Genomic DNA, 55,844 nt, shown 5'->3' on the forward strand with positions numbered 1-55,844 from the left:
CGCGTCGTGCCGCCGGTCAACATGATGTTCCGCCCGGGTGAGCAGCCCTTTCCCATTCATTTCGCAGGAGTGAAGTGATGCACGCCTTACTGCGCCTTCTTGATCGTCTCGGCTATCGCCAGTCTCGCGACGATCACACGCACGCGCTGCGGCTTCAGATGTCCGCTCGCCTGCTCGCCCGTCGTGAGGCCCGCAAGGTTTCGAATGCCCGGGCCGCCAAGGGCGCCGCCACCAAGATTCACCAGCAGTTCGACCGGGACCCGCTCATCCGCGCGCGTCTCGCAGCCTGACCACCAACGAAAGAGGGCCGGCCATCCCGCGAAAGACGTGCCGACCCTCAATCTCCAAAAGGAGGACGAGAAAGTTATGACACAGGCTCAAAAAATCGACAACTCTGCAACCGAGTTGGCCCCGGCTGTCTATGAGGCGATCCGCCTCGTGCAGGGTGAACTGGCAAAGATCGGCATCTCAAAGGATGGGGTGAACGAGAGCCAGAAATACAAATTTCGCGGCATCGATCAGGTCTACGGTGCGCTATCGCCGCTGCTTGCCAAGCATGGCCTCTGTGTTCTGCCCCGCATCATCTCGCGCGAGATGAACGAGCGCATCACGATCAAGGAATGGAATGGGCAGAAGAAAGAGTCTGTCCTGTTCTACGTAACGGTCGAAGCCGAGTTTGATTTCGTCGCCGTCGCCGATGGATCGCGCCACACTGTGCGGACCTATGGTGAGGCGATGGACAGTGGCGACAAGGCCACCAACAAGGCGATGTCGGCTGCGTACAAATATGCCGCGTTCATGGCGTTCGCGATCCCTACCGAGGGCGACAACGATGCTGACGGGCATACCTACGATGTAGAGCCTCGCCAGGGTCCGGCGCCGCGCACCAAGCTGGATGGCCCCCACACCAGCAAGACCGCGCTCCGCAAGGCGGTGATCGAGATGATCAGCGCGGCCCGCAAGTGCGATTCCGTTGAGTGCCTGAACGACATCCTGCGCAACGGCAAGGAGACGATCGCGCAGGCTGAGCGTGATTGGCCGTCGCTGCTCAATGGCGACCCGAACATCGAAGAGGATATCGGCCTCAAGGGCGTTGTCGCACAGCGCCGCGCCGCGCTCCAGCGCAGCCCGGCCATCCTGCTCATCAACCAGATGAAGGACGAGTGCGCCAGCGTTCAGGAAATGGGCGTCTGGTGGGTCACGAACGAGGACACGATCGAGGGTCTCGACGATGCCGAGCGGGATCGTTTCGACACGCTGTTCAACGAGCATGAGAGCTCGCTGCAGACGGCCAATCTGACGAGGGCTGGCTGATGCGCCCCTATACAAACCACGGGTGGGAATATGCGAATGACGTTCGCACCGTGCGCCGTATGCAGCGCCGCGCCGTTTTCCTCGCCCGTGTCGAGAGCGGGGAGCCGCGCGAGCAGGCAGCGGTCACAGTAGGCATAAAGGCTCGCCAAGCCCGGCGGTATCTGGCGGAGGCTCGGGATGCTGACGCGTAGCGCCCCACTCAAGCGTTCGGCCATGAAGCCGTGGCGCCGCAAGGCGCCTACCGCAGCCGAGCGCCGCCACCTCGATCGTGTCGCGCAAATGGGATGTCTCGTCTGCGGCCAGCCATCTACGGTGCATCACGTCACCAGCGACGGCTATAAGCGCCTGCCCCGAACGCACGAGCGCATCGTGCCGCTCTGCCCGCGCCATCACATGATCCAGTTCGGCCCGCATGAAAGCGTGGAAGCGCTCGGGCACGCCGGATTCCGCGAAACCTACGACATCGACCTTCTCGCTGTCGCCAAGGGACTTTGGGAGGGCGGAATATGAGCGTTGGGCAGACAGTCCGCCTGATTGGCGATAGCCAGCGTGCTTTCGCGCATCGCCTGATCGAGCGCGCTCCGGCTGGCGCGGTTCTGAACGTCCGCGAGGCGACGCGCACTGGCGAGCAGAACGCGAAGATGTGGGCTATGCTCTCGGACATCAGCCGCGCCAAGCCCGAGGGCCGCACGCTCACACCCGATGTCTGGAAAGCGCTGTTCATGCACGCGCTGGATCACTCTCTCCGATTTGAGCCGGCGCTCGACGGCAAGGGGATGGTCCCTGTCGGCTTCCGCAGCTCGCACATGACCAAGGCTCAGATGAGCGACATGATCGAGTTCATATACGCCTTCGGATCTGAGCATGGCGTGCGCTGGACCGAGGAGGCTCGGGCGGCATGAACAGCTTCGCCTGCACGCTGCCGATGCCGCCGAGCGTGAACAACATGTTCGCCACCTATAACGGCCGACGCATCATATCCCGTGAATACAAGGCTTGGCGCCTTCTCGCTGGCAAAAAGATTGGTGAGGCATGGCTGTCACAGGGACAGCCGACTTTTGATCGGCACCTATCTCTGACCATCCATATCGGCCTCAACTACAAGGGCGATATCAGCAACAGGATAAAGGGTATTGAGGATGCGCTAGGCGAGTCCATCCCCGGCTTTCCTGATGACCGCTACATTGAGCGGATCGAGATTGAGCGCGTTCGCGAAATCGAAGGCGCCCGCATCCTTGTTCAGCAAATGGCGCCTCGCGCTGCGGAGGCCGTATGAACCCGGCCCGCAAGCTCGACATCCGAGACCTAGAGGTCAGGAAGCCACACACCTGGCAGGCCCACCATGGAGGCCGCTGCCCCGTCTTGCCCGAGATGCGGGTGATGATCCGGTATCGCTGCGGCCAAGAGATTGGCCCAGTAGAAGCCAAATCCCGCCGCTGGGAAATGTGGAGGCCCTACCAGCTTCCCGGCCACACCACGGGCGAGACAGCCTACGACATCACCCATTTCAAGATCGTGGAGGCGGCCGAGTGAGCGTTCTTGCGGTCGCCGTGAAGCATCTGGTCGCACTCGGCATGTCGGGCGAGGCCCTGACTGCCGCTATCGCCGAGATGCAGGCGGCTGAAGATACGCGTTCAGTGGGTGCCAAGCGCCAGCAACGCTATCGTGACCGCCTCAATGCCAAGCGTAACGAAGTGTCACAAAACGTAACGCGTGACGATAGCGTAACAGCCCCCGCCCCCTCCCCTTCCCCAAATGAAATTCTAAACCCTAACCCCACCCCCACCCGTGAGAGTATTACACCCGCGCGTGAGGGGCCCCCGAATTTGCCGGTTGGCGCCAGCGCCGAGCAGTGGGCTGGTTTCGTGGAAATGCGGCGTCGCATCCGCAAACCCCTGACAGCCCGAGCGCAACAGCTCGCCCTCCGAAAGCTCTCGATGTTGGCAGAGAACGGCCAGCCGCCCGGCGCGGTGCTGGACCAATCAACGCTCAACGGCTGGCAAGACCTATTCCCGCTCAAGGACGCCCGAAATGGACATCGGAACAGCAACCACCAAGGCAATCGCTCGAATGACGGATTCCTCGAAGCTCTCCGAGAAGTCGGAGGTCGCTAAGCCCGCCAGCATGATTCCGCAGACCATGGCGGAGTGCATCGCCCTGCAGCGCTGGGTCGCTCTCGGCCGCGATGTCGCCCCGCCAACCGTGACGAAAGACGAGCTGGCGCGGCACCTGAAATTCCTCGCCGCTGCCCTGCCGTCAAAAGCGATCGACGGTGACGCCGGCCGGGATCGTGTCGCAGTCTATTTCCGGATGCTCGGGGAATATACCAACGACGCCATTGCCTACATGTCGGAGCGCGCCTGCCGGGAGCACGACTGGTTCCCGACGCCGGCTCAGTGTCTCGCGATCCTCAAGACCTATCGGGCGCCGCTGCCCGACAAGGAAGTCGCGCGCACCAACTGCCAAGCCTTCCTGCAGGCCGAGATGGAACGATTCCACGCAGCGCTTCGCGACGGCACGGTTCCTCAGGCCCTGATCGACGAGAAGCCGGATCAGTGGAAGCGCATCGCCGAGGAGAAAGGCTGGCTGCGCTTGATCGACGGCAAATACGTCCAGCGCCTCAAGCAGATCGATCAGGCAGCATGACCCACATCCGCCTCACCCACCCTACCGATCGCATGACCATAGCCCGCATAGGCGACAGGGAGTTCCGCATTGCCCACCCGGCGCATGGGGAACGGTTCACCGATGCTCAGATCCGCCAGGCCGTGAGAGAGAGGATTTCGTGATGCGTGGACGACCCGCAGGACAGATGACCCAGCGCCGGCAACAGGTGCTATCCGTTTACGCCGACATGATCGCATCGGGCCAAGAAGTGCGCCTTGCCGAGCTTGCCCGCCGATGCGGATTGTGGGGCTACAGCGATGCGCGTAGGGTGCTGGATGACCTGAAACGCATGGGAGCGGTGGGGTGACTACGCGCATGTTTGCCGATGACGATGAAAGTAAGACATCCTTGATTGCTGATAAAATGCGAGTGGCGCTGCAGCGCCTGCGAGCGACGACAGACGCTAGGATTGTCGTTCTGACCGTATGCATCCCTTTGAGCCACCTATCAGATCTGGATTATTGGCAGAGTCGCCTCACGACGGTTTGCCAAGAGGAATTGGAACGGGAGCATCTTCTCGATTAAATCCATTGGTCAAAACCATCTCCGACTGATGTAGATGGTTTGGCGCTATGGCGCGCCCGACTAAGTATGATCCTGCCTTTTGCGAGCAGCTTGTCGCCCACATGGCAGAGGGCGCAAGCGTCACATCCTTCGCCGCTGAAATCGATGTAGCTCGTTCCACGATTAACGAGTGGGCAGATAATCACCCCGAGTTTTCGGAAGCGCTATCGCGGGGCAAGGCGAAATGCCTGTCGTGGTGGGAGAGGGCGGCGCGCTCGACGGCCCTTGATGGCAAGGGTAATGCGACGGTCATCACGTTCGGCCTGAAGAACATGGGCAAGGACGAATGGCAGGATAAGGCGCTTGTTGGCTCCGATCCTGAAAACCCGCTTCCCTCCGGCCTGATCGTGAACCTTGTGAAAACCAAGGCGCCCGATGCAGCAGAATAGCGTGGACATCCCCGATTGGGCTGAGGTCCTGTGGAAGAAGGACGCTCGCCATATCGCGCTGTGGGGCGGGCGCGGGGGCGCGAAGTCGCGATCCATCGCCACGGCCATGATCATTCAGGCGGCGCAAGAGCATCATCGTGTCCTGTGCGCCCGCGAGGTGCAGAAGAGCATCAAGGATTCGGTCAAGCGCCTGCTGGACGACGAGATTGACCGGCTGGGGCTGTCTGCTGCGTTCACCAGCACCGAAAGCGAGATCCGTGGCCCCAACGGCTCGCTGTTCATCTTCACCGGCCTCAAGGGCAATGCGGCCAACGTGAAGTCGATCGAGGGTGTCACGGATTGCTGGATCGAGGAGGCGCAGAGCGTCAGTCAGGACAGCATCAACACGCTGGTGCCGACGATCCGCGCAGAAGGGTCGCGGCTGATCTGGTCATGGAACCCTGACCTTGAGACCGATCCGGTTGACGTGATGTTCCGTGGCGAGAATGGCGCACCGCCGCGCTCTGTCGTGATGAACGTCAATTACGATCGCAATCCGTGGTTCCCGGCCGAGCTTGCCGAGCAGATGGAGTTCGATCGCAGCCGCGACATCGACAAATACAATCACATTTGGCTGGGCCAGTACCGCCGCAATTCGGAAGCGAGGGTATTTAAGAACTGGTGTGTCGAGCCATTCGAGGCAGAGACGGGCGCCGAGTTCCGCCTTGGCGCCGACTTCGGGTTCAGCATCGACCCGAGCTGCGCCGTGCGGTGCTATATCCAGGGCCGCACGATCTTCGTGGATTACGAGGCATACGGCCTTGGCGTCGAGATCGTGAACCTGTCCAACCTGTTCATGTCGATCCCCGACGCCGAGCGATATTGGATGACGGCGGACAGCGCGCGACCGGAGACGATCAGCCATCTACGCAAGCATGGCTTCCCGAACATCCAGCCGGCGCTCAAGGGCGCCCGCTCGCTGGAGGAAGGCGTCGAGTTCCTGAAGAGCTACGACATCGTGGTCCATCCGCGCTGCCAGCATCTGATCGATGAACTGACGCTCTACAGCTTCAAGGTCGATAGCCTCACAGGTCAGGTGACTTCCGTGCTGGAAGACAAGAACAATCACCTGATCGACGCGCTGCGATACGCGGTTGAGGGCGCGCGGCGGGCTTTGTCGGGGCGCCCCAAGACGGTCTCCGTTTCCATTCCCGGCATGACATCGGCATTTGCGAGGCGCGCATGATCTACCTTGGCCCTGTGCGCACGCACATCCTGACGACGGCACCGTTCAGCATTAGCGGCCCCTGTCCATGGATCTATCGCTTCAGCGTGGAGGTGCGTCGTGGCTGACGATTTCGAGCCGGTCGCCGAGAGCGATATCGACAACACCAAAGAGGCCGCGAACAATCAGCGGATGATGGAGCTGCATGACGAGGCGATGCAGCGCTTCGACAGCGTGGCGCGTCCGCAGCAGGAATTGCGCGCGCAGTCGCTGGAAGCGCGTCGGTTCGTCACAATCCCCGGCGCGCAATGGGAAGGCGCGTGGGGCGAGCAGTTCGAGAACGCGCCCCGGCCCGAGGTGGACAAGATCACCAAGAGCCTGGAGAAGATCGAGACCGACTATCGCGAGAACCGGCTGACGGTCGATTTCGTGCCGGGTCAAGGCGCGGATGTCGATAGCGCTGACCTGCTCGACGGTATGCACCGCGCCGACAGCCATTTCTTCAAGGCGCAGCAGGCTCGGGACAATGCGTTCCAGGAAGCGATCCGTGGTGGCTTCGGCGCCTATCGCCTGACGACCGACTATGCCGATCCATATGATCCCGATGATGACAGCCAGCGGGTCAATCCCGGCCTAACGATCGTGGATGCGGACCAGAGCGTCTATTTCGATGGTGGCTCAATCCTGTACGACGCATCAGACGCGAAGTGGGCATTTATCATCACGGCGTCACCGCGTGCCGAGGCAGAGGCCAAGTGGGGAGCTAACAATCTCGACCCGTGGCCGCTCGCCAATTGGAAGTATGCTTGGGATTGGTACACGCCGGATATCGTCCGCACGGCCGAATATTACGTGGTGGAGGAATCGACCGACAAGCTGCTGATCTTCACGCAGAAGGATAGCGGCGAGGAGCAGCGGTATTTCGAGACCGATCTTGATGAGGAAAGCCGGGGCAACCTCACCGCCCAGGGCTGGGAAGTCACCGAGCGTCCGATCAAGCGTAAACGCGTCCACAAATACATCCTGAACGGCATGAAGGTGCTGCGGGACTGCGGATACATCGCGGGCGACCAGATCCCGATCGTTCCGGTCTACGGCAAGCGCGATTACGTGGACAACATGCCGCGCTGGCGGGGGCATGTCGGCAAGATGATGGACCGGCAGCGGATCTATAACACCCGCATCGCCAAGCTGGTCGAGACGGACAGCCTTGCGCCGCGCGAAGTACCGATCATCGCAATCGAGCAAATCGCCGGCACGATCAACGACGGCTTGGGTGGTGTACGTCCGCTCGCCGAGGTGTGGGCGCGGCAGAATATCGACCGGTTGCCGTTCCTTCCGATCATGCCGCTGCGTCAAGATGACGGCACGATCGTCAGCGCCGGCCCTCTGGGGAAGGTCGAGCCGCCTCAGGTTCAGCCCGTCACAGCAGCGTTGCTGCAGATCGCATCCGGAGACCTGACGGACGAGGACGACAACGCCGATCAGGTGAAGGCGAATACGTCCGCCGAGGCGATGGACCTTGCTGCGGCCCGCGTCGATGCGAAGTCCGGCATCTATCTAGACAACATGCGACAGAGCATCGCGCGCGAGGGCGAAATCTATCTCGGCATGGCGCGCGCGGTCTATTTCGAGCCGGGCCGTAAGGTGGAGACGCTGACGCTCGACGGGCAGGACGGTGAAGCAACGCTTCAGGAAACCGTGCTGGACAAGGGTCTGTATAAGGTCCGCAACGACCTGAGCCGGGGCAAGTTCAAGGTCATCGCCGACGTTCAGGAATCGACGGCCACCAAGCGGCAGAAGACCGTGAAGCAGAACATGGAGATTGCTGCCGTAGCGGTGCAGGCGCAGGACATGCAACTTGCGCAGGCCGCCACGCTGACCGCCGTTCTCAATCAGGATGGTGAGGGACAGCAGGACATGCAGCAATATGCCCGGTCTCGCCTGATCGCTCTCGGTGTGGTCAAGCCGACACCGGAAGAAGCTCAGGAGCTTCAGCAGGCCGCGCAACAGCAACAGCCCGATCCACAGGCCATCGCGCTGCAGGCGGCGGCACAGGAGAGTCAGAGCAAATCGGCGCTCAACATGGCGAGCGCTCAGCAGAAGCAGGCCGATGCCCAGCTCAAGCAGGCCCAGGCTGAGGAATTGTCCAAGGCGCCGGCTGTGCCGACCGGTCTCAGCACACCCGCCAATGATGCCGACATCGCGGACAAGTACGCAGGTGCGCAGTTGAAGGCCGCACAGGCCGAGCATCTTCAGCACGACATGCATCAGCAGCGGATCAAGACCGGCGCCCAGCTTCACCAGGACGCACACGACCGCGAGATGCAGCGCCGCCAGCAGGACTTGGCCGAGCGTCAGCAGGATCACGCTGAGCGCCAGCCGCAGGGAGACGCGGCATAATGTGGAGCTATTTGATAATTGAAGCGAAGAAAGCGCTGATCAATTTCTTCCATCCTATCAGAAATATTCGTGACGCCTTCCGCCACGGAGATGCGGCATGAAGTTGGCCGAGGTCGTGACTCTCTATGAGAGTAATGCGCGCGATATTCCGGCAATGCTGCGCACCGCTGCCGCATCAATTGAGAGCGAGGCCGATGAAGGCTTCAGCCCGACGCGCGCGATTGTCGCGGTGCAGGTAGCCGAGAACGGCAAGATCCAAGTTTATGGCTGGGGCGAAACCGAAGCGATGGACAGCATCGCCCTGCTCAACATGGGAGCGGCGTCGCTGACGCACACGCTTCTGGCTCAACAGGAGGACTGACCATGATCGACGGCGAGAACGACGACACGGACCTGCATCTGGACGCGCCTGAGGGCGACGATCAGGATATCCAGCAGCCCGAGGGCGATGCGGATGAAATCGGCCTCGAAATCGAGGGCGAGGACGATCCGGAGGATACGCCGCTGGTTCGTCGTCTGCGGCAGGAGGTGGCAGACGCCAAACGCGAGGCGGCAGCGCATCGCAAGGCAACCCCGGCGCAGAAGCGCGAGCTAGGTCCGAAGCCGACGCTGGAATCTATGGACTACGACGAAGAGCGCTTTGAGGCGGCTCTGACGAAATGGCACGAGGATAAGCGAGCGATCGACACCGAGGCCGCGCAGGCCGAAGAGCAGACCGCTGTCCGCAATCAGGCGTTCGAGCGAGCCAGGGTCAACTATCAGGCCAAGGCGCAGACCATGAAGATCGCCAATTTCGAGACGGCCGAGAGGAACGTGCTGGACGCGCTCGGCCCCGAGTTCCTGGGTGCGATCATCCAGTATGCCGATGACCCGGCCAAGCTCGTCGGCGCGATCGGGAACAACCCCTCCGTGCTGAGCAAGGTCGCTGCGGAACAGGACCCGCTCAGCCGGTTCAAGATGCTTTTCAAGGTGGAGCAGAAGATCGTGGTCAAGGGCAAGAAGCCGCCGGCACCGGAAGCCGATACCATCCTCCGCAGCACCGCGCCGGTCGCTGCGAAAGCCGACGACAAGCGCGAGACCGAACTGTGGAAGAAGTACGAGAAGTCGGGATCGCAGGCTGATCTCGACGCCTTCCGCGCGCATCGTGCCGAGAAGCGAAAGGCCGCTTGACGAGTGCCTAATATTTAGGCATTAAGAGCGTGCACCAAACCAGGGACCTGCGCCTGAGACAGCAGCGAACGGTGTGATCGAGCCGATCGGCGGCTCTCTCACGTTCGCTGAGGTTTCCATGGCAAATTCCTTCTCCAAGCAGGAGGTGGTGGCTTTCGATCAGGTCCTCGAAGGGTTCGAGGACGCGCTTGTCATCTCCAAGGCTTTCCGCAAGTACCAGCTCGACGGCACGACCGCAGAGCGCGCTTTCAACACCATCTGGCGCCCGCAGCCGTACATCGCGCAGTCGTTCACGGGTCTTGATCAAACCTCGAACTTCGCGCGCAACTACACGCAGCTTTCGGTCCCCACCACGCTGAGCTACAGCCACGCTGTTCCGCTCACGCTGACGGCGCTGGAACTGCGCGATGCGCTGCAGGAAGAGCGGCTGGGTCAGGCGGCTCTCCAGCGCCTCGCCTCCGACATCAACGTGGACTGCATGAATCTGGCCGCGCTGACCGGCTCGATCGTGGTCAAGCGCACGTCGGCGGCTTCCGGCTTCGATGACCTGGCGGCGGTTGATACCGTCCTGAACAACCAGGGCATTCCGATGACGATGCGCAAGGCGTTCCTGTCGTCGGCGGATTACAACTCGATGGCGTCGAATCTCGCCCAGCGTCAGACGCTCAACGGCCGCACCGAGAGCGCCTACACCAACGCTCAGGTTGGTCAGGTCGCCGGCTTCGACACCTACAAGATGGACTATGCCTATCGCCTCACCGCTGCGACGGCGACGGGTGTCACCATCACCAACACCAACCCGCTTTATTACACGCCGGCTGCGACCGTCGCATCTTCGGATGGCCTGACCCGCAACAACGTGGACAACCGCTATCAGAACATCTCGATTGCGGTCACTTCGGGTACGGTGAAGGTGGGCGATGCTTTCACCATCGCGGGTGTCAACGCAACGCACCACATCACCAAGGGCGACACGGGCGCGCTCAAGACCTTCCGCATCACCGGCATCGTTTCTGGCGCTGGTGGCACGGGTGTGGTGACGATCACCCCGCCGATCATTTCCGGCACGGGCGGCACCGATCCGGAGCTGCAGTATAAGAACGTGACGGCTGCTCCGGCCAATGGTGCCAGCATCACGTTCCTCAACACCGTGTCGGCTCCGGTCAACGTGTTCTGGCAGGACGACTGCTTCGAGATCATGCCGGGTCGCTACGTCCCCGCGCCTGACTCGGGCATGGCCGTCATGTCGGCGACCACGAAGAGCGGCATCACGGTGACGATGGCTCGCCAGGGCGCGATCGGCGACCTCAGCACCAAGTATCGCTGGGACGTGTTCTACGGTCTCGTCAATCTCCAGCCGGAGATGTCGGGCATCGAGCTGTTCAACCAGACCTGACCCAAGCCTCCCTCCCGGCAATCGTGTCGGGAGGGCCTCTCTAGACGAGCCGGGGGGCTTGGAGGATTATCATGGCAGACAAGATCGAAACTGATTCCACGCTTCCGGACGTTCCGGCTTCCAAGGTCAAGGAAGCGCAGCTTTCGGGCATTCAGGATGCCATTGCCGAGGGCGCAAAGGCGCGCTTCAAGGCGACCGATGGCATCGAGGACAATGATCCCGAGCCGGGCATCACGCCCACCTATGACGTGTTCCATCTGCAGGATCTGGTCGATCTCGACCCGGACGCGCTGAAGGACACGCTGAACGGCAAGGGTGATCGCCCCGTGTCGCTTTCGGAGGGGCAGGTCGCCGGGCTTCTGGAGGTGGAGCGCTCGGGCAAGAACCGCACCGATATCGTGAAGGTGCTGTGCGACTATCTCGGCATCGAGACGCCTTACGAGGTGACCGACGCCGGCCCGAACTACACCAACGACGTGAACCGTTCGGCGGTGAAGGCGCGTGGCTGAAGGCGCTGAATATCCGAAGGCCGCTTATCGTATGGGCGGAGAAATCGACGTTTGGGGGCGCATGATGTCCATGTGCTCCCTCGTCGATCCCTTGGATGAAGAGCGCGCGCTGAACGAGGGGTGGTTTCTCCACCCCAACGATGTTCCTGACGAGGAGCCGCTGACCGCTGAGGAGCTGGAGCAGCCCAAGCGGCGCGGTCGTCCGCCCAAGGCGAGGACCGAATAATGGCTCTGACGTATCATATCAGCGCGCGCGGCACTCCCGGCACGCTGATCTATCTGACCGGCGCGGATGGTGTTGCGCGAGGAACTGTCATTCCGGCGATGACGCTGGATGACGGCACTGGCACCGGCTCGCCGCTTGGCTCTGCTGCCAACCCGCTCACCGTCACCAGCGGCTCGGGCGCTTCGTCCAATCAGGTGCAGGGCAACGTCGCTGATGGCGCGTCCGATGCGGGAAACAGCGTCAAGGTCGGCGGTCTCGTCAACAACACGCTCGGCACAACCTACACGAACGGGCAGCGTGCGCCGCTTCCGGTCGATGCCAAGGGCGCACCCTATTACGTCCTGAAGAGCAACAACGGGACGAGCGTCGCCACGGTGCAGACGCCGACCAACGGCTCCGCCTCGACCAGCGGCCTTTATGCCAACTCGCAGAATATGGTGTGGAACGGCACGCAGTGGGTGTTCCAGGCGGGTGACAGCGTTTCGGTCTACAGCCGCACTCCGCCGACGACCAAGACCGCTTCCGCTGTTACCACCGGTAGCGCGACATCGCAGCAGCTTTTCGCGGCCAATACCTCGCGATCGAAGGTGCTGATCCAGAATCAGGACGCCTCGATCAACGTCTTCGTCAATGTCGGCGCGGCAGCAGTGGCGGGCGCTGGCAATCTCCGCATCGCTCCCGGCGCCACTCTGGAGTTGAACGGAACGAGCGAGGCGATCAATCTCATCGCCGCATCGGGAACGCCCGCTATCTGCGCATGGCAGTTCTGACGTGCCGATCTGGAATGACCCGCCGCAGCCGGCGCAGGCCGCACCGCCTGGCGTAACGGATACGAGCGCCCAAGGCTCAATCACGCGCTACGCTATGGAAAATCATACCCATGCGAGCAAGGCGCGCAAGCAGATCGTCGTGATGGGGTCCGCTGCGACAACCTACACATGGACCTATCCGACTGCGTTCGGCGCGGGGGTTACTCCGGTCGTGAGCGGCATCGTGCAGGTTCCGGCCGGCAACCAGGATCTGTTCAACGTGCAGGTCCTAGGCACGCCGACGAACACGCAGTGTCAGTTCCAGATCAACCGCGTGTCGGCCGGCCTTCTCTCGCTGCTGCTCGGGGCGCTTTCGATCAACCCGACGCCAATTGCGGCGACGCTTCACATGATCGCGCTTGAGCCATGACCATCGTCCCAACATTCGGCGGTCCCAAGAAACGCGACATCATCCAGCGCGCATACGGCTTCTGTGGGCAGGCATCGTATGAGTTCGAGTTGACGCCGGAGGAATATAACGCCGGCCTGCGCGCCATGAACGACCAAATGGCTGCGATCGGCTGCACCAGCTACAACTATCCCGAATATAACGATGGATCGGCTGAGGATGAAAGCGGGCTGGCGGCGTCGGATGTTCTCGGTGCGTCTTATTATGTCGCGCAGCTTCTCGCTCCACAGATCGGCAAGACGCTGACGACGAGCAAGCCGGCTTCTCGGGCCTGTGAGCAGTTCCTGATGAAGTGGCCGCTTATCCCGCAGGTGGAGATGGGCAGGCAGACGCCTCGCGGGGCCGGCAACCGCTATTGGAACGGACCGCTGCCTTTCTTCGTGGCGCCTGTCTCGGATGACGAAGCGGCGCAATAATGGTTGCTATCCCGCTCCTCTCCGGCGTCACGATGTCGGAAATCGCCGATTTCAACCAGGCATATCCGATCAACCTTGAGCCGGTGCAGATCGAGAGCGGCATCTCGAACGGGTATGTGCGCAGCGCTGGCGGCGCAGTGGCGATGGGTACCGGTCCCGGCATAGATCGGGGCGGCATCAACTGGAACGGCACGCTCTATCGGGTGATGGGGACGAAGCTGGTTTCCGTCTCCATGGACGGAACAGTTACGACCTTGGGCGATGTCGGGCCGGGCGGCATGGTTGCCATGGACTATGGATTCGACCGGTTGGCGATCCAGAGCGGCACATCGCTCTACTACTGGAACGGCACTGAGCTGACCCAAGTCACCGATACCGATCTCGGGCCATCCCTAGATGTCGTCTGGATGGACGGCTATTATATCTCGACGGACGGGACGAGTATCATCGTCACGGACCTGTCGGACCCCATGAGCGTCGATCCGCTCAAATATGGCTCAGCGGAAGCCGATCCGGACATGGTGACGGGCCTTCTGCGTCTCCGCAGCGAGCTTTATGTGCTGGGGCAGAACACCATCCAGATCTACACGGATCAGGGCGGCACCGTGTTTCCGTTCGCAGTCAATCCGGGTGCGACCATTCCGATCGGGTGCGTCGGGCCACGCGCAAAATGCCTGTTCTCGCAGACGTTCGCTTTCTGTGGCTCGGGCCGGAATCACGCCCCAGCTATCTGGCTGGCAGATGGGGGATCGGCGCTTAAACTATCGACCCGCGCGATCGATGATATGCTGGCGGAGGTAGCTGACCTCTCGACAGTGCAGCTTGAAGCGCGCGTGTCGCGGGATGAACAGCGGCTTTTCGTCCACCTTCCCGATCGCACGCTGGTATATCTGCAAATGGCATCCCAGCAGGCCGACAAGCCTGTCTGGTATGTATGCCGATCAGGGCGAGGATTGGACAAGGCCTATCGCCCGCGCAACGCGATCCTGGCTTATGGTAAGTGGTGGGTCGGCGACACGGAAACGGCTGCGATCGGCGTTCTCGATGATGGCACGGCAAGCCATTTCGGGGAGGCTGCAGGCTGGCAGTTCATCACCCAGCTCCTCTACAACCAGACGAACAGCGCGATTGTGCATTCGCTGGAGCTTGTCGGGCTTCCGGGGCGGCACCAGAGCGTGCCTGAGCCGGGTGCTTTGCTATCCTATTCTCTCGACGGCGAAACGTGGAGCATGGAGCGCGCAAACAGCCTGGGGAAGCCGGCGAACCGCACAAAGCGCGTCGTGTTCAACACCCACAAGCGTTTCCGCAACTATATCACGTTCCGGTTCCGTGGCGATAGCGATGCGCTGGCAAGCTGGGCCTCTCTGGAAGCTGATATCGAGCCGTTGAATGCCTGAAACGACCGTCACCCGTGCAGATCTCCAGAAGATCACGAACGATCCAAAGGTTCTTCGCTGGCTCGAAAGCCTGGCCGGCATTGGCAAGAGCAATTCCGATGCGATTGCTGGGCTGACGGACGCGACGCAGGGCATTACCGCAGCGACTGCGCTGACCCTGTCGAATAACGCGGCCTTGGATAATGAGCGGGTATTCACGCCAGACCCTGCAGTCTTTACGGCAACCGATGGTGGCCCCGGCGGTCAATATGGTATCACCTTGGTCTACCTGATCACGTTGAACGGGGGCTTCGCGTGTACCTTCAATCTCGCGGCTGATACGAACCTTGATCTTCCTCCATCCGGGCAAGTCATGACCACGGATTTTCAGTTTCCGGGGCCATATGCCGATGACGTAGCGGCAGCTGCGGCGGGCGTGGCTGTCAATGCTGCGTACCGGAAAACCGGTGGATCAATGGCGTGGCGGGTATCTTGACGCCTGCTTAAATTTTAGGCATACAGTCCGCACGCACGAACCGGCCTTCTGCGGGGCCAACCTGAGCTTGAGAGAGCAAGGTGGCCGTTCGTCGCGAAACCTCCCCCGAATTTGTGAATGACATCGCAAACAGCGATAGCGTTCGGCCATTCATCCGCCCCGATGGTGGATTCATGGACTGGAGCGAGATTGTCGCCCGTCCATCGACGCAAACGGGGGTCATCGTCCTTTCCAATGGGGAGGATGCGGTTGCCGCTTTCGAGATGACGGCGCCAGGAATCTTTCAGTCGCATACGCTGTTTTCCGAAACCTGTCGGGGGCGCAAGGCGATCGAGACCGGCCGCGAAATGGTGGCGTGGATGTTCGAGCATGGCGCGGACATCGTGTGGGGATCGACGCCTCGGGACAACCGAAAGGCTCGCTGGTTCAACCGCCAGATCGGCGCACATCCCCTGCCCTCGTCCGATGACGACGACGAGATTTTCGAAATCCGCAAGTCGGATTGGGTGCACTGATGGCAACGGCAGCAATCTCGGCTGGCGCTTCCATCCTAGGCGGGATCGCTGGTGGCAAAGGTGCTTCCAAGGCGGCCAAGATCCAGGCGGCAGCTTACCAGAAGGGTATCGACGAACAGTCGCGCGAGTTCGGCATCACCCAGCAGAACGAGGCGCCTTACCTTTCCGCCGGCAACAGCGGTCTTACTGCCTACCTGAACCTTCTTGGTCTCGGGACCGGTGGCGCGACCGGTCAGCAGTCGGCGATCGATCAGCTCAAGACCTCGCCCCTGTTCACCTCGCTCATGTCGAATGGCACGGACAGCATCCTTGCCAATGCGGCGGCAACGGGTGGGTTGCGTGGCGGAAACACGCAGGATGCCCTGTCCCGGCTCGGAACGGACACGCTTTCCAGCGTCATCCAGAACCAGCTTTCCAACTATGGGAGCCTCATCAATACGGGGCAAGCGGCAGTCGCTGGGCAAGCTACGGCAGGGCAGAACTATGCCAATGCGGTGAGCAACCTTTACGGACAGCAGGGCAGCGCACAGGCCACGGCGGCGGCGGCTCCCTATGCGGCTGCACAAGGCATTTTTAACCAGCTCGGCGGGAACAGCAGCGGTCTCGCAAAGGCGTTCGGCTGGTAATGGCGACCGATCCGTCCGGCATCATCGCAAATCTGCTCGCCGGTACGGGTTATGGGCGCACTGTTGGCGATTATCAGCAGCAGAACATCCAGAACCAGCTTGGGCAGCAGCAGTTGGCTATGAGCGCGTTGCAGGCTCAGGCGCTGCAGCAGAAGCAGGCTCAGGAAGCGCGGTGGCAGGCATGGTCCGCTGATTACGCCAAGGACCCGACGCCGCAGAAGCTGTCCCAGGGCATCATGATGTTCCCCGATCAGGCCGATGCGCTCCAGAAGTCGTATCAGGTCATGGACGAGCCTGCCCGCATCTCGCGGGTGACCCAGCTTTCGCAGATCTACAACGCGGCCAATGCTGGGCGCGCTGACCTCGCTTCGCAGCAAATCGACGGGATCATCAACGCCGAGAAGCAGCAGGGCATCGATACGAGCGAGGCGGAAGGCATCAAGGCCTCTCTTGCCGCTGGCGACAAGGACGCTCTGACCCAGCTCAAGGCGTTCGCTCAGGCGCATCTTGCGGCGGCGTCTCCCGAGTTCGCGAAGGCGATCGGTGTGACGGGCGGTGACAAGGATTCCACGCACGTCATCAATCCCGGCGGTGCGCTGGTCGATAATTCGGGCCGTGAGCTTTACCGGGCGACCGATGCGGCCCCGAAATATCAGGTCGTCAAGAACGCTGACGGTTCGGAGTCCATTGTCTCATTGGGAGGAGGTGATCCATCGTCTGGCACTGCAGCGGCGCCCGGTGGAAGCGGTGCGCCGCTCAGTGTTCGTCTCAATAATCCCGGCGCGATCCGGTCCAATCCGTCGAACCGATGGCAGGGGCAGGTCGGCGACCAGAATGGCTTTGTGCAGTTCGACACACCTGAGAACGGCGCGCGCGCACATCGCATCGTCATCGGCAACCAGATCAAGAACGGGTACGATACCCCGCTCAAGTGGGCACAGCATTATGCCCCTGCGTCGGACGGCAATAACCCGCAGGCCTATGCGCAGACTGTCGCGGATGGGCTGGGTATCGGCATCAACGACAAGATTCCGCTTTCAGCCGTGCCGAAGGTGGCGGCGATTTCCGCGCGTGTTGAGGCTGGTGGCACGCCGTCGCCGGCATCGCAGGGCAATGGTGCCCGCACGATCTACACGTCGCAGGGTGGCAAGCAGGGCTACAGCATCCTCACCCCGCAAGAGGTTTCGGCCATCCCCGGCCTCGATCCGCAGACCGTCTATCAGCGCTCGCCTACGGGTGAGATTTCGGCGGTTGGCGGTCAGAACAAATCCCAGCTCAAGCCGTGGCCGCAGCAGGCCCTATCGGCGCGCTCGACGAACACAGCCTCGTTGACCAACATCGATAACGCCCTTCGCCTGCTCGATCCGAAGAACGATAGCCCGCAAGCCAAGGCTGCGCGCAATGCGATCGGGCCTACGACCGGCTCCTTGGGAACGACATTCACCAACTGGAATGACCCGGCCGGCACCAATTTCCGCGCGCAGATCGGCCAGATCGGTGGCGTTATCATCAAGGATATTTCGGGTGCAGCCGTTTCGGCGGCCGAAGATGAGCGCCTGAAAAAGTGGGTTCCGGGCGTCACGGACAGTCCCTCTGCGGCACGCGCCAAGCTCATGAATCTTCGCCGCGAAATCGTCCAGCGCAATCAGGCCATGGACGACACATTCAGCGAGGATCAGGGCTACCGCCCGTTCAAGCAGCAGGATCAGGCATCCTCCGGCTTCCGCATCCTGCGCGTGAGGCCGAAATGACCGACGCGCAGACACAGATCTACACCGTCGATCTTGGCAACGGCCATGTCGCTGACATCGAAGGTCCGCCGGGCGCAACGCCCGAGCAGCTTCAGGCGGCGCTTGGTCAGCAGATGCCCGATCCGAACGCCGAGCGTGGCAAATACGGCTCGGGCGGTTTCGAGGATCCCGGCGTACCAGCCGACAATGGTGGCGATCAGGGAAACGCAACGGGGTACATCGATCCGCAGACTGGCCGCCTGACCGTTAATATCTATGGTGACCAGAAGCGCGAAAGCGGGGCGCTGGGTTCGGCAGCACGCGGCGCGATCGATGGCGCGACGCTGGGGTTCGGCGATGAAATCCACGGTGCGGCATCAGGCGTTGGCTCGCTTCTCTCTGGCGGCGATTTCAGTTCCGCGTATAACGATACCGTCGCCTCCGATGGTGAGCAGGCGCGCGCGGATCAGGCCCAACATCCCTATGCCCGTATCGCTGGTGAGCTTGCTGGTGGCCTTGTTATCCCTGGTGTTGGCGAGGGCGTTGGTCTTACCCGTGGTCTTTCGGCGGTTGCCTCGGATGCGTATCGCGCCGCGCGCCTCGAAGGCTTCGCAGCGGATGAGGCGCGGGTCATCGCGCAGCGTACTATTGCGCGCCGGGTTGCGGCTGAGGGCGCTGCCTATGGTGGCGCGTATGGCGCGGGTTCGGCGGACGGAGGCCCCGGCGAACGACTGACGGGCGCGCTTGAAGGCGCTGCAGCTGGCGGAATCGGTGGTGCGGCGCTTGGTGGTGCTGGCGCGCTTCTGGCTGATCGGTCCTATGCGGCTCGGCAGGCCGCGCGGGCGCTTCCTCTCAGTGAAGAGCAAAAGCTCTATCGTGCCGCCCAAGCTGAAGGGATTGACCTCCTCCCCGCTGATTACGGGAGCGACCGCCTTCGCCGCATGACGGCCGGCACTGTTCAAACCCCCTATGGTGCGAACACTATCGGGCGAGCTGCCGATCAAACCGTTTCTCAGTTTCAAGATCGGGTTGGGCAACTGGCAGGCGATGCCGTTTCACCCGATGCTGGTGGCGCCATTCTCCGACAGGGGCGCCCCTCCGATGCTGGGGAATCAATCGCAAACGCGGTTGGGGATAGCCTTGGCAGTTCGACTGACATCACAGGTGCAGGCCAATTGCTCCAGCGCGGCGTGTCGCGTTTCATGGATGATACCGCCGATCGCACGTCACAGCTTTACGATCGCATCCCAATCGAGCCTGATCAGCCGGCTACCCTGACCAACACTCGCAAGGTGTTGTCCGATCTCACGCAGGCGTGGCAGAGCAATCCCGATCTCGGCGCGATGTTCAGGAACAGCCGGTTTGGGCGCTACCTAGATGCGCTCACTCCAAAAGAGGTTGTTCAGGATGGACCGGTTCTTCCTGGGGCTGGAAAATCGCAGCCCATCACGACCATGGAAGGTGGACAGCTTTCTTGGAACGATCTGAAGGAATTCCGGACACAGATCGGTGATGCGCTGGCATCGCCGCAACTCGCGCCTAAGATCGCACCGCGCCAACTGCGCGCCCTGTATGGCGCCCTCTCTGAGGATATGCGGGCGACGGCAAAGGATGTCAGTCCACAAGCCTATAAGGCGTGGACGCGAGCGAACGATTTTGCCGATGGGCGGATGAAGCGGATCAACGACACGCTTTCGCTGCTTGTCGGGGATCGCAAAGACAAGACGCCGAATGAAGCCTTCTCGACTGTCCAGAGGCTTTTGCAGAATAACGGTTCCGGTGACTTCGCCAATCTCGGCCGGGTGTTGCGTTCACTTCCGGCAGACGACGCCGCCACGGTTCGGGCGACGCTTGTTAATCAGACTGCGGGCGGAAAGACATTTGACCCGGAGGCTTTCTCCAAAGCTTGGGGCGGCTTGTCCGATCGGGCGAAGTCATATCTTCTGCCCGGCGCTGGGCAGCGGGATTTGATGGATCAGGCGGCTTCGCGCGCTGCTGCCGTCTCCCGTGATCCGTTCGCCGGTAAGAGCAACGAGCAGGTTTTTAGCGCCTTCGCCAATATGGCGCGGGACAATGGAAACATCGCACGCTTCCGCCAGATGTTTGGAGGCCTCAGCCCGGAAGAGCAATCCACGGTCAGGGCGACGATGATCGACCGCCTAGGCCGCGCTGTGGACAGTCGTCAGAACGCTGAAGGTGACGCCTTCTCGATCGGGACGTTCCTGACGAACTGGAACAAGCACCTTTCGGACGACGCCAAGGCGACCCTGTTCGGGCATGGCGAGTTGCGGGGCAATCTCGACAATCTCGCTCGCATCGCCGATCAAGTGAAGCAGCGCGAGGCGTTCGGTGGTTTCTCGAACACTGGCGCGATCAATGCCGCCAACCTGACGAACGGCGGCTTGGCGAGTGCCGCCCTCGCGGCGCTGAGCGGCCATCCACTTGTCGCCGCAGGGCTGGTCACTCCGGCTATCTCGCAAAAGGTGAGCGCCGAAGTTCTCACCAGCCCTCGCCTAACCCGTTGGCTGGTCGCCGCGTCGCGCAAGCCGAATGGCAATGCGGCTCTTGCACATATTCAGCGACTTGGCGCCATCGCGCGCGCGGAGCCGGCTATCGCGAACGACGTGTTGGGGATTCAGCAACGCCTTTTGTCTGCGATTCAGCCGACGCGGGCTGCTGCATCTGATGACAAAGGGGGCAAGCGATGAAGTCGTTGATCGCTTGGCCTGGGTCGAAAGGAACGATCCACATCACGCCCAATACGGCGCCCCTGATGGCCCATGATTTCACCCATCCGGAGTACCGCTGATGCAGCAGGTGCGCAATCCCATCCCGATCTTCACGGACGCGCGCGGCGCGCTCATGGACATGGGCAAGATCTACATCGGCGAGGCAAACGCCGACCCTGTAGCCAACCCCATCACGGTCTATTGGGACAAGGCGCTGACGGTCGTCGCGCAGCAGCCGCTGCGGACGCTGGGTGGCCGGATCATCAACGGCACCAACCCGGCAAGCATCTTCGTCGCGGAAGCCGACTATTCCATGCGCATCGCCGATTATGACGATGTGCTGGTGGATTATTCGCCGAGCGTGTTCACGGACAATTCGAGCTTCCAGCCGCTCGATGCGGACCTGACCACGATTTCGGGCCAGAGTAACACGCCTTATGGCCTGAGCCTCCTCACCCTCGCCAGCCAAGCCGCGCTCAAGACGGCGACCGGGATTCCAGATCCACTTCCCGCAACGGGCGGCACGGTTTCCGGCGCGATCAACCGACAGGGCGCTGGTGCCTATGTCTATTGGGGCACGGCTGGGTTCACGGGCGGCCGGATTTTCATCACGGCATCGGGGGCGGCTGATCCAACGTCGCAGCCCGGCGATCTTTGGCTCCAATATTGATGAGCGCGGTTCGCGACACTTCGGCGCTACGCACGCTCACGGGGATCTCGGCAAGAGATGCCAGCAACACGCTGCGCACCATCGCGGCGGGGTTTGCGCGCGATTCCAGCAACGTATCGCGCAAGGTGTTCAGCGCGTTCGGCGGCACGACAGGAGCGGTCGCATCGCCTTCCGATGTGCGCGGTACAGGCCGCAGCAACAACGCCATCGCGGTGACGACGGCGCCTTCGACCTGCACCGCATCGGGAGGCGCGGCGCCGCTCACCTATGCGTGGACGCAAACCGGCGGCGACCCGTTCACCATTCTCTATCCGACTGCGGCGTCCACGGCGTTCACGGCGGATAGCGTCTCGGCGGGAATCCCGCAGGCCGCGACATTCATCTGCACGGTGACGGATGCGGCCGGGCAGACGGCGACGAGCAACATCGTGACCGCCACAGCACGTAATCTTGGGGGATACGCATAATGGCGCGCTATGTCGGCCTTGTCGAAGATCAGTATCTGCGGCCCATCGCCGGGGCCTATGTCACCGTCGAAGCGATCGACAATACCGCTGCCGTTCTGACGGATGACAACGGCAATTTCCTGAGCCAGCCGCTCATCACGGACGACTATGGCGGCTATTATTTCAACACGGCGGATGGGCTTTACACGATCACGTCCACCCGTTCCGGCAACATCATCGCCAAGGAATACAACGTCGTCGTGGGCATCCTCCCCACCTCGGACGGATTCCAGATCGCGCTGGCTGCGGAGGCTTCGAACCGTCTGATCGGGGATCAGCAGGTCGCGGCTGCGGCTGCATCGGCCCTAGCGCTTGAAACGACCCGCGCGCAGACCGCCGAACAGACCGAAACCACCCGAGCACAGACGGCAGAGGCCGCGCTCGACGTTCGCGTCACCACCAACACCACGTCCATCGCCAACCTGCAGACATCGGCCCGCTTCGGCGAGATGCAGACCTATCGCGCGACCTATGCAGATTTCGTCACGGACTTCACGGCCTACAATCCGGCAACTGCTTACGTCGCGGGCAACCGCCTGATCGATCAGGGCGCGCTGTGGCAGAATATCCTTGCCTCGACCGGAACGGCGCCGCCTACCCTGCCGACGACGACCAACGCCAACTGGATCCTGATCAACGACCAGATCATCGGGCTTCCCATCGTCGTTCCGACATCGGACACGGGCACGCATACCGATCCGACCAATGGCGCGACCAATGTCCCGAATACCGGCATCCATGTCTGGATGACCGGAGCAAGCGGCACGGGCTTCCATTACCTGTTTCCGACCGATGCTGCCTATGCGCAGAATTTCGCCACACTGGCCGGCCACTACGCGAACGACAGCACCAACACCGATGTTCCGGGTGGAAGCGCGGGCGATCGCGGTGCGAAATATTGGTCGCTGCAGGCTCAGGCGTTCGCCAATCAGGCATTGGGCATCTTCACCCCCATCTTCCCGATCCAGGGCGGCGGCTGGGGCGTGTTCGATCCGAATGGCTACCCGGTCATGCACTACCGGGCCGACAACACGGTCATTCCGGGCTACACGGATTACACCCCGGCGGTGCTGGCGGATACGCGGCTCTACCTGATGAGCAGCGCATCCAAGATCGCGATTGCCTCTCCGCGCGGAACGATCCGGGGCGAGGCGGAGGACGGCACGGTCCTGCGCTGGGTGGATGAGGTGACTTCGGGCAACCCGGAGCGCCGCAGCTTCCAGATCGACGGCGCGCGGGCCAAGATGCAGAACACCGCCTTCAACAAGGTCGTGCTAGTGCTGCAGACGGGCCAGTCGCTCAGCATCGGCACCAACGCGAGCGGCGTGATCACCGGCACCCCGCCCTATCCCGGCCGTGCGCTGATGTTCAACGGCGGAACCCGTGTGGTGCAGGGCGGCGCTACGCAGCTTCCCACGGCGCCGAACCTCATGAACGACACGCAGGCGGCGCAGCTCGTAGATCTTTACGAGGTCGTGGATGCGTCGGCCAACCAGTTCGGTGAAACGCAGTGCGGTGGTACGGCGGTGGGCCTCGTCCCGAACCTCGCGTCCAACGAAATCACCGTGATCGCGACGGTGGGTGTTGGTGGTGCCAGCATCGACCAGATCGGCGTCGGCACCAATCCCTATATCAACATGATCCGGCTGGCGGAGAAGGTCAGTGCGTGGTGCAAGCTGCAGGGCGCCACGCTCGAAATCCCGTGCGTCGTGTTCGATCAGGGCGAGAGCAACTATCCGAACGACAACCAGGCGACGGTCGATCTCTACATCACGAACCTGAACGCGCTGCAGGCGGCGACGGAAAGCGCGTTGAAGGCGACGCTTTCGACCAACGGCTTCACCGTGCCGACGAACATCCCCTTCCTGTTCTGGCAACCATCAAGCTGGTGCGTCTACGGCAATAGCGTGGGGTCGACCCACTATAATGGCAACGTGCCGGCCGCGCAGCTTGCCAACGCGATTGCCAACCCGACGAAGTTCATTCCGCTCGGGCCGCAATTCTGGTCCGCTTATGGCCCTGACGGCCTCCACGCGACCAAGGAGAGCTATCGCAACTATGGCGAGCGGATCGGTGCTGCGGTGGCCCGTATCCGCGCCGGGCTGGACAATCTCGCGGTCTATGCGACCAATATTGCCGGTTCCGGCACGACGATCTCGATCACGTATCACGCCAACACGCCGCTGACGCCGGACACGACCAACGTCACAGATCCTGGCCAATACGGCTTCCACCTGTTCGACGCGACGGGCACGGAAATCCCACTGGCGGCCAACCCCTCGGTCGTGGGCAGCTATGGCGTGTCGCTCACCCCGAACACGGCGCTGACTGCGGGCCAGTCCTACACCGTGAAGATTGCCATGCAGAACTTCACAGGTGTTCGCCCGACTCCCTACCCGGCGGTCGCGGCTGGGCCGACGACGGGACCCCGTGCACCTCTCCGCGACAGCAGCGCGGCGGTCTCGTCCTCCGCGATCGGTTCGGTGCCGCTCTACAATTGGGCGATGTCTCAAATCCTCACATTCACGGCGAGCTGACATGAACATCGGAACCGGCATTACCCTGCTGAACTCGACCGGCGACACGACCTATCCGCCGCTGCTGAACGATGCGGTGGACCTCGCCGTCGTGTCGCTGGGGCAGTCGAAGATCTTCTCCTATGCGCGGCCCAAGGATCTTGTCGCGGGGCTTCAGGGCTACACCAACCCTAACGCCAATTTCGCGGACAGGCTCAACCAGCCGGTGCTTGTCGGCGCGAACGGCGCGGGGACCGGCACGACGCAGATTCTCTCAGCCACGGACGCGGGCTTCAACGGCAAGCCCTCGATCGATTGCACCTCGGCCCCGACAGGCCCGTATTTCCTGAACGGGCAACCCCCGGCCGCCTTCACCTTCATGGCGCCGATCCGGATCAACGACCGTAGCGGAACGCACAGCCTCTATTCGATCTTCGGGGCCAATGCGGACGCCTCGGGCTATAATGCGATCTTCGCGGCGGCGGACGTTCGTATCGGCGTGACGTGGGCCAGCGGATCGCAGACCGATGTCACCTTCACCGGCAAGGTGCCGGCGCTCAATACCACCTCGCTGGTGCTGCTCAGTCATGACCCGGTAGCCAAGCAGAACCGCTTTATCGTGAACGACCTCGGCACGGTGAACAGCGGAACGTCGCCGGATGGCCTGACCACATCGTCAACCGCCGTGGCCCACCCTTTCGGCTACGTCTCGGCATCGGCTGGCGTGCCGCTAGCCGGGAAGCATGGCGGCTGGCTCATCGCGAACCAGGCCTATCAGGCCGGAGACAGCGCTTTCGACGCGAAGATCGCGGCCATCTTCGCCGCGTGGAAAACCTTGCTGGGGATTTCGTGACATGACCGATGAAGAGTTCAAGCAGCGTTCGCGCGAGGACGAGGCGTTCATGAACCGCCTCCACGCGATGACCGACGACGAGAAGCGCCGGCTGATCGAATATCTGCAGGGGATGCTTCCGCCGCCCGCGCCGGAGCGCGCATAGTGACCCACGCCAAAGATCAACCTCCGGTGATCGTCATCATCCAGCACGGCAATTCGCTTGGCGTGGGCCGGACGGTATCGCCTGCCACGCAGATCCAAGTCCCCATGTTTTCCAAAACCCCCGTCCCCGGCGGCATCCGGGCAGGAGAATGAAGATGGACTTTTGCGCCGCACTCGCCGCAGCGATCGAGCAGGCCCCGACCAGCACCGTCGCGGACTCGCTCAAGGCTATCATGCAGCAGACCTGTGGCGATGGCGCGGGCGGCACCGTGACGCCGCAGTCCGGCGGTGGTGGTGGCACCGAGCCGCCTGCGCCAGGCGGGCCGGGTCATAGCTGATGCCGGCATGGGCCGCCTTGATAGCCTGCATCGTGGCGCTCGTCGTCGCGGTGCGAACTGATCCGGTCGAGCGTCGCAGGGTGCTTCCGTCAGCACTCGCGCTCACGCTCGGGTGGATCTGGTTCCAGGCGGCCTTCTGGAACGCCTACAGCCCGTCGCAGCTCATTTGGGATACGACGGGCGCCACGGTCAATCCGGTGGAGCTTTGGGCGGCTGGGGATGCCGCCGCATCGTTCTATATCTTCACGCGGGCGCATGACAGGTTCTGGGGAATCTGCCTGTTCATCACGTACCTCGTGCAGATCGTTTTCCACGCCGCCTATGGGTCATCGGTCATCAGCTACCCGCTTTATAGCGGGCTGCTTGATGCCGGGTTCGTGATCCAGATCGCGTGCCTGATCACAGGGGGTGACGGCATTGGACAGGTATCCCGTCCTATTTTCAGGCTGCTTGATCGGCATCGTTCTGCTCGGCGCGTATCTCTGGGTCAGGCTGTGGAAACGCTGCACAGATCGGATGATGGCCGATGAGTCCGAGCAAGCCCTTCGGCGAGAGCGGGGAAATCCTTACTCCCGTCCCTGATGAGACGATTGCCCGATTGGGCGAGGTAGCCGCGTTGCGCCAGCTTACAGACACCATCAACCGCATGGGGCGGTTCATGCAGACTCTGAGCGAGCAGCAGGGCGCTACGACCGAAAAGCTCGCCGAGATGCACACCGACATCACGGTCATGAAGCTGCAGGACGAGAAGATTGCCGAAATGAAGGAGCGTATCTCTGCGGTCGAAAGCCGCGTGGATCTGATCGACCTTCTCCATGCCAAGCAGGAGGGCGCCGGCTGGGCCGTCACGCTCGCCAAGGACTTCGGTCCCACCATCGTCAACGTCGCGATTTTCATCGTGCTGATGATGAAAGCAGGAGTGATCCACGCGTGATCAACTGGCCCACCGTCCAGACGCGCCTGGGAGTGAAGGCAGACGGGCAACCCGGCCGCATCACCTATGGCGCGCTGCTAACCTACATCGCCGGCCGATCGGTGCCGCTCGCCAACGACCTCGGGCTGGCACTGGCGCTCAATGCCAGCGCCTATGGGGTGGACCTTTCGGATGATCGTCTCGGCGCTTTCCTCGGACAGTGCTGCCACGAAAGCGGCGGCTTCACCTATCTGCGCGAGATATGGGGGCCGACGCCTGCGCAGAAGTCCTATGACGGCCGGATGGGCAACGGCCCCGGCGAGGGCTTCAAGTATCGCGGGCGCGGTCTGATCCAGCTCACCGGCAAGGACAACTATCGCGACTTCGGCTCCCGGCTGGGTCTCGATCTTGTCGATCATCCCGAGCTTGTCGAGCAGCCCTCCGGCGCGGTGCTGACGGCGCTGGAGTTCTGGAAGCTGCGCGGTCTGAACGAGATGGCCGACCGCGAGGATTGGACCGGCATCACGCGCCGGATCAACGGCGGTATCGCGGGACTTCAGAGCCGCTTGATCTACATAAATAAAGCTAGAGGGGTTCTATCGTGATGTGCCCCCATGTCCGGCCTTCGCGCAAGGCTTGGATGGCCCCCTTGGAGACGCCTAACCGCATCCCAACCAATCTGCTACTCAAACCGGAGGCTAACAGTTGCTTCGCGGTCAGCGCAGATTCAGCAGTTAGCTTCGCTTTGCCATTGCTTTCACCGCGAACAAAAACCGCTCGGCCGGCGGAGTGCTGGCGGGCCGTGTTCTCGGACAGAGAAACATACTCTAAATTTTTCAAGGAATTGTCAGTTTTATCCCCGTTTAGATGGTCAACTGAAAAATCCGAGGCCCCCGCAAAGGCGAGCATTACAAGGCGGTGGACAAGAAAGCGTGTTGGCCGGTTATCACGCCACAGATTCACGAGTAAATATCCACGAGAAAGTGTCGGCTCAATCAAACGTTCGGGCGAATTTACAATTCCACGGCCGTTTCGCAGCACTCTTGCATGCCTCTTAACAGCACCGAGACTGCTTACAGAATACAACCCTTCAAATCCGGGAAGCTGTTTCCATTTCTCTTCCATAAGAAACTATATATCGACCGGATCAACGATAGGCAACGGCATCCAGTCGCGGCTCATCTACATCAACAAGGCACGGGGGGTACTGTCGTGAACATCCTGAACGCCCTCAAAGGCGCTGGCGGCGAGTTCGAGGTCAACCGCACGATCGGCGCAGTGGGCGCGCTGGCTTATGTGCTGGGCGCCCATGCCTTCGTGGCGTGGTCTCTGGCGAAGGGCGAACATTTCGACCTTACCGCCTACTGCCTCGCCTTCCCCGGCGGACTCGGCGTCGTCGTGGGTTCGACGGCCGGCGCTGTGGCTGTCAAGGACCGGGCCGTCGCCACGTCTAAGATCATCGCCGACACGGGCGCGGTTCCGGCACCGCCTCCGCTTGGGCCGAAGGTGCCGGTGGAGCAGCAGGTATGATCGCAACCATTCTCGCCCGCTGGATCGGCGCCAAGGCCGCTGCATGGCTTGCAGACCTACTGCCGTACATCCTGATCGGCGCAGCCTGCCTTGGTGCCTTCCTCTGGATCCACGGGATGCAGACGACCATCGCGGACCAGAAAACGCAGATCGGGACGCTGCAGATCAACCTCTCCGCCGAACAGGCCGCCCGCAAAGCCGATGTCGCTGGCCTCACCACGCTATCGCAGGGCCTCGTCGCGGCCAGCTCGGCGAAAGCATCCGATCAAGCCGCGCTTACAGGAACGATCGATGTCGCGAATCCGCCTGCTGCCAGCCCTGCTCTTGGCGCTTTCCTTGCCTGCTTGCGGGACGCCGACTCCGGAAACGGTAAGCCGTGTGCCGCCTCCGGAACTGGTGCAGCCGCTCCCGGCGCAACCGGAAGTGCCGGCGCAGGCAAATGACGCCACGGTCGCTCAGTATATCGTGGCCCTAAGGGCGGCGCTGCGGGACGTGTCGGCGCGGTACAATGCGCTCGTCACCTGGGCGACGGCACCATCCGCACCATCCAAGCCCTAACCCTCTGCATCATCCTGCCGCTGGTTGTGGTGATGCTCTTGGACTGGTGGTGTAGGTGAAGCTATCTCGATGGGATTCGAACCCACGGCGCTACTCCAAGACAGCCGAGCACTCCCAGCCAGCTTTTCACGCTCCCGTGCACAGGTGCCTTAAACCACTCAGCCACAAGATAGCCCCTCTCCTATACCCGATCACGGTCGGGATTGGAATCCCCGCCGTAGCGCTCCGCAAACGCTTCCCGGATACGCGCCTGCGCCTGTTCAATGGCGGCCTGTGTTATATGGCCCAACTCGCATGAGCGGGCATCCTCGGGGTCGATATAGCCCTTGCGGCACCTGTCGCAGTACCAAGTCCGACGCATGTGCACCATCTACCCCTCCCGATCAGCCCGGATGGCGGCAGCTATATGGTCGAGCGCGCGGTAACTTGCGCCTTGGTAGTTTTCGACAATCCGCGCCGCCCTCTCCCGCTCCTCGCCCCTCACCTCCTCTTCGCGGGTGAGAAGGGCTGCTTGGATTGCGCGGAGAGCTCGGTGGATGTCTCGGTCGCCATCCTTGTCGCCGCGCTCGATTGACGCCGCAGTATGGATGCGGTCATCTGCCTCATACTCAGCCGCGAGCAACTCCCTCGCTCTCTGCATAGGGTCAGCGGTCATGGGAGGGCGCTCCGGTTGGAATGCTAGAAGTGAGGCTGTCCGCCCGCACTGCTCCGCATTTGAGGCACAGGCGAAAACCAGCCGCATGGACGCGAGGGCCGGCGATCAATGATCCGAAGGCATTGACTTGAGCGAGATGCACGGTCTGAAATCGCTCATGGCGGCAAAAGAGACGGCGTAGCGCGCCACGTAGGTTACTAAGCATCCCCCGCCTCCTGCAAAGCGGCGCGAACGGCGAGGCGCTCGACGCGCGATTTGAAACTTGGGAACTCCCACCAGTTGTGCATGAAATATTGGATGTCGCTCGGAAACGTCTCGCGTTCCTTCTCTCCGCACCATTCGATGGCGGCAGCGTAGACAAAGGGCAACAGATCCGCCCCCGTCAGCTTCGCGACTATCCCCGCAATATCGGTGTTGCTCATGACCGTTCGCTCTCCTGGGTGGCGCGGGCGCGGAGCTTTTTTACCCAATACTGGCGATGGATTGCGCGCCCTTTCCATGATTCAAGCCCCGTAGGCAGGCCAAGTTCTTTTCGGCGCCGAATGACGAGACCTAACGACACTCCGATATCTTCGCTGATCACCAGAGCGCCCATGCCAGACCGGCTAAGTTCGGTAAGGCGGGCGTCCATCTCCGAGGTCCATTTGATAGCCCTACCCGGCCCCGGCGCTGCGCGTAACTCAATCCCTGATTTCTTGACGACACGATAAACGGTAGCGCGGTCGATATCCAACTCGCGGCCTATCTCTGCGCAGGAATAGCCTGCCGAGTACGCCGCGACGATTGCGGCTGCTCGCCGTTCCCGATCACACCGAAGCATGGTCTTTTCCGATACAAATATCATCGTTTGTGATGATAGGCCTACTCTTGCTCTCCATGACGAAGAACGATTGGCCGGGATGTAGTTCGGACAGTCTATGTGCCTCGAAAAACGCAGACTTATGGGTCTTATGTTCCATCCTTGGGGCCGTCTCACCACTCGGAGAGAACACGATGTAGAACTTCCCACTCATGCCTCACCCCCGAGCGAGCGGATAGTCGAAAGCTGGATGCGAACCGGCACGATCGTATGCGTGGTGAGCATGTCGCCGAACCGCTCGGGATTCTTGGCGACGAACGCCTCCAGCCACTTGCGGGCCTGCTGCTCATCGATGAAGGCGAGTGGCGTCCAGAACTTACCCTGTGCGTTTAGGATGCCGAAGAAGTCCTGTTTATAGTCATCGCTATCGCAAGCCACCTCCTCCCGCGTCGGCCGCCCCGGATGGGTGGAGGCTCGGGTGTTCCAGCGAGCGATGGCATCATGCCGTCGCAGATAGGTGGTGAAGGGCGCACTCTGAAAGCCGGGACACGGGCCGAGCGTGCATGACGGGAAGAAGGTTCCTCCTTCGCCGTCCGTTTCGACGATGCGGGCTTCCCCTGCACACCACGGGCACTCTCGCAGCCCCTCGCGCTCCGGCGACGGATCGGGGGTGGTATTAGGCATTGACGATCCTCCCAAGACATAGGCCGTCCTGACAATCGTAGGGACGGCCCAGCAATTCCGATGGCTTGTCGGCTCGGTCGCCGTTCGGGAATCTATGGCCGCCGATTGACCTCTCGTGCCCGCAGTCTAGCCGGATGCGCGTTGATCGCGGGCCGATGGTCGCTTCGATGATGCGGCGCATGACCATCACCCTTCCCCCGCCTGGATGGGACGGGCGAGTATTTCGTCCACGCGCTTTGCAAGCTGCCGTATTGGCATCCGGTCTATGGTCCCTTCGAGGCCATCGGCTTTTTCGCGAAGTCGCGCCGGTTCAAGATACACTCGCAAATCGCGCAAATCATCGCGCGGCACGACCGCATATCCCTCCCCCACCGCCGAATGGGCGAGGGCTTGGCGGGTCAGTGTCATGATCCGGCCGAGTGCTGCGAAAGCCGCCTCTTTGCCATCTGGCGGGATTGTCTCGCTCGCTTCCAGCCAGATTTCCCGCAGGATGTCCCGAACGGCCGACACGGGCGGGGGTTGGGTGGAGAGGGCGAGAAGGACAGCGCGCATTTCTGTGCTGCTGTCGTCGTATTCTCCAGACAGGAAGCCTTCCGCATAATCGGGTCGAGCCTGAGCGCAAATCTGCCGAGCGCGCTCCTTATTCCCCTCCCCCCGATCCTGCCCGGCGAGGCGGAGGCGGTCGCACATGATGTCGAACACCTCTTGCGCAGTGCGGTTCTCGATGCCGATGATCGGGCGCGTCAGGCTGTCCGCTACCGGCTTATTGTCCCGTGAAGAATGGGTCATCGTTCCCTCGTCTCGATTTGCTTGCAGCGCAGGCACCAGCGCGCCTGTCCCATGCGGTCGCCGAACGGCCACCAATCCCAGCGGCCCCAGCGATGCAGGCCGATTGCGCAACGGAGCCTCATGGTTCACCTCCCGCGCTCAGGGCGAGACGGGCGGCGCGGCGTGCTTCGTCGAGCGCTTCCAAAGCCTCTCCGGCCTTGTCGTGGTCGATCATGAGGAGGTAGGTTTCCCGGCCTCGGGTTGCCGCCACACGATCGCAGGCAGATTCCAGGTTGCCCAACGCCTCCCGCATCTCCCTCTCCCGCGTCTCCTTGGCGTCGAGAAGGTCGAGGAGGTGGGGAAGGGATTGAAGGGCGGCTTCCGCGAATGTGTCTTTCGCATCTCGTGCCTGTTCACGGACAGACCTCATCTCCGCTTCAGCCGCATCGTCGAAGCAATTATTGAGGCGATTTCTGGTCTCGACGCGGACAACCTCAGCTTCTTTCGCCCTCTCCAGCTTCTCTCTCAGATCGGCGAGGTTGGGATCAGCCACGGCGCGCCTCCCGTTTAATGGCTTCGTGTCCGGTGACGACAGGGCGCGGCAATTCCATCCAGTGCGTCGGCTTGTATTTCGGCGGACTCTGCGTGCCGTCGAGCCACCATTCGCCAAGCGCGTTTTGGATCGCGATAGCCCACCAGCCGAGGTAACCTGCGCTGCAGACCAGCACTTCGGTCTGGTTCGGCGCCGTGTCGATCGGTTGCCAGCGCGGCCCGCGAACGTCGAGGTAGTCACTCATACAAACCTCCTGAGATTGATCCGCCAAGGTGGGGTCATGAAGCGCGCTTCCGACATTCGGCCTGACAGCGCTCGATCCCCTTCTTGAGGGCGAGGACGTTCGAGGTCTCGACGGTCAGTAGCGTGGCTTCAGTCGTCAGCGCTCCACCATCTTCGTAGTGATAACCGGCCTCGGTGAGCCGCTTCCGAAACACGGGCAGCTTCCAGTTATCGACGGCGACCCCGGCCTTCATGTGCCGACCCTCTCGTCTGTGCCGTCCCACAGGAACTCGCCGCCGAACTCGGCAGCGCCGACCGGGAAGTGGTTTCGGCATCCACAGCAGAATGTCCCGCTGTAGAAGTAAGGATTGCGGGCATAGGTCTCGGCGAGCGCCTGCCCCATCGTCGTCACGGTGCCGCACTTCTCATGGACATAGGAGCGACGGACGGGGCGAACGAAGCCCTTGGCGCGCTCGGCTTCGCTCAGCACCACATAGCCCTTCTGCTGGCCGTTGGGCTGGATCTGGCGGTGGTCGGCCGTGACGGGCGAGCCGTCTGTCAACGTGATGCGCTTGGGTTCTTCGATGCTCATACAATCCTCCAATAGTTCATCCGCCAAGCCGTCGAGGAAGCCCTGGACAAGCGCGAGAGGGGGTGAGGGGGTGAGGGGTCATTGGTCCTGCTCGCGATGGCTGAACCAGACCGTGCGATCGGGCGCCTGGATAGTGTAGCTTTCCTGCTGGAGCCGCCGGCAAAGCAGGGCGCCGATCTTTTCGGCGTGCGCCCAAAGTTCAGCCGGGGTCAGCGGGAAGCGGGGATAATTGATCAGCCCGACGATCACGCCGAACTCGAAACCGCCCGTGTAGACGTAACGGGTCTCGGTGACGGTGACGCAGAAGCCGTGATCATCGCAGTAGCCGCGCACGATCAGGCCCGCTTCCTTCGCCGATCCAGCGACGAAGATGCTGATCGGGTAGCTAGGGCATTCTTGCCGGATCATGCCGCCGTCCGTCCGCAGCGGATCGACGTGTCCACGCCGCCCACGCCACATTCCGCATCAAATTCTGTGAAGTCGTCGCCCAGCGGCAGGCGCGGGCTACTCTCGGCCTCGCGGATCAGGTCATGGAAGCTGTATTCGGTGGTGAAGGTGCCGCCGACCGAATCCTCCATCGCCGCCCAATCGAGCGCATCGGCTGGGTCGCGGCGCACGTCCCAGATCAGCAGCGCCTTGGACTTGTTGAAGCACTTGGTGCAGTTGCCCTCCCACTCTTCAAGCCCGAGGTCGAAGCCCTGCGGCAGCAGATCGGCCGGAATGGTCAGATCTACCGTGTCCTGCCCGAACCAGAAGCGGCGCACATCGCGCTTGGTGACGCCAGCCTTCATGAGCGGCATGACCGTCTGCCACGGCAGCTTGCCCTCTTCGTTCTGAGCGACCTTCTTCGCGACGCGCCGCATCTCATCCGCGCGGAGGCCAACGACGTTGGTCCACGAGGCATAGCCCTGCGCTTCCATGAAGTCGGCACACACCTGCATTTTCAAATGCTCGGTGCACCAGCGTTGGACCGCGTTCGGCACGGCCTTCTTGCTGGCAATCAGTGCCTTGAACGGCTCGCCCTTGCGCGCGGCCGAGTTGAAGCCGACCTCCTCGAACCGATCGTCGACGGGCGTCCGCTTGCGGCGGTCCCGCCATTCGAGCCAGTGGATGCGCACGCCCCAGCGCTCGCCGCACTCATGGACGAAGCGCAACGTCTCCTCACGCTCCTTGCCTGTGTTGCAGAACACTACATGGACGTTGCTCGGCAGTGCGCCGCCATGGGCGTCCACGATCTGCTTGAGCATGTAGGCCGACGTGCGCCCGCCCGAGAAGCTGATCAGCGCCGGGCCTTCGATGCGGTACGGGTTTCCCACCCTCCCCTGATCGGCGAGATGGGTCATGCTGCCCTCCTCATGCGGATCATGCCGGTGGGCACGTTGGTGCCGGCATCGGCGAAGCTGGCGACAGGCAAGTCTCGCCATTCGCCCTTCAGCTCGCCATGGTCGTAATGCGCCGTCGCAGGAAGGATGCTCACCAGCGTGCCGCCCGGCTTCAGGAAGCGCATCGCGTGTTCGACGTGCTTGACGTAGTGGCGGCCGTAGAACGGCGGGTTCATTACCACCTTGTCAAACTCAGGCGTCGGCGCCTGGTCGAGAAAGTTGGCGGTCACGACCGAATGGCCCTTGGCGCGGCTTTCGGCGGCGCGGCTCGGGTCGAACTCGAAGCCTAGCGCCCGGTGGCCGCGTTGGCGGATTTCATCGAGAATGCGCCCATCGCCGCATGACGGCTCTAGCACGCGATAGCTCGGCCGCTCATACTGCCGGCCATACTGATCCGCGCCATAGACCTCGGCGAACTCGCAGGCACTCGCAACGACGGCCGGCGGCGACCAGTAGAACTGCAAATCCTTCGCGACTTCGGTGCTGGGGCGCTTCGCCGCCTCGCCCTCGGGGGCATCCGGCAGCACCTCACCATAGAATTCGGCCAGCGCGCGGTTGATGTCGAGTAGCGTCCACTTGTCGAAGAAGACATGGGCGTTGCCGTTGGCGAAGCGCCGCACCGTGATCCCGCGATCAACGGTGGTGAACTCTTCGTCTTTCTCATAGGTGCGGCGGGCGACCTTCAGATAAGTCCGGCCATCGAGAACCGCATCCTCGCCGAGATCGAAGGCGACGCCCATTGCCGAAAACTCGCCATGCTCCCAAGCGGGTTTGCCCTGATAGGCCGCCAGAGCGTTCACGATGTCGCGGAAACGGTCTCGCGCGTATCCATAGCTGTAGTCGCCCCAGCCGCTGAGGATGATGCGTTTCGGCAGTCCCTTCACGCCGATCCGCACCTTGGCGTGTGACTTGTACGCCGGGTCCAGATCGGCGAACGCCTCGGCCAGCCCACGCAGGATGTGAAAGCGCGGCCGCTCGAAATAATCGCCGAACGTCGCTCTCGCGTTATCGACCGTCAGAGGCGGCGGATCCGCGATGGTGCGCTCGAATAGCTGCTTGTCCTTCGCGCTGGCGATGCGATCGATCTGGAGGCGCATCCAGATCGCCTTCCAGCCCGACTTGAGCAGGTTCTTCCGGAGATCCGACGCGTGGAGATAGCTCTTGCTGCCGACCGGCTCAACGTAAGCCCCCTGGACCGTGGCCGCCATGCCGAGCGCGTCATATGCCAGATCGAAGGCGGCTATGGCATCCTCAATGCCGGCGTTCTTCTGATCGTACTCTTCGACCAGATCGCGGACGGTGCGCGGAAGTGCGAGGGCACCCATCACACCCTCCCGAGAGCGAGGAGGAGAGAGGTGGGGGAGGAGCGGAACGACTCGCGAACAGAATGTGCCGTTTGCTGTGCCGACACGAACCGCAGCGAATTGCGCGTTCTGCGCGTTGTCGCTTGACCCGAAACCCGCAGAAATCTAGGGAAACCGCCCTTGGGCCGGCTTAGCACAGCGGTAGTGCAGCGGTTTTGTAAACCGAAGGTCGGGGGTTCGATCCCCTCAGCCGGCACCATTCAGATCTTCCGTCGTCAGCCTCGCTCGGGCACCGGAACGGTGTAGTTGAGGCCGAGGCGCCCGCCGTCAGGATAGATGGTCTGCCCGGTCACGTACGAGGATTCGTCGCAGGCGAGAAAGACCGCGATGGTCGCCACTTCCTCGGGCGATCCGGTGCGGCCCATCGGCGTGCGGCTGAGAATGCGGTCCTCCGCCGCCTTATCGGTCATGATCGAGCGGGCGAGATCGGTCAGGATCGTGCCCGGCCCGATCGCGTTCACCCGGATCCCACGCGGCGCGAGGCTGATCGCCGAGACGTTGGTCAGTTGCTTCAGCGCGCCCTTGGAGACGGCGTAGGGAATCTGGTTGGGGATGCCGAGGATCGCGTTGACCGACGACATGTTCACGATCGCGCCGCCCGCCTGCATCAGCCGCGCGGCATGCTGGGTGGCGAACAGCGCGGACTTGAAGTTGGTGGCGAAGACTCGGTCGAAATCCTCCTCCGCCAGATCAATCAGTTCGGCGGCATGGGTGACGCCGGCATTGTTGACCAGAATGTCGAGACCATCCCATTCCTGAAGCGCGCGATCGAACAGAGCGTCGATCTCGGACTTTCGGGAGACATCGGTGCGAACCGCGATACCGCCGGTCGCTTTGGCCACCGCCGTGACGCCGGCCTCGTCGATGTCGGCGAGGATGAGCGTCGCGCCCTCCTCGGCATATTTTTCCGCGATGGCCTTGCCGATGCCCTGCGCGGCTCCGGTGATCACGGCCCGTTTACCGTCGAGACGCTTCATACCCTATTCCTTTTTTGCACGCCGCCCGCCCCGATGGCGTGCGACGGTTACGATCCATCGATCAGCGATAGCTTGCCTTTGCGGTCATCGCGACGGCGCCGTCGCAACGGACCGCGCGGAATTCCTCCGGGCCGCCCTGCAGGACGATCGGCTGGCCGAGAAACAGGGGAGCCTGCGCACGGAAGGAGAAAGCGGCAAGCGCACCGTGACGCGCCGCCAGCCCGGCCAGCCTGGTAGCGGTGAACGGGCCGTGCACCACCAGCGCCGGATATCCTTCGACATCGCGCGCATAGGGCAGGTCATAGTGGATGCGGTGGCCGTTGAACGTCGCCGCCGAGAAGCGGAAGAGATTGACGGCTTCCGGCTGCCAGACCTCGCCGTCCGGCAGGTCCGCCGGCACCGGGAGGGGCGTCGGCGCACCATCTTGCCGATAGACATAATGCTGCCGTTCACGGACGCGTGGCGTGCCGGCCTGGACGATCAGCCGGTCGACCTCGACGAAGACCAGATCACCGGATCGGCCGGACTTGTGGGTCACAGCGGCGACGGTGCTGGTCAGTTCGGCCTCCTCGCCCAACAGCAAAGGTGCCTCGAAGCGAATCTCGGCGGAGGCGAACATGCGGCGCGGCAGGGTGATCGCGGGCAGGAAGCCGCCGCGCCGTGGATGGCCGTCCTCCCCGATCCCGTCATCCGCGGGCGCCGGCAGGAAGAAAGCCCAGTGCGCCAGCGGCGGCGGCCGACGCTCGACATCCGGATCGTCGCCCGCCGCCAGCGCGAACCGGCGGAGGCTCTCCACCTCCAGCCGCTGCACCTGTGTTTCGGTGCGGCCGACGCTCGCCGCCCAATCGGCGAGCACTTCGGGGGCGATCTCGCTCATGCCGCACCTCCCTCACCGATCAACCGACCGAAGCCGCCACCGCCAGGCGTGTCGATCACGAAGACGTCGCCCGCCGCCATCTCGACGCTCTGGGTCGAGCCGATCTGCTCGATTACCCCGTCCGCGCGCCGCACGCTGTTGCGGCCGGGCTGGCCGGGATCGCCGCCATCGAGGCCGAACGGCGGCACGCGGCGGCGGTTGGACAGGATCGTCGCGGTCATCGCCTCGCGGAACCGGATACGGCGGTGCACGCCGTCGCCGCCCCGGTGCCGCCCGGCGCCCCCTGAGCCGTGACGCACGGCGAACGCCTCCAGCAACACCGGATAGCGCCATTCCAAAACCTCAGGATCGGTGATCCGGCTGTTGGTCATGTGGGTGTGGACGGCCGACGTGCCGTCGAAATCCGGCCCAGCCCCGGCACCGCCGCAGATCGTCTCGTAATATTGATGACGGTCGTTGCCGAAGGTGAAGTTGTTCATCGTGCCCTGCGCGGCGGCGAGCATCCCCGTGGCACCGTAGAGCGCGTCGGTGATCACCTGGCTGGTCTCGACATTGCCGGCCACCACCGCCGACGGATAGCTCGGCCGCAGCATCGAATGTTCGGGGATGACGAGGTCGATCGGCTCCAGGCAGCCGTCATTCATCGGGATCGCCTCGTCCACCAGGGTCCGCATCACGTACAGGGTCGCGGCGCGGCAGATCGAGGGCGGCGCGTTGAAGTTGCTCGGCTGCTCGCCGCTGCTGCCCGTGAAATCGACGCGCGCGCGGCGCGCGGCGCGATCGACGGTGAGCGCCACCGAGACGTGCGATCCGTCGTCCAGCTCGTAGCGGAAATGCCCGTCGGCGAGGCGATCGAGCAGGCGACGAACCGCCTCCGCCGCATTGTCCTGCACATGGCGCATGTAGGCGAGCACCACGTCCAGCCCGAAATGGCCGACCATCCTGCCGATCTCCGCCCGGCCCCGTGCGCACGCGGCGATCTGGGCGCGGATGTCGCCGACGTTGCGATCGGGGTCGCGCGCCGGATAGCGGCCGCCGGCCAGCTCAGCGCGAAACTCGGCCTCGCGGAAGCGGCCTTCCTCGACGATCAGGAAGCCGTCGAACAGCACGCCCTCCTCGTCCAGCGAGCGGCTGTCGGGCGGCATCGATCCGGGCGTGCGGCCACCGATATCGGCATGGTGCCCCCGCGCCGCGACGAAGAAGGAGCAGGCACCGTTCTCGTCGAACACCGGCATCACCAGCGTCAGGTCCGGCAGGTGGGTGCCGCCATTATAGGGGTTGTTGATCACATAGGCGTCGCCCGGCTTCAGGCCGCGTCCGGAAGCCTGCGCCGCATCCCGCGCGGCGCGCACGCTGTCGCCCATCGACCCCAGATGCACCGGCATGTGCGGCGCGTTGGCGACCAGCGCCCCGCCGCCATCGAACAGCGCGCAGGAGAAATCGAGCCGCTCCTTGATGTTCACCGAGAAGGCGGTGTTCTGCAGCGCCTGCCCCATCTGCTCGGCGATCGCCATGAACAGATTGTTGAAGATCTCAAGCCGTACCGGATCGAGCGCGGTGCGCCCGTCCGCCTCGTCCTGCCGCTTCTCGACACGCTCCAGCACGATGTCACCGTTGGCATGGCGCGTTCCCGACCAGCCCGGTTCGATGACGATAGTCGCGGTGCTGTCGTAGAGGATCGCCGGGCCGGCCAGCGGCGCATCGACCGGCAACGCCTGCCGTTCGAGGATGCAGGCGTCTCTCGCGCTCCCTCCCATGTAGGCGGAGACCGTACGCGGCGCCCCACCGGCGACTGCGGTGCCGAAGCTCGCATCCGACCGGATGGCCGGCACGATCAACTCGACGGACACCGACTCGACGATCAGCGGCACGTCGGGCGTGGTGAAGGTGAAGCGCTGGCGGTAGAGCGCCTCGAACTCGGCCCGCACCGCCGCCACGTCCGCCTCGGCGACCTCGATCGCGGTGTCGCTGCCGCGATAGCGCACCGACAGCCGCCGCTCGAAGCGGGACCGATCGATGTCGAAGCCATCGGCCTCCACATCGGCGCGGCAGTCATCCTGCAGACGGTCCATCTCGGTCGCCGCCGTGGCCAGCGTGTCCGCATCGAGCGGCGCCTCGATCCCGCGATGGCGCAGGATGCGCTGGTCGGCGAGGCCGATGCCGTAGGCCGAAAGCACGCCGGCCAGCGGGTGCACCATGACATGGCCGATGCCGAGCGCGTCCGCGACCAGGCAGGCATGCTGCCCCGCCGCGCCGCCAAAGCAGGCCAGCACGTAATCGGCGACGTCATGTCCCTGCGCGACCGAGATCTTCTTGATCGCATTGGCCATGCTGTCGACCGCGATGGCGAGGAATCCCTCGGCCAGTTGCTCGGGCGTCTTGGGCGGCAGGCCGACACCCTCGATCTCGCGGGCCAGCGCCGCGAAGCGGGCGCGCACGATCTCCGCATCGAGCGGCTGGTCGCCGTTCGGGCCGAACAGGGCCGGGAAGCAATCAGGCTGGAGCTTGCCCAGCATAACGTTGCAGTCGGTGATGGTGAGCGGCCCGCCACGCCGGTAGCAGGCCGGCCCCGGATCGGCCCCCGCCGATTCCGGGCCGACGCGCAGGCGCGTGCCATCGAAGCGGCAGATGGATCCTCCGCCGGCGGCGATGGTATCGATCGCCATCATCGGCACGCGCAGGCGAACGCCCGCCACCACCGTCTCCAGCGTCCGCTCGAGGGTGCCGGCATAATGCGAGACGTCGGTGGAGGTGCCGCCCATGTCGAACCCGACGACCTTGCCGAAGCCCGCCGCCTTGGCGGTCTCGACCATGCCGACGATGCCGCCGGCCGGGCCGGAGAGGATCGCGTCGCGGCCCCGGAAGGTGCCGGCGCCGATCAACCCGCCGTTCGACTGCATGAAGGCGAGCGGCACGCCATCGCCCAACGCCTCCGCCACCTGCGCGACATAGCGCCCGAGGATGGGCGAGAGATAGGCGTCGACCAGAGTGGTATCGCCCCGGCTCACCACCTTCATCAGCGGGCTGACCCGGTTGCTGACCGAAATCTGGGTGAAGCCGATTTCCGCCGCGATGGCGGCGATCGCCTCCTCGTGATCGGGGAAGCGGTAGCCGTGCATCAACACGATCGCGACGGCCCGGCAGCCATCCGCGAATGCCGCCTCCAGATCGGCGCGCACCTTCACCGCGTCGAGCGGCGTCAGCACCGTGCCCTCGACATCGACGCGCTCCGCCGCCTCGATGATGCAGCGCTCGAGCCGGTCCGGCAGGACGATGTTGCGCTCGAACAGGCGCGGGCGGTTCTGGTAGCCGATGCGCAGCAGATCGCGGAATCCCTCGGTCACGACCAGCGCCACCGCCTCGCCCTGCCGCTCCAGCAGCGCATTGGTGGCGACCGTCGTGCCCATCTTTACGCTCGCCACCCGATCGCCGGGGAGCGGATCGCCCGCCGCCACGCCCAGCAGGTCGCGTATGCCCTGGATCGCCGCATCCTCGTAGCGCTCGGGATGCGAGGAGAGTAGCTTGCGCGTCACCACCTCGCGCTCGGGCGTCAGCGCCACGATGTCGGTGAAGGTGCCGCCGCGGTCGATCCAGAAATGCCAGCCCGCGGTACCACCCTCATCGCTCATCGTCATGATCCGTTCCAGCGCCTGCGCCGACAGTCGCTTCCGATACGGCCGTCGCCGCGATGGCACCCGAGGTCAAGCGCGCTCCGTCCAACCCGATGTATCTGCGCGCGCCTGCACACTATACTGGCGGTATGGCCGCTCCCCGCTCGTTCCTCGCCACCCAAACCAAGCGTGCCCTCGTCCGTCGGGTACGCGCGGTGTTCAATGATCAGGCGCGCGGCGAGAAGCCCGTCCCGCGGAGCGATGAAGCCTTCTATCCCCGCGACTCTGTGATCTGGCGCGTGCATGGCGACGTGACGACAATGATGGTCGGCGGCGTGTCCGCCTTGCTGCTCCAGATGCTCCATCCGGCGGTGCTGGCGGGCGTGTGGGACCACAGCAACTTCCGCACCGACATGCTGGGCCGCCTGCGCCGCACCGCGCGCTTCATCGCTCAGACCACTTTCGGCGCGCGCGATCAGGCCGAAGCCGCAATCGAGACGGTCAAAGAGGTGCATCGCCACGTCCGAGGCACGCTACCCGACGGCACGCCTTATCGCGCGGACGATCCCCATCTGCTTGCCTGGGTCCACGTCACCGAGGCGACCAGCTTCCTCGATGCCTGGCAGCGTTATGGGGCACGAAGGCTGGCGCCGACCGAGGAAGATGCCTATTTCGCCGACTTCGCCCGGATCGCCGAGGCGCTCGGCACCACCCCCGTCCCGCGCAGCCGCATCGAGGCCGAGCACCTGATCGCGGCCATGCGCCCGGAACTCGCGGCAGGCGAGCGTACGCACGAGGTGGCGCGCATCGTGCTGGGCCAAAAGCCTGACCGGATCGGCGCCATGCCCGTTCAGGCACTGACCTTCCAGGCGGCGGTCGATCTGCTTCCCGGCTGGGCGAAGGCGATGCACGGTCTCTCCGGCTCCGGCCTTGCATCACCGCTGATCGATACAGGGACGATGGGCATCGCCCGCACGCTTCGCTGGGCCTTTCGCGACTAGTCGGCCACCCGCACGCGACAGGCGGAGACTTTCCGGCGACCAGCCTCGTTGTAACGCGCTTGCAACAACATTTCAGCGCTATCACCATGCTGTTGCCGGGGCGTTTCCGGAGGAGGCGTGGAGACCTGCCCGGAACGAAGCTGCCCCTGCGCAACGAAGGGGTGATCTATGAAGACGTGGTATATCTGCGCCTCCGCCGCATCCGCGGCACTGGCCTGTGCTCTTGCCCAGCCTTCCCTCGCTCAGTCCGGCGCGCCTGCCGCGCCGACCACGGACGCCGCCGGCGCCGAGGCCTCACCCAATGCCGACATCATCGTCACCGGCTCGCGCATCCGGCACAACGCGCTCGATCAGCCTTCCCCGATCACCTTCGTCGACAAGGCCGATATCGACCGCACCGGCCTGTCCTCCATCGCGGACGTGCTGCAGCGCCTGCCGAGTGCGGGCGGCGGCCTGAACAGCAAGAACAACAGCTCGGGCAATCTCGGCAACCCGCAGGATGGCGGCGGCGTGGGCGCCGGCACCTCCGAGATCAACCTGCGCTACCTGGGATCCAAGCGCACGCTGGTGATGGTCGATTCGATGCGCTTCGTGAACGCCTCGTCCGCATCGGGCGTGCCCGGTTCGGTCGATCTCAACTCGATCCCGCAGGCCGCGATCGAGCGGGTCGAGGTGCTGCAGGACGGTGCTTCCTCGATCTACGGGTCGGACGCGATCTCGGGTGTGGTGAACATCATCACCAAGACCAAGCAGCGCGGCCTCGAAGTCTCGCTCCAGCACGGGCTGTTCAAGGAAGGCGACGGCTTCACGCGCAATTACGACGTCAGCTACGGCTTCGGCATTCCCTCGGCCGGCACCGAAGTGGTTTTCGGCGGCAGCTACACCCAGCAAAAACCGGTGTTCCGCGCCGATCGCAAGTTCGCCCTGTTCTCGCACCCGTTCATCACGTCATGCGACAGCAGCTGCTCGTCGGCGACGCCGCTAGGCCGCTTCATCGTCGGCGATAGCGACCTGACGCTGACCGGGCCGGTCGAAGGACGCCCCAGCCTCACCGACTTCAAGGATTTCACCAATGCGGACCGCTACAACACGGCACCGCTCAACTATCTGCTGACGCCCTACAAACGCTATGCCGCCTTCGCGACAGTCACCCAGCCGCTTGGGGATCACATCAAGTTCAGCAGCAAGTTCTTCTTCAATCGTCGCCAGTCGGCGAACCAGGCGGCGCCGCTGCCGCTGTTCATCGGCCCGGATTCGGGCAACGGCAACCTGCTCGACACGATCACCATCGACGGCAGCAATCCCTACAACCCGTTCGGCACCTTGTACGCCGGCGACGACACACATGCGGCGAACTACAGCTTCGTCGCCCGCCGCCTCGTCGAGAACGGCCCACGCCATTATTCGCAGACGGTGGATACCTATTATGGCTCGGCGACGCTGAGCGGCGACTTCCAGTTCCTCGGCCACGAATGGAACTGGGACGTGAATGGCCTCTATGGCAAGACCAACGCGCGCCAGACCTTCACCGGTAACGTCAACGCCGCGCACGTTCAGCAGGCGCTCGGCCCGATCGCCAACTGCACCGATCCGTGCGTACCGCTCGATCTGTTCGGCGGGGCGGGCACGATCACGCCGGCGATGCTCAACTGGATCGCGTTTACCGAGCATGATCGTTCGATGCAGAAGATCTGGGACGGCACCGCCAATATCACCGGCGGCCTGTTCGATCTGCCCGCCGGCACGGTGAGCGTCGCGCTGGGCTACGAGCACCGCAAGCTGACGGGCAGTTTCACCCCCGACCCGATCATCCAGGCCGGCCTCGGCGCCGATATCCCCGCGCAGGCGACGGCGGGCGGCTACAATGTCGACGAAGTCTATGGCGAGCTTTCGGTGCCGCTGTTGAAGGACAAGCCCTTCTTCAAGCTGCTGAACGCCTCCTTCGCGGCGCGCTATTCGGATTATTCGACGTCCGGATCGAAGGTTACGCTGAAGGGCGGCGGCAACTGGAAGCCGACCGAGGATCTGATGATCCGCGGCACCTACGCGCAGGGCTTCCGCGCGCCGGCGATCGGCGAGTTGTTCGGTTCGCTCTCGCGCTTCGACGCGCCGGTCAACGACCCCTGCAACAACCTGAATTCGCCGGGCTTCAACGCGACGGTGCGACAGAACTGCATCGCCAACGGGGCGCCGTCGACCGGTGCCTACGAGCAGCAGGGCGCGCAGCTGCCGGTGCTGACCGGCGGCAACGAGGCGCTGAAGCCGGAAACCTCGCGAAGCTGGGTCGGCGGCGCGGTCTATTCCGCCTCGTGGGCGCGAGACTGGGCGCGGACGCTGACGCTGGAGGCGAGCTACTTCAACATCCGCATCAAGGATGCGATCGGCGCGGTCGATCCGCAGACCCTGCTCGATCGCTGCGCCAACACCGGCGACGCGCTGGCCTGCGGCGCCATCACCCGCAGCGCGACGGGCCAGGTGACGCGCATCGTCGGCACGCTGCAGAACATATCCAGCGTCAAGACCGACGGCCTGGATCTCAACCTCACCTACCGTTCGCCGACCACCGGCGCCGGCAGCTTCGGCCTCTCCTGGCAGAACACGTTGACGTTCAAATATGACGAGATCTCGCCAACCGCCGACGGCACCAGCACGGTCAAGCGTGCCGGCACCGAACCCGGCACGCAGGCCTATCCCAAATACAAGTCGATCGCGACGATCGACTGGTCGCTGTCCAACGTCACCGTCTCGCTCACCGGGCGCTATATCAGCCGGGTGCACGAGGATGGCGGCACCAACGACGGGCACGAGATGGGCGCGCGTCTCTACGGCGATCTCCAGGTCCTGTGGGACACCAAGCTCGCCAATCGCGACTTCACCTTCGCGGTGGGTGTGAACAACATTGCCGGCACCAATCCGCCGGCCTGCTACAATTGCTCGCTCGCGAACTACGACCCGGCGGTCTACGATCTGCCGAGTCAGTTCTTCTACGCGCGGGTCGGCGTGAAGATGTAGGCGCGCCGCGCATCGCAAAACCCATCCAGGGTCTCCCGGCGGCGTGTCGGGAGGCCCTCCCTTATGCGGCGTTTACCGGACGCAAACCTTGTTTGGATACATGGCGGGCTTCCGTCGATCATCCGGGCTTTGCCATGTACCGTCGATCATCGCTTGGCTTTGCGGTCCTGATGGCCGTCACGTCCTGCGTACCGCCCCAGTCCCTGGCGCCGCATCCGGTGGCCGAGGCCCCGCGCCCCGCGCCCAAGCTCGCGCAGTGGGTGTCGCCCGGCACGATCCTGCCCGCCATGCCCGAAATGCCGGTGGCCCCGCCGCCACTGCCCGGCGCCGCCCCCGCCCTGATCGAAGGCGCGCCCGCCTTCGTGTCCGAGGCGCAAAGCGCAGACGATGCCAGCCGCGCGCTCGATTGCCTCACCGCCGCCGTCTATTACGAGGCGCGCTCGGAATCGGACGATGGCCAGCGTGCGGTCGCGCAGGTGGTGTTGAACCGCGTGCGCAACCCCGCTTTCCCCGGATCGGTCTGCGGCGTGGTCTATCAGGGATCGTACCGATCGACCGGTTGTCAGTTCAGCTTCACCTGCGACGGCTCGCTCGCCCACCGGCGCGAACCCGGATCGTGGGAACATGCCCGCCAGATCGCGGCGGCGGCGCTTGCCGGCGAAGTCTATGCCCCGATCGGCGCGTCGATGTATTACCACACCACCGCCGTGCACCCCTATTGGGAAGACAGCCTGACCCCCGTCACCACGATCGGCGCGCACATCTTCTACCGCTGGAGCAACGCGCTGGATAACAGCTTCGAGTTCCGCCAGCGCTATGCCGGCATCGAGCCGGTCGGCGCCGGCCAGAGCGGCTGGGACGACGCGCGCGCCGTGCTGGTGCGCTACGGCACCACCGAGTCGGCGGGCGTGATGGTCCATCGTGGCGGTGCCAATGCCACCGCCGTCGCTTCGGCGGCCGGCGCGACTGCCATCGATCCGTCGCAGCCCGCCACGCTGGCGACGATCGCCGGCGTCACCATCCACACCGGTGGCGGCATGGCGGACGGCGGCAACGCGCCGGGCGTGAAGCTCCACTATGGCAACGGCACGTCGAAACCGGCCGAGACGCCTACCCCGGCCACCGAGACGGCGCAGGCCGCCCCGGCACCGGAGGCTCCCGACGTTACTTCGCAGGCGAGCGCGGCAGCTCGAGATTGAGGTAGGTCGTCACCAGAGCGGCGCGCAGCGCGTCCTCCTTGGGTTCGACACCGGCGGCGTGGCCGCCCTCGATCGCCTCGTAGTAGAAGAACGGATCGTTGAAATCCTGCAGCCGTGCCGCGAACTTGCGCGCGTGGCCAGGATGCACGCGATCGTCCCGCGTCGAGGTGTAGATGAAGGGCGTCGGATATTTCACGCCCGCCTTCAGGTTCTGGTAGGGCGAATATTTCGAGATGAACGCCCAGTCGGCGGGCACGTCCGGGTTGCCATACTCACCCATCCACGACGCGCCGGCCAGCATGTGCGAGAAGCGCTTCATGTCGGTGAGCGGCGATCCGATCACCGCCGCGCCGAACAGGTCCGGCCGCTGCGTCATCGCCACCGACGCCATCAGGCCGCCGTTGGAACGACCCGAAACGGCGATCCGGCCCTTCTCCGTGATCCCGTTCTTCACCAGATCCTCGGCGACCGCATACAGGTCGTCATAGGCGTTCTGCCTTTTCTCGCGCAGCGCCGCGTCGTGCCATGCGGGGCCATATTCCCCGCCGCCCCGGATATTGGCGAGGACGTAGGCATTGCCCTCTTCCACCCAGTAGAGCGCTGCCGGGCCGGACCTGTAAGGCTCGTTGATCAGGTAGCTCGGCGTCTGCGCCAGCTCGAACCCGCCATAAGCATGCATGTAGGCCGGGACCGGCCCCTTCAGGTCCTTCCGGTGGACGAGGAAATACGGAACTTTGGTGCCGTCCCTCGAGGTCGCGAAATGCTGCTCGACCACCATGTTCGACGCATCGAACTTCGCGGGCAACGACTGCACCGCCACCGGCGTCTCGCCCGGCGTGACGCGATAGAGCGTCGGCGGGGTCAGCATCCCTTCGACCGTGGCGAAGGCCATGTCGCTGTCCGACGCGGTGGCATCGAGATGCACCGTCGATTTGTCGGCGAGCGCGACCGCCTGCCCGCTCCACTGGCCATCGCCGGCACGCCGGAGCGCCAGCAGGCGTCCCGACACGTCGTCGAGCAGTTTCACCCAGACCACGGACTTGCTGGAACCGACCGACTCCACCGCCTGATGCGCGTTGGGCACGAACACCGTCTCGATCGCGGGAGTCTTGCCCGCGAGCAGATCGGGGATCGAATAAGCGACGACGCTGCCCGCCGGATGCCCTTCCCAATCGCTCTTCAGCGTCGCGATCATGCGCCCGTCGAGCACGTCGGCGACATCGGCATCGTCGGGCAGCGGCGACGGCACCAACCGCCCGTCCGGCGCTATATGGCTGAGCTTGTGGTGATAGAAGTCGACGCCGCGCATCAGCACCGGCCAGGTCCGACCGCCATCGACAAAAACGTTGGCGGCCACGGAAACGTCGCTCTTGATTCCCTGACTGACGACGGTGGCGGAGGCGAGCGGCGTACCGCGCTTCCACAGCTTCACGATCCGCGCATAGCCGGAATCGGTCATGCTGCCCGCGCCGAAATCAGTGCCGACATACAGCGCGTCGGGGCCGGCCCAGCTTACTTCGCTCTTGGCCTCGGGCAACGTGAAGCCGCCATCGATGAACGCCGCCTTCGTCATGTCGAACTCGCGCTCGACGACCGCGTCACCGCCACCGTTCGACAGCGCGACCATGCACTTCAAATAGGCCGGCGACAGGCAGGTCGCGCCCTTGAACACCCAGGCCTTGCCCTCCGCCTTGCCGAGCGCACCTACGTCGATCAGCGTGCGCCACTCGGGCTTGCCGGCGGCGAAGGCCGCGATCGGCGAGGCACGCCAGAGGCCCCGCGGATGTTCGGCATCCTGCCAGAAGTTGAGTACCAGCCCGCCCTGCACCCGATCGGGCGCGGCGATCTTCTGCGTGTCCGACAGGAAGGCGAGCGCGCGCGACTGGTATTCGGCGAAATGCGGCTGCTTCTCCAGTGCGGCGAGGGTGCGGGTGTTCCAGGCTTTCACCGTCGCCATCGCCTTGGCACCGTCGACCTGTTCGAGATCGAGATGCGGATCGGCCGCCTCGGCCTTGGGAGCCTGAGCCTGAGCCTGCGCCTGCCCCTGCACCGCCAGCAGCAGCGCCGCCGCCACGCTCCATCCCGTCTTGCCCACCCGCATGTCGCAAATCCTCCACAGCTCAAGCCACAGTGGCGACTGCCATAGCCGGATCATACAGCAAGACGGAAGCGCCGGCGCATGATTGTCGCAAAACTGCGACCGTTCGGACCACGCGACACAGGCTGATCACGGAAACGATGTTTCCCCACTGCGACGCAGCATAAAAATCGGTTCATCTTCGGATTCAGGCGATTCACCGCGCAGCGTGACCTTAGATGCCGAAGATGAAGGGATTTCACCGCTCGAACCGAAAATCCGCCGGACATGCTGCACGCTGACTGTGCCAATCGCGTCACACTCGGCAACGCAATTGACGCAATGCGGAAGAAAAGGCCCCCTGTCGCAAATCTGTCATTTTCAATCCCTAGCGGGCGTGCCTATCGGGCTTGTGGGGCCCGTAAGGGATTCGTTTAAAGGGGGTTGCTTCAACCATGACCATGTCCAAGATCATAGCGCGCGCCTCGGTCTCGGCGCTTGCGCTCACCGCGATCGCGCCGGCTTTCGCCCAGTCGACCGGCCAGCAGCTGTTCGACCAGCCGGAAATCGTCGTCACCGGCGCGCACAACACCAACGGTGTCGGCGGTGTCCGTGTCGAGAATACGTCGAAGGCCCGCGCCGTTCTGACGCAGGAATTCATCAAGCGTCAGATCCCCGGCCAGTCGATCGACGACATCATCAACTACATGCCGGGCGTCAGCTTCCAGAACAACGATCCCTACGGCTCGTCGGGCGGCACGCTCACCATCCACGGTTTCGATGCCAGCCGCATCTCGCAGACCTGGGACGGTGTTCCGCTCAACGACTCCGGCAACTACGCGCTCTATTCCAACCAGCAGCTCGACATGGAGCTGATCTCGGAAGTGAACGTCTCGCTGGGTTCGACCGACATCGACAGCCCGACCGCCGCGGCGTCCGGCTCGACCGTCAACTACGTCACCCGCAACCCCACCGAGGATTTCCACGTCCGCCTCGAAGGCTCGATGGGTCAGTATGACTATATGCGCCTGTTCGGCGTGGTCGACACCGGCACCTTCACGCCCTTCGGCACCCGCGCGTTCATCGCCGCCAGCCGTTCGAGCTACAACAACCCTTATTTCCGCCAGTCCTCGACGGACAAGCTGCAGCTGAACGGCAAGGTCTACCAGCCGATCGGCAGCAACGGGGACTTCGTCTCGGTCGGGGCGAACTTCAACCGCAACATCAACCGCAACTTCTCGTCGGTGCCGCTGCGCGTCGACGGCGTCGATGACGGCAGCCGCGTGGTCGGCTCGGGTTCGGGCAACCGCTTCCCGGTGACGAAGGACGAGCGCGAATACACGATCGCGCCGTGCATCACCCCCGCCGGCGTCAACGGCGCGATCGACACGAACGTCTGCGGCACGCCTGCCTACGACCTGAGCTACAACCCGTCGAAGACCGGCAACGTTCGCATCAACTCCAAGTTCACGCTGGCCGACAACCTGGTCCTGACGGTCGATCCGAGCTGGCAGTTCGTCAGCGCCAATGGCGGCAACGGCGCCGTCAAGGGCTACGAAGGTGTTACCCCCCCCGGTAGCAAGACGGTTCCAGCCGGCCTGACGGGCTATATCGGTGGCAGCCCCTATTTCGGCGGCGTCGATCTGAACGGCGACGGCGACACGCTCGACGCGGTCGAACTGTACGCGCCGAGCCAGACCCGGACCAACCGCTTCGGCCTGATCGCCAACCTGCAGTGGAACATCACGCCGACCCAGACCGTCCGCGTGAACTACAGCTGGGATCACGCCCGTCACCGCCAGACCGGCGAGGTCGCGGCGCTGCAGGCGAACGGCATCACCACCAACCCGTTCCCCTATCATGACCCGCTGCTCGACGCGAACGGCCTGCCGATCGAGAAGCGCAACCGCCTGTCCTACGCCATCCTGAACCAGGTGGCCGGCCAGTATCGCGGCGAGTTCCTCGACAGCAAGCTGGTGGTCAATGCGGGCGTCCGCGCGCCGTTCTTCACCCGCAACCTCGATCAGCGCTGCGTGACCGAGGCCGGCGGCAAGGGCTATATCGACTGCTTCAACGACGCGGCCGATCAGGATGCCTTCCTGGCCGCCAACACGACCGCGACGCCGCCGCAGAAGCGCACCCTGCACTATAACAAGGTGCTTCCGGCCGCAGGCTTCACCTACAACTTCACGCCGCAAATCAGCGCCTTTGGCGACTATTCGAAGGGCCTGCAGGTTCCGGGTACGGACAACCTCTACAATTCCTTCTCCTTCGCCGCGGACAGCGATGCCGCCCACCCGAAGGCGGAGACCACCGACAACTTCAACCTCGGTCTGCGTTTCCGTTCGAGCAAGATCCAGGCGCAGCTGTCCGGCTGGTACACCAACTTCAAGAACCGCCTGGCCTCGTCCTACGATCCCGTTGAAGACATCACGGTCTATCGCAACCTCGGCACCGTGCATAAGTACGGCATCGACGGCAGCATCTCGTACCAGCCGATCCAGCAGATCTCGCTCTATGCGTTCGGTTCGTACCTGAAGTCGAAGATCCTCGACAATGTCGAGGCGACCGCGACCACCGTCTACAACACCGCTGGCAAGCGTGAATCGGGTTCGCCGACCTACACGTTCGGCGCCCGTGCGCAGGGCAATTTCGGCCCGGTCACGCTCGGCATCCAGGCCAAGCGCACCGGCCCGCGCTACGTGAACGATCAGAACATTCCGATCTACAACACGACGCACACCGCGATCCTGTATGGTGCGAAGACCCCGGCCTACACGCTGGTCGACCTTGACGCCCGCGTGTCGCTGAAGGGTATCGGCCTCAACGACGGCACCTACCTGCAGCTGAACGTGACCAACCTGTTCGATAAGCTCTATGTCGGCGGTTTCAGCGGCAACACGTCGGAAACCAGCGTCCCGTACGCCTATATTGGCTCGCCGCGCGCGATCTCGGGCACGGTCAACTTCGCCTTCTGATCTTCGGACGGAAAGCCGGTTACATGGAGGCGGCAGGACGAGTTCCTGCCGCCTCCTTACTTTTTGGTCATGCCCGGCATTTCGGACCTGACATCAGCGTGTAACACCCGCATATGATGCGCGCCGCCAATGTCCGCGATCCGCATCCCCGCCTCCGTGTTCCTCACCGCCTCACTGCTCGCGCTCGCCGCCTGCGGAGGCAAGAAGGACGACAAGCCCAAGCCCGAGCCGGTCGTCGGCGTGATCGTCGCCCAGCCCGGCACCGCCGCAATGGCAACCGAGCTGCCCGGTCGCACCGATGCCTATCAGGTGTCGGACGTGCGCCCCCAGGTGTCCGGCATCATCCTGAAACGCCTCTTCACCGAAGGCGGGATCGTCCATCAGGGCCAGCCGCTCTACCAGATCGACCCTTCGCTCTACCGCGCCGCCGTCGGCCAGGCACAGGGCCAGCTGGCCTCCGCGCAGGCGACCGCCGTCGCGGCGAAGCTCAAGGCGGATCGCTATACCGATCTCGAGAAGATCAACGCCGTCGCCAAGCAGGACGCCGCCGACGCGCGCGCCGCTTCCGGCGAGGCGCAGGCCGCGATCGTCCAGCAGCGCGCCAACCTGCAGACCGCCCAGATCAACCTGCGCTACACCAACGTCAACGCGCCGATCAGCGGGCGGATCAGCCGCTCAAGCGTCACCCCCGGCGCACTGGTCTCGGCGAGCCAGACCGATGCGCTCGCCACGATCACCCAGCTCGATCCGATCTACGTCGACATCCAGCAAAGCTCGACCCAGCTGCTCGCGCTCCGCCAGGCGATCGCCAGGGGCGGCGCGATGCCGGACAAGGCGGCCGTGAAGCTGAAGCTGGAGGATGGCACCGACTATCCGCTCACCGGCACGCTGCAATTTTCCGAAGTCCAGGTCGATACCTCGACCGGCGCGGTGACGCTGCGCGCGCGCTTCCCCAACCCCAACGGCCTGCTGCTGCCGGGCATGTACGTCCGCGCGGTGGTGAGCCAAGCGGTGCAGCGGAACGTCTTCCTGCTGCCCGAGGCGGCGGTGACGCATGACGCCAAGGGCCAGGCCTCCGTGCTGGTGGTCGGCGCCGACGGCAAGGTCGTGTCGAAGCAGGTGACGGATAACGGCCTCAGCAACGGCCAGTGGGTGGTCACCGCCGGCATCACGGCAGGCGACAAGATCATCGTCCAAGGCAGCAGCAAGGCCAAGCCCGGCCTGAAAGTCCGCGCCATGCCGGCCAGCGACAACCCGGCGGTGATCGACCAGAAGCCACAAAACGGAGGCGGCCAGTCCGGAGCGGGCGCGGCGCAATGATCTCGCGCTATTTCATCCAGCGACCCATCTTCGCATGGGTGATCGCGATCGTGATCATGCTCGCCGGCCTGGGCGCACTGACCCGCCTGCCGATCGAACAATATCCGGACATCTCGCCGCCCACGGTCGGCATCAACGCCACCTATCCGGGGGCATCGGCCGAGGTGCTGGAGGATTCAGTCACGCAGGTGATCGAACAGCAGCTGACCGGTCTCGACGGGCTGCTCTACTTCCAATCGACATCCAGCGATGCCGGCACCGTCCAGATCACCGCCACCTTCGCCAACGGCACGGACCCCGACATCGCGCAGGTGCAGGTGCAGAACAAGGTGCAGCAGGCGCTGCCCCGCCTGCCCCAGCAGGTGCAGCAGCAGGGCCTGACCGTCCAGAAGCGCCAACCCGATTACCTGATGATCGTCGGCGCCTACGACAGTTCCGACCAGTCGACCTCCGCCGACGTCGCCGACTTCCTCGTCTCCAAGCTGCAGGATCCGCTCAGCCGCGTGAACGGCGTCGGCGAGGTGGATGCGTTCGGCACCCAATATGCGATGCGCATATGGCTGGACCCGTTCAAGCTGAACGCCCACCAGTTGATGCCGTCCGATGTCACCACCGCGATCGAGGCGCAGAACGTGCAGGTCGGCGCGGGCCTGATCGGCGCGCAGCCGTCCGCGCCGGGGCAGGAACTGAACGCCACCGTTACCGCCCAGTCGCGCCTGACCAACGCGCAGGAATTCCGCGACATCATCCTCAAGACCGAGACGGACGGCTCGGTCGTCCACCTGAGCGACGTCGCGCGTGTCGAACTCGGGCAGGAGCAATATACCTCGATCTCCCGCTACGACGCGCATCCGGCCGCCGGCCTTGCCGTCAGCCTCGCGCCCGGTGCCGATGCGTTGAAGACGGCGGAAGCGGTGCGGGCGAAGGTGCAAAGCCTTTCGAACACCTTTCCGGCGGGCTACAAGATCGCCTACGTCCGCGACAGCACCGACTTCATCAAGCTCTCGGTCGCCGAGGTCGAGAAGACGCTGATCGAGGCGATCATCCTCGTCGTGATCGTCATGTTCGTTTTCCTGCAGAGCTGGCGCGCCACCCTGATCCCGGCGATCGCCGTTCCCGTCGTGCTGCTGGGCACCTTCGGCATCCTGGCGGTGGCCGGCTATTCGGTGAACACGCTGACCCTGTTCGGCATGGTGCTGGCGATCGGCCTGCTCGTCGATGACGCGATCGTGGTGGTCGAGAATGTCGAGCGCATCATGGAGGAGGAGAAACTTTCCCCCTATGACGCCACCGCCAAGTCGATGGAGGAAATCTCCGGCGCGCTGATCGGCATTGCCATGGTGCTGTCCGCGGTGTTCCTGCCGATGGCCTTCTTCGGCGGATCTACCGGCACGATCTACCGGCAGTTCTCGATCACCATCGTCTCCTCGATGGTGCTCTCCGTCATCGTCGCGCTGATCCTGACGCCGGCGCTCACCTCTACGCTGCTGAAGGCGAAGCACGAGCATGACGGCGAGAAGAGCGACAACGTGGTCACCCGTACCGCCGATCGCTTCTTCGCATGGTTCAACCGCACGTTCGACAAGGGCGTCGAGAAATATCAGAGCGGCGTCGCCTACGTGATCGAGCGCACGCGCTGGTTCATGATCGCCTTCGTGGCCGTGGTCGCGGCGCTGGGCTTCCTGTTCATGCGCCTGCCCACCGGCTTCCTGCCGACCGAGGACATCGGCCAGGCGATCGTGCAATATTTCCTGCCCGCCGGTGCCACGCAGGATCGCACCAACAAGGTCAGCCAGTTCGCCGAGAATTACTTCCTGCACAAGGATCCGGACGTGCAGGACATGTTCGCCAACACGGGGCGCAGTTTCTCCGGCACCGGCGACAATACCGGCCAAGCCTTCCTGCTGCTGAAGCCGTGGGACGATCGCAAGGGATCGAAGAACACAGCGCAGGCGGTGGTCGATCGCGCCCAAAAGGCGATGGGCGGCCTTCGCGACGCACGCGTGCTGACGGTTCTGCCGCCCGCCATCCGTGGTCTCGGGCAGACCAACGGCTTCACGCTCGAAATCCAGAACCAGGGCAATCTCAGCCGTGAGGATTTCGCCGCGGCGAAGGACAAGCTCCTCGCCGAGGCCAATCAGGACCCGATGCTCGACGCGGTGCGCCTCGGTTCGCTGGAAGACACGCCACACCTGCATATCGATGTGGACGAAGCCAAGGTAGGCGCGCTGGGCCTCGCTCAAGCCGACGTCAATTCCACCCTCTCGGCAGCGTTCGGCGGCACCTACGTCAACGACTTCATCGATCGTGGCCGCGTGAAGCGCGTCTATATCCAGGGCGACGCGCCCTATCGCGGGTCACCGGAGGATCTGGGCGACTGGCACGTCCGCTCGTCCAACGGCACCATGGCCCCCTTCTCCGCCTTCTCGACGACGAGCTGGACGAAGGCGCCCTCGACGTTGCAGCGCTTCAACGGCGTCTCCTCCTACGAAATCCAGGGGCAGGCCTCGGCGACGAGCAGCTCCGGCGCCGCCATGGACGAGATCCAGAAGCTGGCCGAGCAGATCCCCGGCATCGGAACGAGCTGGTCCGGCCTTTCCTATCAGGAACGGCTGTCGACCGGTCAGGCACCTTATCTCTATGCCCTGTCGATCCTCGTGATCTTCCTGTGCCTCGCCGCACTGTACGAAAGCTGGTCGATCCCGATCTCGGTGCTGATGGTGATCCCCCTCGGCGTGATCGGCGCGGTGCTGGCGGTGCTGGTGCGCGGGCTCAATAACGACATCTATTTCCAGGT

The 55,844-nt window shown here is 63.6% G+C and carries 62 protein-coding genes and 2 tRNA genes (2 of these 64 running past the window's edge); 47 read left to right on the plus strand and 17 right to left on the minus strand.

Annotated elements, in window-relative coordinates; all coding sequences use genetic code 11:
* The 37 genes from QGN17_RS09360 to QGN17_RS09540 all read left to right on the plus strand — a co-directional run.
* On the plus strand, positions 1–78 hold the 3' portion of the coding sequence (locus QGN17_RS09360; RefSeq protein WP_281044208.1) for a hypothetical protein. The gene continues 54 nt to the left of window position 1, outside the view; 78 of the gene's 132 nt are visible here — the last part of the coding sequence; its start codon lies beyond the left edge, outside the window; it ends in the stop codon at positions 76–78.
* Positions 78–290: a hypothetical protein gene (locus QGN17_RS09365; RefSeq protein ID WP_281044209.1), complete on the plus strand. Its 213-nt coding sequence runs from the start codon at positions 78–80 to the stop codon at positions 288–290. The genes QGN17_RS09360 and QGN17_RS09365 overlap by 1 nt, the downstream gene beginning before the upstream one ends.
* A gap of 37 nt (positions 291–327) precedes the next feature.
* Positions 328–1,314, plus strand: a complete 987-nt coding sequence (locus QGN17_RS09370) for an ERF family protein (RefSeq protein WP_281044210.1) — start codon at positions 328–330, stop codon at positions 1,312–1,314.
* Between the two features lie 177 nt (positions 1,315–1,491).
* Entirely contained in the window at positions 1,492–1,824 is a 333-nt protein-coding gene (locus QGN17_RS09375; protein WP_281044211.1) for a hypothetical protein, read from the plus strand.
* The gene (locus tag QGN17_RS09380; protein WP_281044212.1) at positions 1,821–2,216 is read left to right on the plus strand and encodes a recombination protein NinB; all 396 of its coding nucleotides are present in this window, start codon (positions 1,821–1,823) and stop codon (positions 2,214–2,216) included. The genes QGN17_RS09375 and QGN17_RS09380 overlap by 4 nt, the downstream gene beginning before the upstream one ends.
* Positions 2,213–2,590, plus strand: a complete 378-nt coding sequence (locus QGN17_RS09385; protein ID WP_281044213.1) for a RusA family crossover junction endodeoxyribonuclease — start codon at positions 2,213–2,215, stop codon at positions 2,588–2,590. The genes QGN17_RS09380 and QGN17_RS09385 overlap by 4 nt, the downstream gene beginning before the upstream one ends.
* A gap of 253 nt (positions 2,591–2,843) precedes the next feature.
* Positions 2,844–3,428 (plus strand): hypothetical protein, encoded by a 585-nt coding sequence (locus tag QGN17_RS09390; RefSeq protein ID WP_281044214.1) that lies wholly within the window; start codon positions 2,844–2,846, stop codon positions 3,426–3,428.
* Positions 3,346–3,960, plus strand: a complete 615-nt coding sequence (locus QGN17_RS09395) for a hypothetical protein (RefSeq protein ID WP_281044215.1) — start codon at positions 3,346–3,348, stop codon at positions 3,958–3,960. Before QGN17_RS09390 ends, QGN17_RS09395 begins: the two co-directional genes overlap by 83 nt.
* Complete coding sequence (locus QGN17_RS09400; protein WP_281044216.1) at positions 3,957–4,103, plus strand: hypothetical protein; 147 nt, start codon at positions 3,957–3,959, stop codon at positions 4,101–4,103. The genes QGN17_RS09395 and QGN17_RS09400 overlap by 4 nt, the downstream gene beginning before the upstream one ends.
* A 23-nt stretch (positions 4,104–4,126) precedes the next feature.
* The gene (locus QGN17_RS09405) at positions 4,127–4,288 is read left to right on the plus strand and encodes a hypothetical protein (protein ID WP_281044217.1); all 162 of its coding nucleotides are present in this window, start codon (positions 4,127–4,129) and stop codon (positions 4,286–4,288) included.
* Between the two features lie 319 nt (positions 4,289–4,607).
* Positions 4,608–4,934, plus strand: a complete 327-nt coding sequence (locus tag QGN17_RS09410; RefSeq protein WP_281044218.1) for a hypothetical protein — start codon at positions 4,608–4,610, stop codon at positions 4,932–4,934.
* Positions 4,921–6,159 carry a PBSX family phage terminase large subunit gene (locus QGN17_RS09415; RefSeq protein ID WP_281044219.1) on the plus strand — a complete coding sequence of 413 codons (1,239 nt, stop codon included), beginning with the start codon at positions 4,921–4,923 and terminating at the stop codon, positions 6,157–6,159. Before QGN17_RS09410 ends, QGN17_RS09415 begins: the two co-directional genes overlap by 14 nt.
* 99 nt (positions 6,160–6,258) lie before the next feature.
* On the plus strand, positions 6,259–8,541 hold the full coding sequence (locus QGN17_RS09420; protein ID WP_281044220.1) for a portal protein: 2,283 nt from the start codon (positions 6,259–6,261) through the stop codon (positions 8,539–8,541).
* Between the two features lie 97 nt (positions 8,542–8,638).
* Positions 8,639–8,902 (plus strand): hypothetical protein, encoded by a 264-nt coding sequence (locus QGN17_RS09425; RefSeq protein ID WP_281044221.1) that lies wholly within the window; start codon positions 8,639–8,641, stop codon positions 8,900–8,902.
* A 2-nt stretch (positions 8,903–8,904) separates the two neighbouring features.
* A complete protein-coding gene (locus QGN17_RS09430; protein ID WP_281044222.1) occupies positions 8,905–9,711 on the plus strand; it encodes a hypothetical protein in 807 nt (268 codons plus the stop codon).
* 118 nt (positions 9,712–9,829) lie between these two features.
* Positions 9,830–11,107, plus strand: a complete 1,278-nt coding sequence (locus QGN17_RS09435; RefSeq protein WP_281044223.1) for a P22 phage major capsid protein family protein — start codon at positions 9,830–9,832, stop codon at positions 11,105–11,107.
* A 71-nt stretch (positions 11,108–11,178) separates the two neighbouring features.
* Positions 11,179–11,616 carry a hypothetical protein gene (locus QGN17_RS09440; RefSeq protein WP_281044224.1) on the plus strand — a complete coding sequence of 146 codons (438 nt, stop codon included), beginning with the start codon at positions 11,179–11,181 and terminating at the stop codon, positions 11,614–11,616.
* Positions 11,609–11,842, plus strand: a complete 234-nt coding sequence (locus QGN17_RS09445; RefSeq protein ID WP_281044225.1) for a hypothetical protein — start codon at positions 11,609–11,611, stop codon at positions 11,840–11,842. The genes QGN17_RS09440 and QGN17_RS09445 overlap by 8 nt, the downstream gene beginning before the upstream one ends.
* Positions 11,842–12,612, plus strand: a complete 771-nt coding sequence (locus QGN17_RS09450) for a hypothetical protein (protein WP_281044226.1) — start codon at positions 11,842–11,844, stop codon at positions 12,610–12,612. The genes QGN17_RS09445 and QGN17_RS09450 overlap by 1 nt, the downstream gene beginning before the upstream one ends.
* A gap of 1 nt (position 12,613) precedes the next feature.
* A complete protein-coding gene (locus QGN17_RS09455; protein ID WP_281044227.1) occupies positions 12,614–13,021 on the plus strand; it encodes a hypothetical protein in 408 nt (135 codons plus the stop codon).
* On the plus strand, positions 13,018–13,476 hold the full coding sequence (locus QGN17_RS09460; RefSeq protein ID WP_281044228.1) for a hypothetical protein: 459 nt from the start codon (positions 13,018–13,020) through the stop codon (positions 13,474–13,476). Before QGN17_RS09455 ends, QGN17_RS09460 begins: the two co-directional genes overlap by 4 nt.
* Positions 13,476–14,873, plus strand: a complete 1,398-nt coding sequence (locus QGN17_RS09465; RefSeq protein ID WP_281044229.1) for a packaged DNA stabilization protein — start codon at positions 13,476–13,478, stop codon at positions 14,871–14,873. Before QGN17_RS09460 ends, QGN17_RS09465 begins: the two co-directional genes overlap by 1 nt.
* The gene (locus QGN17_RS09470; RefSeq protein ID WP_281044230.1) at positions 14,866–15,348 is read left to right on the plus strand and encodes a hypothetical protein; all 483 of its coding nucleotides are present in this window, start codon (positions 14,866–14,868) and stop codon (positions 15,346–15,348) included. The genes QGN17_RS09465 and QGN17_RS09470 overlap by 8 nt, the downstream gene beginning before the upstream one ends.
* 80 nt (positions 15,349–15,428) lie before the next feature.
* The gene (locus tag QGN17_RS09475; protein WP_281044231.1) at positions 15,429–15,863 is read left to right on the plus strand and encodes a hypothetical protein; all 435 of its coding nucleotides are present in this window, start codon (positions 15,429–15,431) and stop codon (positions 15,861–15,863) included.
* Positions 15,863–16,489, plus strand: coding sequence for a hypothetical protein (locus QGN17_RS09480; RefSeq protein WP_281044232.1), 627 nt, complete (start codon positions 15,863–15,865; stop codon positions 16,487–16,489). The genes QGN17_RS09475 and QGN17_RS09480 overlap by 1 nt, the downstream gene beginning before the upstream one ends.
* A complete protein-coding gene (locus QGN17_RS09485; RefSeq protein ID WP_281044233.1) occupies positions 16,489–18,240 on the plus strand; it encodes a hypothetical protein in 1,752 nt (583 codons plus the stop codon). The genes QGN17_RS09480 and QGN17_RS09485 overlap by 1 nt, the downstream gene beginning before the upstream one ends.
* Positions 18,237–20,927 carry a hypothetical protein gene (locus tag QGN17_RS09490; RefSeq protein WP_281044234.1) on the plus strand — a complete coding sequence of 897 codons (2,691 nt, stop codon included), beginning with the start codon at positions 18,237–18,239 and terminating at the stop codon, positions 20,925–20,927. The genes QGN17_RS09485 and QGN17_RS09490 overlap by 4 nt, the downstream gene beginning before the upstream one ends.
* A 100-nt stretch (positions 20,928–21,027) precedes the next feature.
* The gene (locus tag QGN17_RS09495; protein WP_281044235.1) at positions 21,028–21,618 is read left to right on the plus strand and encodes a phage tailspike protein; all 591 of its coding nucleotides are present in this window, start codon (positions 21,028–21,030) and stop codon (positions 21,616–21,618) included.
* Entirely contained in the window at positions 21,618–22,085 is a 468-nt protein-coding gene (locus QGN17_RS09500) for a hypothetical protein (RefSeq protein WP_281044236.1), read from the plus strand. The genes QGN17_RS09495 and QGN17_RS09500 overlap by 1 nt, the downstream gene beginning before the upstream one ends.
* Entirely contained in the window at positions 22,085–24,661 is a 2,577-nt protein-coding gene (locus QGN17_RS09505; protein WP_281044237.1) for a hypothetical protein, read from the plus strand. Before QGN17_RS09500 ends, QGN17_RS09505 begins: the two co-directional genes overlap by 1 nt.
* Position 24,662: 1 nt before the next feature.
* Complete coding sequence (locus QGN17_RS09510) at positions 24,663–25,493, plus strand: hypothetical protein (RefSeq protein WP_281044238.1); 831 nt, start codon at positions 24,663–24,665, stop codon at positions 25,491–25,493.
* A gap of 1 nt (position 25,494) precedes the next feature.
* A complete protein-coding gene (locus QGN17_RS09515; RefSeq protein WP_281044239.1) occupies positions 25,495–25,638 on the plus strand; it encodes a hypothetical protein in 144 nt (47 codons plus the stop codon).
* A gap of 26 nt (positions 25,639–25,664) precedes the next feature.
* Positions 25,665–25,790, plus strand: coding sequence for a hypothetical protein (locus tag QGN17_RS09520; RefSeq protein WP_281044240.1), 126 nt, complete (start codon positions 25,665–25,667; stop codon positions 25,788–25,790).
* A 2-nt stretch (positions 25,791–25,792) separates the two neighbouring features.
* Positions 25,793–25,975, plus strand: coding sequence for a hypothetical protein (locus QGN17_RS09525; protein ID WP_281044241.1), 183 nt, complete (start codon positions 25,793–25,795; stop codon positions 25,973–25,975).
* Positions 25,976–26,007: 32 nt separating this feature from the next.
* Positions 26,008–26,505 carry a hypothetical protein gene (locus QGN17_RS09530; protein ID WP_281044242.1) on the plus strand — a complete coding sequence of 166 codons (498 nt, stop codon included), beginning with the start codon at positions 26,008–26,010 and terminating at the stop codon, positions 26,503–26,505.
* Positions 26,502–26,909: a hypothetical protein gene (locus QGN17_RS09535; RefSeq protein ID WP_281044243.1), complete on the plus strand. Its 408-nt coding sequence runs from the start codon at positions 26,502–26,504 to the stop codon at positions 26,907–26,909. The genes QGN17_RS09530 and QGN17_RS09535 overlap by 4 nt, the downstream gene beginning before the upstream one ends.
* Positions 26,906–27,493 carry a glycoside hydrolase family 19 protein gene (locus QGN17_RS09540; protein WP_281044244.1) on the plus strand — a complete coding sequence of 196 codons (588 nt, stop codon included), beginning with the start codon at positions 26,906–26,908 and terminating at the stop codon, positions 27,491–27,493. Before QGN17_RS09535 ends, QGN17_RS09540 begins: the two co-directional genes overlap by 4 nt.
* Here QGN17_RS09540 and QGN17_RS09545 read toward each other — a convergent pair.
* Positions 27,474–28,013, minus strand: a complete 540-nt coding sequence (locus QGN17_RS09545) for an NUMOD4 domain-containing protein (RefSeq protein WP_281044245.1) — start codon at positions 28,011–28,013, stop codon at positions 27,474–27,476. The two genes, QGN17_RS09540 and QGN17_RS09545, sit on opposite strands and share 20 nt — an antisense overlap.
* Before the next feature lie 87 nt (positions 28,014–28,100).
* Here QGN17_RS09545 and QGN17_RS09550 point away from each other — a divergent pair, with 87 nt between their 5' ends.
* Genes QGN17_RS09550 through QGN17_RS20955 form a run of 3 tightly spaced genes read left to right on the plus strand, consistent with a single transcriptional unit; the run spans position 28,101 to position 28,976 of the window.
* The gene (locus QGN17_RS09550) at positions 28,101–28,418 is read left to right on the plus strand and encodes a hypothetical protein (protein WP_281044246.1); all 318 of its coding nucleotides are present in this window, start codon (positions 28,101–28,103) and stop codon (positions 28,416–28,418) included.
* Positions 28,415–28,861, plus strand: coding sequence for a hypothetical protein (locus QGN17_RS09555; protein WP_281044247.1), 447 nt, complete (start codon positions 28,415–28,417; stop codon positions 28,859–28,861). Before QGN17_RS09550 ends, QGN17_RS09555 begins: the two co-directional genes overlap by 4 nt.
* A complete protein-coding gene (locus QGN17_RS20955; RefSeq protein WP_449325351.1) occupies positions 28,797–28,976 on the plus strand; it encodes a hypothetical protein in 180 nt (59 codons plus the stop codon). Before QGN17_RS09555 ends, QGN17_RS20955 begins: the two co-directional genes overlap by 65 nt.
* 61 nt (positions 28,977–29,037) lie before the next feature.
* Here the strand turns inward: QGN17_RS20955 and QGN17_RS09560 are convergent.
* The 12 genes from QGN17_RS09560 to QGN17_RS09610 all read right to left on the minus strand — a co-directional run bounded on the left by QGN17_RS09560 (position 29,038) and on the right by QGN17_RS09610 (position 35,956).
* A tRNA-OTHER gene (locus tag QGN17_RS09560) sits at positions 29,038–29,148 on the minus strand.
* A gap of 680 nt (positions 29,149–29,828) precedes the next feature.
* Positions 29,829–30,053 carry a hypothetical protein gene (locus QGN17_RS09565; protein ID WP_281044248.1) on the minus strand — a complete coding sequence of 75 codons (225 nt, stop codon included), beginning with the start codon at positions 30,051–30,053 and terminating at the stop codon, positions 29,829–29,831.
* The gene (locus tag QGN17_RS20905) at positions 30,050–30,475 is read right to left on the minus strand and encodes a helix-turn-helix domain-containing protein (RefSeq protein ID WP_390902651.1); all 426 of its coding nucleotides are present in this window, start codon (positions 30,473–30,475) and stop codon (positions 30,050–30,052) included. The genes QGN17_RS09565 and QGN17_RS20905 overlap by 4 nt, the downstream gene beginning before the upstream one ends.
* A gap of 165 nt (positions 30,476–30,640) precedes the next feature.
* Positions 30,641–31,114 (minus strand): hypothetical protein, encoded by a 474-nt coding sequence (locus QGN17_RS09570; RefSeq protein ID WP_281044249.1) that lies wholly within the window; start codon positions 31,112–31,114, stop codon positions 30,641–30,643.
* A gap of 186 nt (positions 31,115–31,300) precedes the next feature.
* Positions 31,301–31,939 carry a hypothetical protein gene (locus tag QGN17_RS09575; protein WP_281044250.1) on the minus strand — a complete coding sequence of 213 codons (639 nt, stop codon included), beginning with the start codon at positions 31,937–31,939 and terminating at the stop codon, positions 31,301–31,303.
* A gap of 82 nt (positions 31,940–32,021) precedes the next feature.
* Complete coding sequence (locus QGN17_RS09580) at positions 32,022–32,435, minus strand: hypothetical protein (RefSeq protein ID WP_281044251.1); 414 nt, start codon at positions 32,433–32,435, stop codon at positions 32,022–32,024.
* Entirely contained in the window at positions 32,428–32,679 is a 252-nt protein-coding gene (locus tag QGN17_RS09585) for a hypothetical protein (RefSeq protein ID WP_281044252.1), read from the minus strand. The genes QGN17_RS09580 and QGN17_RS09585 overlap by 8 nt, the downstream gene beginning before the upstream one ends.
* A 34-nt stretch (positions 32,680–32,713) precedes the next feature.
* Positions 32,714–32,911, minus strand: coding sequence for a hypothetical protein (locus QGN17_RS09590; RefSeq protein ID WP_281044253.1), 198 nt, complete (start codon positions 32,909–32,911; stop codon positions 32,714–32,716).
* Entirely contained in the window at positions 32,908–33,249 is a 342-nt protein-coding gene (locus QGN17_RS09595; RefSeq protein ID WP_281044254.1) for a hypothetical protein, read from the minus strand. Before QGN17_RS09595 ends, QGN17_RS09590 begins: the two co-directional genes overlap by 4 nt.
* Before the next feature lie 78 nt (positions 33,250–33,327).
* Positions 33,328–33,657, minus strand: a complete 330-nt coding sequence (locus QGN17_RS09600) for a hypothetical protein (RefSeq protein WP_281044255.1) — start codon at positions 33,655–33,657, stop codon at positions 33,328–33,330.
* On the minus strand, positions 33,654–34,592 hold the full coding sequence (locus QGN17_RS09605; RefSeq protein ID WP_281044256.1) for a phosphoadenosine phosphosulfate reductase domain-containing protein: 939 nt from the start codon (positions 34,590–34,592) through the stop codon (positions 33,654–33,656). Before QGN17_RS09605 ends, QGN17_RS09600 begins: the two co-directional genes overlap by 4 nt.
* Positions 34,589–35,956 (minus strand): DUF4942 domain-containing protein, encoded by a 1,368-nt coding sequence (locus QGN17_RS09610; RefSeq protein WP_281044257.1) that lies wholly within the window; start codon positions 35,954–35,956, stop codon positions 34,589–34,591. The genes QGN17_RS09605 and QGN17_RS09610 overlap by 4 nt, the downstream gene beginning before the upstream one ends.
* A 163-nt stretch (positions 35,957–36,119) precedes the next feature.
* On the opposite strand from QGN17_RS09610, the gene QGN17_RS09615 reads away from it, so the two are divergent.
* Positions 36,120–36,194: transfer RNA gene (locus tag QGN17_RS09615), tRNA-Thr, on the plus strand.
* 16 nt (positions 36,195–36,210) lie between these two features.
* Here QGN17_RS09615 and QGN17_RS09620 read toward each other — a convergent pair.
* The 3 genes from QGN17_RS09620 to QGN17_RS09630 form a co-directional block, all read right to left on the minus strand.
* Positions 36,211–36,972, minus strand: coding sequence for an SDR family NAD(P)-dependent oxidoreductase (locus QGN17_RS09620; RefSeq protein WP_281044258.1), 762 nt, complete (start codon positions 36,970–36,972; stop codon positions 36,211–36,213).
* Positions 36,973–37,033: 61 nt separating this feature from the next.
* On the minus strand, positions 37,034–37,849 hold the full coding sequence (locus QGN17_RS09625) for an FAS1-like dehydratase domain-containing protein (RefSeq protein ID WP_281044259.1): 816 nt from the start codon (positions 37,847–37,849) through the stop codon (positions 37,034–37,036).
* Positions 37,846–41,478, minus strand: coding sequence for a hydantoinase B/oxoprolinase family protein (locus QGN17_RS09630; RefSeq protein WP_390902691.1), 3,633 nt, complete (start codon positions 41,476–41,478; stop codon positions 37,846–37,848). Before QGN17_RS09630 ends, QGN17_RS09625 begins: the two co-directional genes overlap by 4 nt.
* Positions 41,479–41,609: 131 nt before the next feature.
* Between QGN17_RS09630 and QGN17_RS09635 the strand changes: the two genes are divergently transcribed.
* The 3 genes from QGN17_RS09635 to QGN17_RS09645 all read left to right on the plus strand — a co-directional run bounded on the left by QGN17_RS09635 (position 41,610) and on the right by QGN17_RS09645 (position 46,672).
* A complete protein-coding gene (locus tag QGN17_RS09635) occupies positions 41,610–42,461 on the plus strand; it encodes an oxygenase MpaB family protein (RefSeq protein WP_281044261.1) in 852 nt (283 codons plus the stop codon).
* Between the two features lie 168 nt (positions 42,462–42,629).
* Positions 42,630–45,473, plus strand: a complete 2,844-nt coding sequence (locus QGN17_RS09640; RefSeq protein ID WP_281044262.1) for a TonB-dependent receptor domain-containing protein — start codon at positions 42,630–42,632, stop codon at positions 45,471–45,473.
* A 170-nt stretch (positions 45,474–45,643) separates the two neighbouring features.
* Positions 45,644–46,672 (plus strand): cell wall hydrolase, encoded by a 1,029-nt coding sequence (locus QGN17_RS09645; RefSeq protein ID WP_281044263.1) that lies wholly within the window; start codon positions 45,644–45,646, stop codon positions 46,670–46,672.
* On the opposite strand, the gene QGN17_RS09650 is transcribed toward QGN17_RS09645, so the two are convergent.
* On the minus strand, positions 46,638–48,773 hold the full coding sequence (locus QGN17_RS09650; protein ID WP_281044264.1) for a prolyl oligopeptidase family serine peptidase: 2,136 nt from the start codon (positions 48,771–48,773) through the stop codon (positions 46,638–46,640). The two genes, QGN17_RS09645 and QGN17_RS09650, sit on opposite strands and share 35 nt — an antisense overlap.
* A gap of 431 nt (positions 48,774–49,204) precedes the next feature.
* Here QGN17_RS09650 and QGN17_RS09655 point away from each other — a divergent pair, with 431 nt between their 5' ends.
* From QGN17_RS09655 to QGN17_RS09665, 3 genes are all read left to right on the plus strand, one after another.
* Positions 49,205–51,727, plus strand: coding sequence for a TonB-dependent receptor (locus QGN17_RS09655; RefSeq protein WP_281044265.1), 2,523 nt, complete (start codon positions 49,205–49,207; stop codon positions 51,725–51,727).
* Positions 51,728–51,856: 129 nt separating this feature from the next.
* The gene (locus tag QGN17_RS09660) at positions 51,857–53,047 is read left to right on the plus strand and encodes an efflux RND transporter periplasmic adaptor subunit (protein WP_281044266.1); all 1,191 of its coding nucleotides are present in this window, start codon (positions 51,857–51,859) and stop codon (positions 53,045–53,047) included.
* A protein-coding gene (locus QGN17_RS09665; protein WP_281044267.1) for an efflux RND transporter permease subunit crosses the window boundary here: on the plus strand, positions 53,044–55,844 show its 5' portion. Its footprint extends 358 nt past the window's final position; only the first 2,801 of its 3,159 coding nucleotides appear in the window; it begins with the start codon at positions 53,044–53,046; the stop codon falls past the right edge of the window. The genes QGN17_RS09660 and QGN17_RS09665 overlap by 4 nt, the downstream gene beginning before the upstream one ends.

The organism is Sphingomonas oryzagri (assembly GCF_029906645.1).
GTDB classification, from domain to species: domain Bacteria; phylum Pseudomonadota; class Alphaproteobacteria; order Sphingomonadales; family Sphingomonadaceae; genus Solisphingomonas; species Solisphingomonas oryzagri.

Bases quoted from the DNA above. Each gene is read 5' to 3' on its own strand.
- QGN17_RS09365 (WP_281044209.1), top strand. From the start codon at position 78: ATGCACGCCTTACTGCGCCTTCTTGATCGTCTCGGCTATCGCCAGTCT.
- QGN17_RS09375 (WP_281044211.1), top strand. From the start codon at position 1,492: ATGCTGACGCGTAGCGCCCCACTCAAGCGTTCGGCCATGAAGCCGTGG.
- QGN17_RS09380 (WP_281044212.1), top strand. From the start codon at position 1,821: ATGAGCGTTGGGCAGACAGTCCGCCTGATTGGCGATAGCCAGCGTGCT.
- QGN17_RS09385 (WP_281044213.1), top strand. From the start codon at position 2,213: ATGAACAGCTTCGCCTGCACGCTGCCGATGCCGCCGAGCGTGAACAAC.
- QGN17_RS09395 (WP_281044215.1), top strand. From the start codon at position 3,346: ATGGACATCGGAACAGCAACCACCAAGGCAATCGCTCGAATGACGGAT.
- QGN17_RS09400 (WP_281044216.1), top strand. From the start codon at position 3,957: ATGACCCACATCCGCCTCACCCACCCTACCGATCGCATGACCATAGCC.
- QGN17_RS09405 (WP_281044217.1), top strand. From the start codon at position 4,127: ATGACCCAGCGCCGGCAACAGGTGCTATCCGTTTACGCCGACATGATC.
- QGN17_RS09410 (WP_281044218.1), top strand. From the start codon at position 4,608: ATGGCAGAGGGCGCAAGCGTCACATCCTTCGCCGCTGAAATCGATGTA.
- QGN17_RS09415 (WP_281044219.1), top strand. From the start codon at position 4,921: ATGCAGCAGAATAGCGTGGACATCCCCGATTGGGCTGAGGTCCTGTGG.
- QGN17_RS09425 (WP_281044221.1), top strand. From the start codon at position 8,639: ATGAAGTTGGCCGAGGTCGTGACTCTCTATGAGAGTAATGCGCGCGAT.
- QGN17_RS09430 (WP_281044222.1), top strand. From the start codon at position 8,905: ATGATCGACGGCGAGAACGACGACACGGACCTGCATCTGGACGCGCCT.
- QGN17_RS09435 (WP_281044223.1), top strand. From the start codon at position 9,830: ATGGCAAATTCCTTCTCCAAGCAGGAGGTGGTGGCTTTCGATCAGGTC.
- QGN17_RS09440 (WP_281044224.1), top strand. From the start codon at position 11,179: ATGGCAGACAAGATCGAAACTGATTCCACGCTTCCGGACGTTCCGGCT.
- QGN17_RS09450 (WP_281044226.1), top strand. From the start codon at position 11,842: ATGGCTCTGACGTATCATATCAGCGCGCGCGGCACTCCCGGCACGCTG.
- QGN17_RS09460 (WP_281044228.1), top strand. From the start codon at position 13,018: ATGACCATCGTCCCAACATTCGGCGGTCCCAAGAAACGCGACATCATC.
- QGN17_RS09465 (WP_281044229.1), top strand. From the start codon at position 13,476: ATGGTTGCTATCCCGCTCCTCTCCGGCGTCACGATGTCGGAAATCGCC.
- QGN17_RS09470 (WP_281044230.1), top strand. From the start codon at position 14,866: ATGCCTGAAACGACCGTCACCCGTGCAGATCTCCAGAAGATCACGAAC.
- QGN17_RS09480 (WP_281044232.1), top strand. From the start codon at position 15,863: ATGGCAACGGCAGCAATCTCGGCTGGCGCTTCCATCCTAGGCGGGATC.
- QGN17_RS09485 (WP_281044233.1), top strand. From the start codon at position 16,489: ATGGCGACCGATCCGTCCGGCATCATCGCAAATCTGCTCGCCGGTACG.
- QGN17_RS09490 (WP_281044234.1), top strand. From the start codon at position 18,237: ATGACCGACGCGCAGACACAGATCTACACCGTCGATCTTGGCAACGGC.
- QGN17_RS09495 (WP_281044235.1), top strand. From the start codon at position 21,028: ATGCAGCAGGTGCGCAATCCCATCCCGATCTTCACGGACGCGCGCGGC.
- QGN17_RS09500 (WP_281044236.1), top strand. From the start codon at position 21,618: ATGAGCGCGGTTCGCGACACTTCGGCGCTACGCACGCTCACGGGGATC.
- QGN17_RS09505 (WP_281044237.1), top strand. From the start codon at position 22,085: ATGGCGCGCTATGTCGGCCTTGTCGAAGATCAGTATCTGCGGCCCATC.
- QGN17_RS09510 (WP_281044238.1), top strand. From the start codon at position 24,663: ATGAACATCGGAACCGGCATTACCCTGCTGAACTCGACCGGCGACACG.
- QGN17_RS09515 (WP_281044239.1), top strand. From the start codon at position 25,495: ATGACCGATGAAGAGTTCAAGCAGCGTTCGCGCGAGGACGAGGCGTTC.
- QGN17_RS09525 (WP_281044241.1), top strand. From the start codon at position 25,793: ATGGACTTTTGCGCCGCACTCGCCGCAGCGATCGAGCAGGCCCCGACC.
- QGN17_RS09535 (WP_281044243.1), top strand. From the start codon at position 26,502: ATGAGTCCGAGCAAGCCCTTCGGCGAGAGCGGGGAAATCCTTACTCCC.
- QGN17_RS09545 (WP_281044245.1), bottom strand. From the start codon at position 28,013: ATGGAAGAGAAATGGAAACAGCTTCCCGGATTTGAAGGGTTGTATTCT.
- QGN17_RS09555 (WP_281044247.1), top strand. From the start codon at position 28,415: ATGATCGCAACCATTCTCGCCCGCTGGATCGGCGCCAAGGCCGCTGCA.
- QGN17_RS09565 (WP_281044248.1), bottom strand. From the start codon at position 30,053: ATGAGCAACACCGATATTGCGGGGATAGTCGCGAAGCTGACGGGGGCG.
- QGN17_RS20905 (WP_390902651.1), bottom strand. From the start codon at position 30,475: ATGATATTTGTATCGGAAAAGACCATGCTTCGGTGTGATCGGGAACGG.
- QGN17_RS09570 (WP_281044249.1), bottom strand. From the start codon at position 31,114: ATGCCTAATACCACCCCCGATCCGTCGCCGGAGCGCGAGGGGCTGCGA.
- QGN17_RS09585 (WP_281044252.1), bottom strand. From the start codon at position 32,679: ATGAGTGACTACCTCGACGTTCGCGGGCCGCGCTGGCAACCGATCGAC.
- QGN17_RS09590 (WP_281044253.1), bottom strand. From the start codon at position 32,911: ATGAAGGCCGGGGTCGCCGTCGATAACTGGAAGCTGCCCGTGTTTCGG.
- QGN17_RS09595 (WP_281044254.1), bottom strand. From the start codon at position 33,249: ATGAGCATCGAAGAACCCAAGCGCATCACGTTGACAGACGGCTCGCCC.
- QGN17_RS09600 (WP_281044255.1), bottom strand. From the start codon at position 33,657: ATGATCCGGCAAGAATGCCCTAGCTACCCGATCAGCATCTTCGTCGCT.
- QGN17_RS09605 (WP_281044256.1), bottom strand. From the start codon at position 34,592: ATGACCCATCTCGCCGATCAGGGGAGGGTGGGAAACCCGTACCGCATC.
- QGN17_RS09610 (WP_281044257.1), bottom strand. From the start codon at position 35,956: ATGGGTGCCCTCGCACTTCCGCGCACCGTCCGCGATCTGGTCGAAGAG.
- QGN17_RS09620 (WP_281044258.1), bottom strand. From the start codon at position 36,972: ATGAAGCGTCTCGACGGTAAACGGGCCGTGATCACCGGAGCCGCGCAG.
- QGN17_RS09625 (WP_281044259.1), bottom strand. From the start codon at position 37,849: ATGAGCGAGATCGCCCCCGAAGTGCTCGCCGATTGGGCGGCGAGCGTC.
- QGN17_RS09630 (WP_390902691.1), bottom strand. From the start codon at position 41,478: ATGAGCGATGAGGGTGGTACCGCGGGCTGGCATTTCTGGATCGACCGC.
- QGN17_RS09635 (WP_281044261.1), top strand. From the start codon at position 41,610: ATGGCCGCTCCCCGCTCGTTCCTCGCCACCCAAACCAAGCGTGCCCTC.
- QGN17_RS09640 (WP_281044262.1), top strand. From the start codon at position 42,630: ATGAAGACGTGGTATATCTGCGCCTCCGCCGCATCCGCGGCACTGGCC.
- QGN17_RS09645 (WP_281044263.1), top strand. From the start codon at position 45,644: ATGGCCGTCACGTCCTGCGTACCGCCCCAGTCCCTGGCGCCGCATCCG.
- QGN17_RS09650 (WP_281044264.1), bottom strand. From the start codon at position 48,773: ATGCGGGTGGGCAAGACGGGATGGAGCGTGGCGGCGGCGCTGCTGCTG.
- QGN17_RS09655 (WP_281044265.1), top strand. From the start codon at position 49,205: ATGACCATGTCCAAGATCATAGCGCGCGCCTCGGTCTCGGCGCTTGCG.
- QGN17_RS09660 (WP_281044266.1), top strand. From the start codon at position 51,857: ATGTCCGCGATCCGCATCCCCGCCTCCGTGTTCCTCACCGCCTCACTG.